We start from the raw sequence: 57388 nt of genomic DNA, 5'->3' as shown, positions 1-57388 counted from the left end.
CCGGCCGGGTCCGCTTCACGGACCGGATCCGTTCCTCGGTCACCATGCGGGACAACGGCAACGACATCGTGCTGCTCAAGTCCTCCTCGGAGGAACTGCCGCTGCCCACCTACCACTTCGCGCACGTCGTGGACGACCGGCTGATGCGGGTGTCGCTGGTGGTGCGCGGCGAGGAGTGGCTGTCCTCGACCCCGGTCCATCTCCAGCTGCACACGGCGCTGGGCTGGGAGCCGCCCGCGTACGCGCACCTCGCGCCGCTGATGAAGGCCGAGGGGCCCTCGCGCCGCAAGCTCAGCAAGCGCAAGGACCCCGAGGCGTCGGTGGACTACTACCTGGCCGCCGGGTACCCGCCGGCCGCCGTCCAGCACTATCTGCGGGGCCTCGCGAACATCCGGCTGATGGACGTCCCGACGGCCGAGGCGCTCGCCGCGCCCGTCCGGCTCGACGGCATGCGCCCATCGGGTCCGCTGCTCGACCTGCCCAAACTGCACTCCCTGAGCAGGGAGTTCATCGCCTCGCTGCCGCCGGACGAGGTGTACGCGCAGCTTCTCGCCTGGGCGCGGGACCACGATCCGGAGCTGGCGTCCGTCCTGACCCGGCACCGGGGGCTCGCCCTGGCGGCGGTGGCCGCGGGGCGTCCCGAGGGGGCGCCGGTCCGGAAGGACCTGGACCGCTGGTCCTGCTTCCGGGACCGCTACGGCTTCTTCTTCGCGGAGCTGTTCGGGGCGCCTCCGGCGCCCGGCGACGACCGGTACGGCGGGCTTCCCGACCATCGCGTACGGGCCGTCGCGGCCGGGTTCGCCGGGCAGGCGGCCGGCGCCGGCACGGCGGAGGAGTGGTACGGGAGGCTCCGCGACCTGGCCTCCCGTCATGGCTTCGCCCCCGACACGGCCGCCTGGCGGCGGGACCCGGGCCGCTGGGCGGGACCGCCGAGCGTGGTCGCGAACGTGGTCCGGGTCGCGCTCACGGGCGCGACCCGCAGCCCCGACCTGTTCACCGTGGTCGGGGCGCTGGGCCCGGAGGAGGTGCTGCGCCGCCTCACCGCCGTGGCGGGGTGAGGCGGCGCGGTCCACCCGGGCTCCCGGGGTGGGAGTCCGCGGGCGGTCAGTCCAGCGGCAGCGCCCCGTTCGAGGCGCGGACGCCCGGGGCCGTCGGCGCCGGGATCTTCAGCAGGCCCTTGTCGCTGGAGGCGGCGGGCGCCGCCGCGTCCACCGGGGTGTTGGTCGAGGGCCGGGCGGCGGTGCAGCGCTGCTTCTCGGCCACCGTCATGGGGCCGGTGCGCTGGAGCAGCCGGTCGGGGACGGTCCGCGAGGGTCCGTCGACGACGGCGTGCAGCCGGTAGTCGTCCTTCTTGCTGACGAACCAGCCCTCGACGCGCTCACGGCTCGGCTGCAGTTCGACCCAGCTGACCTCGCCGGGCTGGATCCGCTCCACGACGGTCCGCTGGTCGCTGCTGAACCACTGCCAGGGCCGCTGCCAGCCCTTCTCGTAGGCGAGGGCGAACTGGGTGGCCATGGGCCGCTCCTTCGCCCGCTTCTCGTCCTCCTCCCGCACCCCGCTCGTGGGCAGCCTGGCCACCTCGGGGAGCGCGAGGCCGGCGTCGGCGTACGTCTGGGAGATGCTGTCGTGGCTGCGCTCGGCGTACGCGAGGAGACGGCTGTGCTCCAGGGTGTTCCGGGTGCAGTTGACGAAGGCCTCGCCGACGACCCGCGCCTTGTCGTAGTAGCGGAAGGAGGTCCGGGCGTCGGGCCGGAAGGTGCAGGCGTTCTCGCCGTTGCAGGCGGCGGCCGCGTTGTGGAGGCTGCTCTCGCGTTCGTTGCCCTTGTACGCCTCCGAGGTGCCGAGCGAGGTCTTGCCGACGGTGTTGTCGACGGCCACCGGCACCTCGACCGCGCGGATGCGGGCGATCATCGGCGTACAGGTGATGTGGGTGCGGGAGTCGGTGACGCGCGAGGTGAAGGTGAGTACGGGCTCGTTCTCGTCCGCGGTGAACACATAGGCGCGGCCGGTCCAACGCCCCTTGCCGGGCGTGCCCTTCACCCGGTCGGGGTCGCCGGCCGTGGTGACCGCGCGGACCGGGCCGCCGGAGCCGCTGACCTCGTAGGGCTGGCCGTCGACGACCTGTTCGCCGGTGCACTCCTTGGAGACGGCCGGGCTGTCCTCGTAGGTCACGGTGACCTGGGCTCCGGCGCGCACTCCTCTGAGCCGCTGCCGGAGGGTGTTGCCGTCCTTCTGGAGGGCGACACCGTGGGAGGCGTCGGTGCGGCCCGAGGCGGCGGGCGAGTAGCGCTGGTTCTGGCCGGTCCAGAAGTCGAGTCCGACGGTGGTGGGTCCGTCGCCCTTCATGACCGGGTCGGCGAAGTCGCCGTTGAGGACGGGGACGGCCTGCTCGGCGGGGGCGGCCTGCGCTCCGTACGAGAGGGGCGCGAGGGGCAGCAGCAGTCCGGTGGCGCCGAGGACGACGAGGGCCGGGAGCGTGGTGCGGTTCATGGGGTTCTCCTCCCGGGTCAGGAAGCGTCGGCGGGCAGGACGACGACGCGCTTGGGCTCGGCGCCCGGGGGCACCGCCCGCGCGGCGGGGACCTCGGCCGCCGGGGCCGGGCCGGGGGCGGGAGCCGGGCCGGGGCCGGGGGCCGGGGCGGGAGCGGTGGATCCGGCGGGGCGCGTACCGCCGCAGACACCGGCGGGGGCGGCGTACGTCTGGGCGATGAAGGTGCTGCTGGTGACCATCGAGGGGCTGTCCACGGCGATGCCGATGATCCGCTGGCCGGACTTGGCGACGAGGCTGCCGACCACGCGCCGCATGGCGGCGTTCGCACCGAAGACCAGCATGTCGTGCGCGTTGACGGTGGTCTTGTAGGTGGTCGTCTCGGTGTTCTCGATGGTCCAGGACTTGGAGTACGTGGCCTTGAACGCGGCCTCGAAGGCGAGCTTGGCGCTCATCGAGCCGGACGCCTTGGCCCCGCCGGAGACGGACGTCTTGGTCCCGTTGGTCGAGGTCGGGCCGTCCTTGAGGTTGGGCGTCTTGTTCTCGCTGGTGATGTCGTTGGAGAGGTTGGTGGTGACCTCTCCGGAGGCGCTGACCGTGCCCTCGGCGGCGATCTTCCCGGAGATCTCGCCGCCGATGTTGTCGGTGGTGCCGGACTTCAGGGTGACCGTCCGGTCGACGGCCATGTCGCTCTGGGTGCAGTTGATCACCGCGTTGCCCAGCGACTTCACGGCGGTGACGTACTCACGGCCGAGCTTGGGGTCGATGACGAAGGTGCAGGCGGAGCGCTTGTCTCCGCAGTGCTCCAGGACGTCGGAGACCTTGGCCGGGCGCCCGTCGGCGGTGAGGGCGCGGGCGACGGGGGTCTCGCCCGGACCCTCCTGCTCGGCGGCGCCGGCGGGCGGCGCGAGGGAGACGGCGGCGAGACCGAGGAGGGCGGAGAGTGCGGGCAGCAGGGCGGCGCGGCGATGGCACGCGGGCATGACGGGGTTCCCTTCGGGGACGGACGGGAGGGGACGTGCGCGGGGACGCACGGGGGACGTACGGGGGACTTGCGGGGGGGGACGCACGGGGGCGCACGGGCGGTACGGGGGACGTACGCGCAGGTGCGTGGGTACGTGCGCGGAGAAGCGCGGCGTATGAGCTGCGGTCAGTCGCCGAGGAGGCCGCAGAGCTGGTCGACCGGGAAGGGGGACTGCCCCGGGTCGGTGGATCCCTGCGGCAGCGAGCCCGGGAAGGACTCGCAGGTCGACGTCACGGCCTGGGCCGCGTTGTCCGCGGGCTCGGGCTCGTTCGAGGAGATGGTGTCGGTCATGTCCTTGAGGCCCTGCTCCTCGGCGGCGCCCTTGCCGCCGGTCAGCTTGCCCATGCAGGAGGTGGAATCGGGCGGGCACTCGTCCAGCTTCTTGCCCGCGTCCTTGATGTCCTTGTCGGCCTTGCCGGCCGCCTCCTGGGTCTTCTTCTGCTGCTCCTCGATCTCCTTGGCCTCCTTGGCGTTGGCCTCCTTGTCCAGGCAGGCCTGGTCGTCGGGCTTGCACTCCTCGGCGTGGGCGGTGGTGGCCAGGGGCAGTGCGAGAGCGGCGACGAGGACGGTCGCGGCCAGCACACGGCGTGCCGAGGCCTTCAATGCGGGCATGGGAACTCCCTTGAGACAGGGGCGAGTTGGGGTGCTCGGGTGGGGACGCCAGGGGCGGACAGGGGACTGTCCTCAAGATCACCGAGCGCATCCCGACGCTAGCCGCAGGGGCCCCGGCACCCCGCCGCGACACACGGCCCGGCGCGCACCCCGGAGGCCGCTCACCACTTCGGCGGAGCGCACTCGGGGCCGCCCCGGGGGCCCTGTCCCGACGGGTCCGGGAGCCGGTCGCGGGGCCCGCCGGTCCACCCGTTCGTAGGGATCCGGGGTCCGGGCGAGAGACCGGACGACCGTGCGCGGCGGGGCCTCTCACTCCCCCGGCCGCCGCCGTTCGGCGGCCCGCCGGAGCCTCCGCGGAGCCGTCCCGGCAGGGCCCGCTCCGGGGGTGAGTGCGCCCCCTCGTCACCACCCCGAACGGAGGTCCGACAAACGGGTGTTTCAGCGATTCCGGCTCGCCGCGGTGATCGTTCTCGGACAGTCTGCTCATGTGCCCGACGGCCCGTCCCGGCCGTCGCACCAGGCCTTGGGCGACCCGTGCCCGAGGTCCCGGCACGCCGTGTTCGCATGACCCGCGACCGGCTCCGTACGCCTCCGCGCCTTCCGCGGAGGGCACGGACCGGCCGCCGCGCTCCCGTATGTCCCCGTCGAAGGAGAGCAGAGCCATGTCCCGTTCACGACCCGTCCCTCCGCGCCCCGGCCGGCGCGCCCGGCCGTTCCTCGCCGCCGTCCTGACGGCCGCCGCGCTCACCACGCTGCCCGCGCTCGCCCCCGCCGCGACCGCCGCGACCGCCAACGAGGGCAACCCGACCGTGCTGAGCTGGGGTGCCGGCCGCACCGGCCAGCTGGGCAACGGCACCCTCGCCGACAGCCTCAGCCCGACCTCGGTCACCAGCCTCTTCCGCGGCGACGTGGACCAGATGTCGGCAGGCGGCACCTCGTCGGCCGATTCCTTCGCCCTCGCCCGTACCGACAAGACCGTCAAGTCCTGGGGCCACAACTCCTCCGGCCAGCTCGGCAACGGCGGCAACACCAACCAGACCGTGCCCACCACCGTCCCCCGCCTGGCGAACATCAAGGACATCGCGGCCGGCGGGAAGCACGCCCTGGCCCTCGACACCGGCGGCCAGGTCTACTCCTGGGGCGACAACTCCTACGGCCAGCTCGGCAACAACCGCACCGGCGACAGCCGTACGGTCCCCGACCGCGTCCAGGGCATGCCCAAGGTGAAGCAGATCTCGGCGGGCTGCGACTTCAGCCTCGCCCTCCTGGAGAACGGCAAGGTGTACGCCTGGGGCCGCGGCATCCACGGCCAGCTGGGCACCGGCACCCGCGCCACCAGCTCCGTACCCCGGCAGGTCGTGGGCCTGGAGAACGTCGTGGAGATCGACGCGGGCTGCTACCACGCGCTCGCCCTGACCTCCGACGACACGGTCAAGTCCTGGGGCTACAACCTCTACGGCCAGCTCGGCAACTCCTCCACCAAGTCCTCCACCCTCCCCGTGGACGTCGACTGGGTCGAGGGCGTCTCGGACATCGAGGCGGGCGCCTTCCACAACTACGTGAAGACCAGCGACAGCCACGTCTGGGGCTGGGGCAACAACCAGTACGGCCAGCTCCTGGAGTCCGACGAGGCCTTCGACTCCAACGTCTCCCGCACCAACCGCACGGCGCCGGTCGAGATCCCGCGCCTCGAAGGCGTCCAGCACCTCGCGGCGGGCGCCCGGCACGGCGTCGCCGTCACGGCCGACGACGTCTTCGCCTGGGGCAACAACAGCGAAGGCCAGCTCGGCAACGGCACGACGGTCTCGCGCTACGAGTCGGTGAAGATCCTCAACGAGGGCTCGGCGATCAAGAACGTGGCCGTCTCGCTGGGCGGTAACACGACCTACGCGTACTGAGCGGGGCGTGGCTCCCATGAGGTACGCGTACGTACGGAGAACCGCGCTCCTCGCCCTGGCCGTACTGGCCCTCTCGGCGGGCCCCGCACGGGCCGAACCACACGATCCCTGGGCGCGGGCCTGGGGGACGAACGCCGGCGGCCAGCTCGGCAACGGCAGCGTGCTCGACCAGCTGACCCCCTCGGCCGTGAAGGGCCTCGCCCGGAACGATCTGCGCGAGCTGACGAGCGGCGGCTGGGTCAAGGAGCAGGTGTTCGCCCTTGCGCTGCTGCGTGACGGAACCGTCCAGTCCTGGGGCGGCAACGGCAACGGTCAACTGGGCGACGGCACGACCGCCGGCAGGCCGTCCCCGGCGGCGGTCGCCGGTCTGTCCGGGGTGTCCGGCATCGCGGCGGGCCTCGACTTCGCCCTGGCCCTGCGCGGCGGCCGGATGCTGTCGTGGGGGAACGACGCCTACGGACAGCTCGGCGACGGCCTCCCCGACCCGAGCACGGCGACCACCCGCCCGGTCGCCGTCCAGAGCCTGAACAAGGTGAAGGAGGTGACCGCCGGCTGCTACCACGGCGTCGCCCTCCGCGAGGACGGCACGGTCTGGACCTGGGGCCGGAACGCCGACGGCCAGCTGGGCATCGGTTCGACGACCGACCAGAGCACCCCGAAGAAGGTACCGGGCCTGGTGGACGCCGTGGCCGTCGCAGCCGGCTGCTACCACACCCTCGCGCTCACGGCCGACGGCACGGTCAAGTCCTGGGGGCGCGGCAACAGCGGCCAGCTCGGCGACGACGGCGTCGATTCCAGCCCGTCGCCCGTGGACGTGAAGCACCTCGACGGCGTCGCGAGGATCTACTCCGGCGGCCATCACAACTTCGCCGTCCTCGACGACGGCAGTGTCCGTGCCTGGGGATGGAACGCCGCCGGCCAGCTCGGCGACGGCACCACCGTCACCCGGACGACACCGGTCCCGGTGCCCGGAGCGAGCGGCGTGCGGGCACTGTCCTGCGGCTATCGGCACACCCTCGCCGTCCTCGACGACGGGTCCGTCCTCGCCTGGGGCGACAACGACACCGGGCAACTCGGCGACGGCACCACCACCCCTTCCCTCACTCCCGTCGTCTCCCTGCCCCCGGGCAGCGGAACGACCCGCGTCTCGGCCTCGACCGTGTCGAAGTCCAGCTACGCCTACTGAACCCCGAAAGGTCCCACCGATGTCCCCGAAGAGACGTCTCACCCTGCTCGCCTCCCTCACGGCGGCCACCGCGCTCGCCTCCCCCTGCCTCTCCGCCCACGCCGCCGGTACCGACCCCTGGGTACGTGCCTGGGGCGAGAACGCCCAGGGCCAGCTCGGCAACGGCAGCCTCCTCCCCCAGCAGACCCCCGCCGCCGTCACCGGCATCACCCGTGACGACGTGCGCGAGATGTCCGGCGGCGGAGGCGGAGCCGGTACCGCCGCCAACGCATTCGCCGTCGCGCTCCTCAAGGACGGCACAGTCAAGAGCTGGGGGTCCAACACCACCGGCCAGCTCGGGAACGGCACCACCACCGCCCAGAGCTTCCCCGCCACCGTCGCCGGGCTCTCCGGGGTCAGCGAGGTCTCGGCCGGTCTCAACCACGTCCTCGCCGTCAAGGGCGGCCGGATCCTCGCCTGGGGAAGCAACGCCTCCAAGCAGCTCGGCACCGGCCAGGACACCACCAACCCGTACAAGAACCCGATCCCGGTGCAGAGCCTGGACAAGGTGAAGGACGTCGGCGCGGGCTGCGACTTCAGCGTGGCGCTCCGGCAGGACGGCACGGTGTGGACCTGGGGCAAGGGCGACAACGGGCGCCTGGGGACCGGCAACAACACCACCCGCGAGACCCCGCAGAAGGTCCCGGACCTGGCCGACGTGGAGTCCATCGCCGTGGGCTGCGACCACGTCCTCGCGCTCACCGCCGACGGCACCGTGAAGTCCTGGGGCAAGGGCGCCGAGGGCCAGCTCGGCAACGACTCCACCATCGACAGCAACAAGCCCGTCGACGTCGCCTACCTCGACGCGGTGGCCCGGATCTTCGCCACCTCCGCGTCCGGCTTCGCCGTCCTCGACGACGGCAGCGTGGCCGGCTGGGGCAAGAACACCGACCGGCAGCTCGGCGACGGCACCAACGCCAACCGCACCACCCCGGTCGTCCTGGACGCCCTCCAGGGCGTCCAGAGCATCGCGGGCGGCGCCGACTTCACCCTGGCCGCGCTCGACGACGGCTCGGTGATCGGCTGGGGCGCCAACGGGGCCGCCCAGCTCGGCGACGGCTCCACGACGACGCCCACGACCACGACCACGGCGCTGCCGCCGGGCAGCGGCATCACCCACCTCACGACGACGATGACGGGCAAGTCGGGCTTCGCGTACTGAGGCCGCCGTCGGGTGAGACCCGACGGCTCCTGGTGCCGTCCGCCCGCGCGGGGCTCTCGCCGGCCCCGCGCGGGCGGACACCTGACGACTGTGGGCGGACACCTCACGACCGCGGGCGGACACCAGAGGCCGTGGGCAGGCGTCGCCGACGACCGCGGGCGGACACCGGCGACGCTGGCCAGGAACCGCACCCGGCTGGCACTATCGCCGCATGTCCGCCTCGCTCTCCCGTACCGCCCGCCGCCGTGTCCTCGCGGTCTCGGCCGCGCTGCTCGCGGTGTGCGGGGTGCTGCTCTGGTGGCTGATGCCCTTCGGCGCCCCCGCACCCAGCGGCACGGTCACGTTCAGTACGGGTGTCCCCACCGGCGTCTACCAGCGGTACGGCAAGCTGCTCAAGCAGTCCCTGGCCAAGGACCTTCCCGAGGTCTCGATACGGCTCACGGACAGCGAGGGCTCCCAGCAGAACCTGGCCCGGGTGGCCACCGGCAAGGCCGACTTCACCATCGCGACGGCCGACGCGGTGGCCCAGTACCAGCGGGAACGCAGGCCCGGCTTCGAGCGGCTGCGCGGCTGCGCCCGCCTCTACGACGACTACGTCCAGCTCGTGGTGCGCAAGGGCTCCTCGGTGCAGTCGGTGCGGGACCTGCGCGGTCTGAAGGTCGGTGTCGGCCAGGACGGCTCGGGCGTACGGCTGATCGCCGACCGGGTCCTCGCGGCGGCGGGCCTCGCCCCCGTACGCGACATCGAACCGGTCTCGGCGGGCATCGACACGATGCCGAAGCGGCTGGAGCGCGGCGACCTCGACGCCTTCTTCTGGTCGGGCGGCCTGCCCACCCAGGCGGTCCAGAACCTGGCCGAGCGCACCGAGGTCCGGCTGATCCCGCTGGACGCGGCCCTCGTGGACCGGCTCCACGACGTCGGCGAGTCGACCCGCGACTACCGGTCCGCGGTGATCCCCGCCGACGCGTACGCCAAGGCGCAGGACGGCCGGCCGATCGAGACCCTGGCGGTGGCGAACCTGCTGGTCACGACGGTGGAGGCGGACACGGACCTGGTGGAGGGCTTCACCCGCACGGTGATCGGGAGCCGCGACGGGATCGGCAGGCTGGTCCACCCGGCCCAGCTGGTGGACCTCAGGACCGCCGTCTACACGGAACCCCTCCCCCTCCACGACGGCGCCCGCCGCTACTACCGCTCGGTGAAGCCGTGACGGTGGCTCCGCGGGCCGGTGAGAGCTACCGGCCCGTACGCCTTACTGGGCAGTAGGGCGTACGGCCCAGTAAGCCCTACCGTCCGGTAACCCCTACCGCCCGGCAAACCCCTCCCGCTCCCTCTCCGGCGCCTGTCGCGGCACCGTCACCGTCACCCGCAGCCCGTGCGGTTCGTTCGGGGCGAAGGCGATGCCGCCGCCGCCCGCCGTGAGCAGGACGCGGGTGATGGAGAGGCCGAGGCCCGAACCCTTGATGTTCTGGTGGCGGCCCGAGCGCCAGAAGCGGTCGCCGACCCGGCTCAGCTCCTCGTCGGTGAGGCCGGGGCCGCGGTCGGCGACGACCACGGCCACGTGCGTCCCGCCGGAGACGAGGGAGACGGTGACCGTGACCTCCTCGCCGGCCGGAGTGAACTTCAGCGCGTTGTCGATCACCGCGTCGAGCGCGCTGGAGAGCGCGACCGGGTCCGCCCACCCCGTGACCGCCCCGCACTCCGCGGTGAGCGCGACGCCCTTGTCGTCGGCGACCGGCCGCCAGGACGCGACCCGCTCGGCGGCGAGCGACCCGACGTCGGTCAGCCGCAGCTCGGCCGCCGCGTGCTCGGCGAGCGCCAGGTCGAGCAGGTCGTCGAGGACCTGCGAGAGGCGCTTGCCCTCGGTCCGTACGGACGCGATCTCCTCGTTGCCCTCGGGGAGCTCCATGGCGAGCAGCTCGATCCGCAGGAGCAGCGCGGCGAGCGGGTTGCGCAGCTGGTGGGAGGCGTCGGCGACGAAGGCCCGCTGCTGTTCGAGCGCCTCCTCGACGTTGTCGGCCATCTCGTTGAACGAGAGCGCGAGGCGCCGCAGCTCGGGCGGTCCGCCGGTCGCGGCGACCCGGGAGTTCATGCGCCCCGTCGCGATGTCGTGGGTGACGGAGTCGAGGACGCGGACCGGCCGCAGCACCCACCCGGTGAGCCGGAACGCCGCGCCGACGGCGAGCAGCATGGCCGCCGCCTCGCCCGCGAAGATCAGCAGCCAGCCGCGCAGGATGCGGCTCCGCAGCGGCCCGGTGGGCGAGTCCGTGACGACGACGGCGACGACGTCCCCGTCACGGACGACCGGGGAGGCGATGGTGAGCCGTGCGTCGCCCTGCCAGGGCCACACCTGGGGCGGGTCGTGGCTGCGGCGGCCGAGCAGCGCCTCGTTGAAGGCGCGCCTGCCCTCGCCGTCGTACGGGACGACCCAGTCCTCGGGGGCGGCGGCCATGGAGCGGTTGTTGCGGTAGAAGACGCCGGCCCGGATGCCGTACACGTCGTGGTAGCTGGCGAGTTCGCCGCCGAGGGTGGCCCGCCGTTCGTCGGTGAGGGGGCTGGTCTCGCTGACGAACTGCGCGAGGGCGGCGAAGCGCGCGGCGTCGTCGAGCCGGTCGACGACGACCCGCTGCTGTTCGGCGGCGGCGAGGCTGGCGGCGAGCGGGAAGCCGAGGGCGAGCAGGACGCCGGCCATCAGCATGATGAGCAGAGGCAGGAGGCGGGTGCGCACGGAGGAGCCGTCCGGCGGTTACGCGGCGGGGGCGACCAGGCGGTAGCCGACGCCCCGCACGGTCTCGATCAGGGCGGGCATCCGGAGCTTGGAGCGCAGGGACGCGACGTGCACCTCCAGGGTGCGGCCGGTCCCCTCCCAACTGGTGCGCCAGACCTCGCTGATGATCTGTTCGCGGCGGAAGACGACTCCGGGGCGCTGGGCGAGGAGGGCGAGCAGGTCGAACTCCTTGCGGGTGAGCGGCACGCTCTCGCCGTCGACGCTGACCCGGCGGGTGGGCAGCTCGATGGTGACGGCGCCGAGCCGCAGCTGTGTGCCGTCGGAGGGCGCGCCGCCGCCCGTCGTCTCCTCGGGGCCCGCGTTGCGCCGGCTGACGGCGTGGATGCGGGCGAGCAGCTCGCCGGGGTCGTAGGGCTTGACGACGTAGTCGTCGGCGCCGAGGTTGAGCCCGTGGATCCGGGAGCGTACGTCGCCCCGCGCGGTGACCATGATCACCGGGGTGCTGGTGAGCTTCCGGATGCGGCCGCAGACCTGGTAGCCGTCCTGGTCGGGGAGACCGAGGTCGAGCAGGATCACCCCGTACGAGGGGCGCTCGCCCTGCGCCGTGGGCAGCACGGCCTGGAGCGCCTCCTCGCCGTTGCGGGCGTGGGTGACGGTGAACCCGTGCTTGGCGAGGATCGCGGAGAGGGCGGCGGCGACATGATCGTCGTCCTCGACGAGCAGCAGTCGCATTCGTACCTCCTCCGTGGGGATGTGCTGATGGGCGGCTCTCTGTGTACCAGGTGGTACCAGGGCATGAACACCGAACATCGGTGTCACAGTCAAGTGTCCCCCTGTGACGGCGGCGGTTCCGTTATGCAGCCGGTACGGCCCCGGGTGTCCCGTTCACACACTGTGTCCGGTTGCGGCCGGATCGTTATCCTCAATTTCCGCTCAGATGTGATGACGGTCATCACATCGGGTCTCTAGTGTCCTCCCCAACCGAGGAGGACGGAGCAAGTGCCGATGAGCGGAGAGTCAGTGTCCAAGTCCGTGCCCAGGGGGCCCGAGGACACCCCGCGTGCCACGGACGACCTGGTCGTACTGTCCGGCGTGAACAAGCACTTCGGCGCACTGCATGTCCTCCAGGACATCGATCTGACGATCAGCCGCGGCGAGGTCGTGGTCGTCATCGGGCCCTCCGGGTCCGGCAAGTCGACGCTGTGCCGCACGATCAACCGGCTGGAGAGCGTCGACTCCGGCACCATCACCATCGACGGCAAGCCGCTGCCCGCGGAGGGCCGGGAGCTCGCCCGGCTGCGTTCCGACGTCGGCATGGTCTTCCAGTCGTTCAACCTCTTCGCGCACAAGACGGTGCTCGAGAACGTGATGCTGGGCCAGATCAAGGTCCGGAAGACGGAGAAGAAGGCCGCCGAGGAGAAGGCCCGCGCCCTGCTCGACAGGGTCGGGGTCGGCACCCAGGCGGACAAGTACCCGGCGCAGCTCTCCGGCGGCCAGCAGCAGCGCGTGGCCATCGCCCGCGCGCTCGCGATGGGGCCGAAGGTCATGCTGTTCGACGAGCCGACCTCCGCTCTCGACCCCGAGATGATCAACGAGGTCCTGGAGGTCATGCAGCAGCTGGCGCAGGAGGGCATGACGATGGTGGTCGTGACCCACGAGATGGGCTTCGCCCGCTCCGCCGCCAACCGGGTCGTCTTCATGGCCGACGGACGCATCGTCGAGCAGGCGACGCCCGAGGAGTTCTTCAGCAACCCGCGGAGCGACCGGGCCAAGGACTTCCTCTCCAAGATCCTTCACCACTGAGCGAGTTCGGGCCTATTCTTCCCAACTCACTTCTATCCAAGGGACATTCCTCGATGATGCTTCGTCGCACCTCCGCCGCCGCCGCGGCCGCCGTCGTCCTCGCCCTGACCGCCACCGCCTGTGGCGGCGGCTCGGACTCGGGCAGCAACGGCGACAAGATCACCGTCGGCATCAAGTTCGACCAGCCGGGCCTGGGCCTGAAGACCCCGGACGGCACGTACGCCGGTTTCGACGTCGATGTCGCCCGCTATGTCGCCAAGGAGCTCGGCTACTCCGAGGACAAGATCACCTTCAAGCAGGCGCCGAGCGCCGAGCGCGAGAACCTGATCAAGAACGGTGACGTCAAGTTCGTCGTCGCCAGCTACTCGATCAACGACAAGCGCAAGAAGGAGGTCGACTTCGCCGGTCCGTACTTCCTGGCCCACCAGGACCTGCTCGTGCGCGCCAACGACGTTTCGATCACCAAGGTCGAGGACCTCAACTCCAAGAAGCTCTGCTCGGTCACCGGCTCGACCTCCGCGCAGAACGTCAAGGAGAAGCTGGCCCCGAAGGCCGACCTCCAGCAGCTCGGTGGCTACTCCGAGTGCCTCACGGGTCTGGAGAACAAGGCCGTCGACGCCCTGACCACCGACGACTCCATCCTCGCGGGCTACGCCTCGCAGAAGGAGCACCAGGGCAAGTTCAAGCTCGCCGGCCTCCGGATGAGCGACGAGAACTACGGCATCGGCCTCAAGAAGGGCGATGACGAGCTGCGCGGCAAGATCAACAAGGCGCTGGAGAAGATGGTCTCCGACGGCACCTGGGAGAAGCTCGTCAAGCAGCACTTCGGCCCCTCCGGCTACAAGTACGAGCCCGCGCCGAAGATCCAGAACTGACCTGACCCGCTCCGGCCGTGACGGCCGCCCCGTACGTGGGGCGGCCGTCGCACCGGCACCGGCCGCTGCCCACGCAGCGGTCGTCCCACCGACCGACCACCAGGGGAGAGCGCGGGCATCGTGTTCGACTTTCTTGATTCCGGGCAGTACGACCTGCTCGGCGCCTTCTGGGTGACGGCGCAGCTCGCCCTCTACTCCGCGATCGGCTCGCTGATCTGGGGCACCGCCCTGGTGGGCATGCGAGTGAGCCCGGTCCCCGTGATGCGCGCCTTCGCCGCCACGTACGTCAACCTCGTCCGCAACACCCCGCTGACCGTGGTCCTCGTGGCGTGTTCGTTCGCGCTCAACCAGACCCTCGACGTCAAGCTCGGCGGCAGCACGTTCGAGGAGATCGGCTTCCGGCTCGCCGTCCTCGGACTCACCGCGTACACCGGCACGTTCGTCTGCGAGGCACTGCGCTCGGGCATCAACACCGTGCCGCCGGGCCAGGCCGAGGCCGCCCGCGCTCTGGGCCTGAGCTTCACCCAGGTCCTGACCCTGGTGGTGTTCCCGCAGGCCTTCCGCGCGGTGGTGACCCCGCTCGCGAACGTCCTCATCGCCCTCACCAAGAACACCACGGTGGCCTCGGCCATCAGCGCCGCGGAGGCGGCTCTCCTGATGAAGGAGATGGTCGAGAACGAGGCGGACGCGCTCTTCGCCGTCTTCGCCGTCTTCGCGTTCGGCTTCATCCTCCTCACCCTCCCCACCGGCCTGCTCCTGGGCTGGGCGGCCAAGCGTCTGGCGGTGAAGCGATGACTTCCGTCCTGTACGACACTCCCGGCCCTCGCGCCAAGCGGCGGAACGTCCTCTACACGATCGGCTTCCTGGCCGTGCTCGGCCTCGTGGCCTGGTGGGTCCTGTCGGCCATGGCCGCCAAGAACCAGCTCGACGCCGACAAGTGGAGTCCGTTCGTCACCGACTCCCGGGTCTGGACGACGTATCTGGTGCCCGGTCTGACCGAGACCCTCAAGGCCGCCGCGCTCTCCATCGTGATCGCGCTTCCGCTCGGCGCCCTCCTCGGCATCGGCCGGCTCTCCGACCACCGCTGGGTACGGGTGCCCGTCGGAACGGTCGTGGAGTTCTTCCGCGCCATTCCGGTGCTGCTCCTGATGATGTTCGCGGCCGCGCTGTACCGGGAGTTCACGAGCGTCAGCTCCGACTTCCGCCCGCTGTACGCGGTCGTCACCGGCCTGGTGCTCTACAACGCCTCCGTCATCGCCGAGGTCGTCCGCGCCGGCGTCCTCTCGCTGCCTCGCGGCCAGGGCGACGCGGCCGAGGCACTCGGCATGCGCAAGGGCCAGACCATGCTGTACGTCCTGCTTCCGCAGGCCGTGACCGTGATGCTCCCGGCCCTCGTCAGCCAGCTCGTCGTGATCGTCAAGGACACCGCCCTCGGCGGCGCCATGCTCGGCTTCGGGGAACTTCTCAGCCAGAACCGGCAGATCACGGCCAACTACGGCGCCAACACGATCGCCACCTTCACGGTCATCGCTCTGATCTACATCGTCATCAACGCGATCCTCACCCACCTCGCCGGCCGCCTGGAGCGGCGCCTGCGTCGGGGCAAGAAGTCCGCAGCCGTGGCCATCCCGGCCCAGGGCGGACCCACCGAAGTGAAGAGCGACGCCGTCAGCGGCGCCTGACCCCTCCAGGGGTCCGTGGGGCCACAGGGGTGGGCCGGAGCGGTACCGACTTCAGGTCGGCCGCACCGCGCCCACCCCGTCACTTGACGCAAGCACCCTCAATAGGTTGCATACGGTCTGTGATCAAGCACCGGGCTCGTGCCACACTCAGCTGTGCTGCCCCCATGACCGTCCGGCCTTCAGGAGCCGCGCCGTGGACCCGGTGATCATCGTGGGCGCGGGGCCGGTCGGCCTCGCGCTCTCCCTCGCGCTCGCCGCGCAGGGCGTGCCCAGCGTCGTCCTCGACGAGGGCACCGGCAAGGACGAACCCCGCCCCGCCCGCAGCGTCGTCCTGCGCGCCGACACGGCCGCCATGGTCGAGCGGCTGGGCTGCACCACCCTCCGTGACGAGGGCCTCCGCTGGGTCGGCTGGCGCGGCATGCGCCGCCGCCAGGTCGTCCGCCATCTCGCCCTCGACCTGGGCCTCGGCGGTACGGAGGAGTGGTCCGAGGACCCGGCCGCGCCCTCCGCTCCGGCCGCTCCCCTGCACATCCCGCAGCACGCCCTCGCGCGCGGGCTGCGCGACGCCATCTCCCGCCAGAAGCTCATCGAGCTCGTCACCGAGGCCCGGCTCGACACCATCGAGCAGGACCGGGAAGGCGTCGTGGCCCACACCCGGGGCCCGGAGGGCACCTGGTGGCGCGGCAGCCACCTCGTCGGCTGCGACGGCGCCCGCTCGACCGTCCGCAAGCTGCTCGGCATCCGCTTCCCCGGCCGTACGGCGGTGGAACGCCACGCCGTCGCCGCCCTCCGTACCGAACTCCCGTGGCCCGGCGAGGCCCTGTTGCACCGTCAGCCCGCGTGGCGCGGCGCCGCCGAGGAGATCACCGCCCGCCCGCTGCCCGACGGGGTGTGGCGGATCGACTGGCTGCTGCCTCCCCGGGGCGACCTGGTCACCCCCGACGCGCTGGTCGCCCGCATCCGCGAGACCCTCGCCGGCTGGTGCGACGGGGTGACTCCCCCGTACGAACTCATCGACACCGGCGTGCACACCCTGCACCAGCGGCTCGCCCGCCGCTGGCGGGTCGACCGGGTCCTGCTCGCCGGTGACGCCGCGCACCTGCTGGGCGCGGTCGGCACCCAGGGCCTCGACGAGGGGTTCCGGGACGTCGACAACCTGGCCTGGAAGCTCGCCCACACCTGGCACCACGGCGCCTCGGACCGCCTTCTCGACAGCTACCAGAGCGAGCGCCGCTCGGCCGTCGCCCACCGGCTGCGGGCCGCCGACCAGTCGCTGCCGTACCTGCGCGGCGGCGGGGGCCTGCGGACCTATCTGCCGGGCGCGGGCCGGGGTCACGACGCCCTCCTCACCGACGGCCACGTGGGGCGCGGTCCGCTCGGCGCGCCCCCCGCGTACCCGCACTCCCCGCTCGCCCCGGCGCTCACCGAGGGCCGGATCCCGGTGGGCACCCCGACGGGCGCCCCGGTCGAGGACGTCCGCGTGACCGCCCCGGACGGCACGACCGTACGGCTCAGGGACCGGCTCGGCCAGGGCCGTCTCCTGGTCCTCCTGGTCGCCCCGGGCACCGGGGTGTGGGACCGCCGCCACTGGCGCGGCGCGGGCGTGATGCCCCGTCTCGAAGAGGCGGTACGCGTCCTCCCGGCGAAGGCCGAGGTCCTGGTCACGGAGGCGTACCCGGGCGCGCCGGCGCACGCCGTCCTGCTCGTACGGCCCGACGGGCACCTGGTCGCGGCGTTCTCCGGGGTCCGCCCCGAGGAGCTGTACGCGGCGGCGGACGCGGCGCGCGGCGGCTCCCCGACGGCCGAGACGGAGACGGACGCCGCCTCGGATACGGGTCCGGGCAGGAGTCCGGGCACGGGTTCGAGCGCGGGTTCGGACGCGGAGTCCGCTGCCACGGCCGAAGCGGGCTCGACGTCGGCCCCGGCGGCTCCTGCGGCCGGATCCGCCGCCGGGGTGTCCACGGGGAGTGACCGCACGGCGGACATGCGTTGATTCCCGAGGGCGCGCATGGTGTACTCCGGAGCGTGACCGACACCTATGCGCGCCTGTGGCGGAGGGTCCATATGGACCTCGTCCGCTACGCGGGCTGCGTGTGTCGCCCGTCCCGCTGATCTCGCCCCTCTCCCCGCGCGCGCCCCGCCACCGGACCCGGGTCCGTGTGTCCGTGCTGCCGCCGCGCGCCCTCAGCGAACCAGGACGGTCACCCGTGTCTCCATCGACACCCGCCACACGCACCCCGAACTCCCCCACCGCCGCCGTGACTTCGGCCGCGGACCCTTCCCACCCCTCCGGCGCTCCGACGGAGGCGGATCTCCTCGCCTTCGTCCGTCGCACGGCGGCGGACCGGGAACTGGTCGACTCCCTGCCGCTCGACCCCGAGGGCCGTACCTGGGTACGGCTCGAAGGGCCCGGCGGCAGCGAGGCCTGGCTCATCGGCTGGCCGCCGGGCACCGGCACCGGCTGGCACGACCACGCCGAGTCGCTGGGCGCCTTCGCGACCGCGCGCGGAACCCTGACCGAGCACGCGCTCGCGGTCCGGCTGCCGGCGAGCGGCTGGAAGACGCTGGAACTGGCCGAGGACCTCGACCGCTCCCGTCGGCTGGCGGAGGGCGGAAGCCGTGCCTTCGGCCGCCATCACGTGCACGAGGTGCTCAACGAGTCCCCGGACACCCACGCGGTCTCGGTGCACGCCTACTACCCGCCGCTCCCGCTGATCCGCCGGTTCAGCCGGACGGGCGCGGTGCTCCGCCTGGAGCAGGTCGAGCGCCCGGAGGACTGGCAGTGAGCGACGAACGCGTGGGCATCGACGAACTGCTGGAACGGGTCAGGGCGGGTATCGACCGGATCGAACCCCGGGCCGCCCACGAGGCGTACGAGGCGGGCGACGCACTCCTGGTGGACACGCGCTACGCGGCCCTGCGCGAACGGGACGGCCTGATCCCGGGCGCGCTGGTCGTGGAGCGCAACGAACTGGAATGGCGGCTCGACCCCCTGGGCAGCCACCGCGCGGCGGAGGCGAACAGCCACGACCTCCGGGTGGTGGTCCTCTGCAACGAGGGATACGCCTCCTCCCTGGCGACGGAGTCCCTGCGCCGCCTGGGCCTCCACCGTGCCACCGACCTGATCGGCGGCTTCCAGGCCTGGAAGAGGGCGGGCCTCCCGGTCCTCCTCCCCCGAAGCGACACCTGACAGCCCGGCGCGGCCCGGCACCGCACGGCGAATCCGAAGCCCTGCCGGAGCCCCGTCCGAGTCCTTCTGATCTCCCCCAGGGATCAGAAGGACTCGTCGAGACCGTCCGTGTCCTCGCCCTCGGCCTCCAGCGCCTGGCGGACGACGCGGAGGGCCATGCCCTCCGGGTATCCCTTGCGGGCGAGCATCCCGGCGAGCCGGCGCAGCCGCCGGTCGCGGTCGAGGCCGCGGGTGGCTCTCAGCTTGCGGGCCACGAGCTCGCGCGCCGTGGCCTCCTCCTGCTCGGAGTCGAGCTGTTCCACCGCCTCCTGGATGAGGGTCGGCTCGACGCCCTTGGTCCGCAGCTCGCGGGCGAGCGCCCGACGGGCGAGGCCCCGGCCGTGGTGGCGGGACTCCACCCAGGCCCCCGCGAACGCGGCGTCGTCGATGAGCCCGACGTCCTCGAAGCGGGAGAGGACCTCTTCCGCCACCTCGTCGGGGATCTCCCGCTTGCGCAGCGCGTCGGCGAGCTGCTTGCGCGTGCGGGGGGTCCCGGTGAGCAGGCGCAGACAGATCGCCCGCGCCCGCTCAGCCGGATCCTGGGGTGACGGCTCCTTCTCGGCCCTCGACGAGTCGGGGCCGTCACCCGGCCATTCGGTGCGACCGGTCACCGGTTCAGCTCTTGACCGCGGTGGCCTTGGTCGCCTTCGCGGTCTTGCTCGCGGGTGCCGGGACGCTCTTGGCGGCGTCGTCCGCGCCGGCCGCGTCCGCGGCGCCCGCCGCGTCCGTCGCCGTCTCGGCCTTCGCGGCCTCGGGCCGGACGCCGACGCCCAGCTTCTCCTTGATCTTCTTCTCGATCTCGTCGGCGAGGTCGGGGTTGTCCTTCAGGAAGTTGCGGGCGTTCTCCTTGCCCTGGCCGAGCTGGTCGCCCTCGTACGTGTACCAGGCACCGGCCTTGCGCACGAAGCCGTGCTCCACGCCCATGTCGATCAGACCGCCCTCGCGGCTGATGCCCTGGCCGTAGAGGATGTCGAACTCGGCCTGCTTGAAGGGGGGCGCGACCTTGTTCTTGACGACCTTGACGCGGGTGCGGTTGCCGACCGCGTCCGTGCCGTCCTTGAGGGTCTCGATGCGACGGATGTCGAGGCGCACGGAGGCGTAGAACTTCAGGGCGCGGCCACCGGTCGTGGTCTCCGGCGAGCCGAACATCACGCCGATCTTCTCGCGGAGCTGGTTGATGAAGATCGCGGTGGTCTTGGACTGGTTGAGCGCGCTGGTGATCTTCCGGAGCGCCTGGCTCATCAGTCGGGCCTGGAGGCCGACGTGGGAGTCGCCCATCTCGCCCTCGATCTCCGCACGCGGGACGAGCGCGGCGACGGAGTCGATGACGATCAGGTCGAGGGCGCCGGAGCGGACCAGCATGTCGACGATCTCGAGGGCCTGCTCGCCGTTGTCCGGCTGGGACAGGATGAGGTTGTCGATGTCGACGCCGAGCTTCTTGGCGTACTCGGGGTCGAGGGCGTGCTCGGCGTCCACGAAGGCCACCTGGCCGCCGGCCTTCTGGGCGTTGGCCACGGCGTGCAGGGTCAGGGTCGTCTTACCGGAGGACTCCGGTCCGTAGACCTCCACGACACGGCCGCGCGGCAGGCCGCCGACGCCGAGGGCGATGTCGAGGGCGGTCGATCCGGTGGAGATCACCTCGATCGGCTCCTGGACGCGGTCACCCATGCGCATCACGGCGCCCTTGCCGAATTGGCGTTCAATCTGTGCGAGCGCGGCGTCGAGCGCCTTCTCGCGGTCGGTTCCTGCCATGGGTTCCACCCGGTTTGCTTGAGTCGATCGCTTCATGTGAAAGACGCTAACCCCTGCCACTGACAATGGGCCCCGACGTCCCCTCCGGCCTGTGGACAACTCGCCGACAAGCCCGCGATTCCAGGGGCCGGACTTCCATGAGAATGGATGTTCGATTTCAGTGTCAAGCATGCCACGCGGGCGGGACGGACCGCCCGCGGCCCGGCCTCGCGCAGCGGACCGAGGCTCCGGTCTTCTATGTCCAACCTGCGTTGTTCCTAGAATGACCGGGTGAAGGACATCGACGCGATTGCCGCACTGCAGGACCCGGTGCGCCGCCGCCTGTACGAGTACGTGGCCGCCCAGGGGCGCGAGGTCGGCCGCAACGAGGCCGCCGAGGCGGCCGGCGTGGCGCGCACGCTCGCCGCGCACCATCTGGACAAGCTGACCGAGGCCGGGCTGCTGGAGAGCGGCAGCCGTCGCCTCACCGGCCGCTCGGGACCGGGGGCCGGCCGGCCCGCCAAGGTCTACACGCGGGCACGTGCCGAGCATTCCGTGTCACTGCCCGCCCGCGACTACCGCACCGCCGCCGAGCTGCTCGCCGAGGCCGCCGAGCAGGCCGGCCTCGACGCCGGGCTCTGCGCCGCCGCGCGCCGCCGGGGCGAGGCCCTGCGCGACTCCGCCACCCCCTGCGGCGACCTCGAAGAGGCCATGGCGGTCCTGGCCGCCCGGGGCTACGAACCACACCTGGAAGGCGCGGCCGCCGAGGGCACACCCGAGGACACCCCCACCCCCGTCGTCCGTATGCGCAACTGCCCCTTCCACTCCGTCGCCGAACGCTTCCCGCCCCTCGTCTGCGGCATGAACCTCGCCCTGCTGGAGGGGCTGATCGGCACGGACGGCCCCGTCCGCGCACGCATGGACTCCCGCCCCGGAGAGTGCTGCGTCGTGATCGAAGCTTCTAAAAACAATGAAGATTGACATAGAAAAGCGCGCCGTGCTGGGATGAGGCCATGACCGCCTCCGCGCACCCCGCGCCCGCCGCCCACCTCGCCCAGCTCAACGTCGCGACCCTCAGCCACCCCCTCGACGACCCGCGCCTCGCCCCCTTCGTCGACATGCTCGACACGGTCAACGCCGCCGCCGACGCCGCGCCCGGCTTCGTATGGCGGCTCGTCGAGGACGGGGCCGTGGACGCCACCGGTCTGCGCCCGGCTGGCGAGGACGTCATCGTCAACCTGTCGGTGTGGGAGTCCCAGGACTCGCTGTGGGACTTCACGTACCGCAGCGGGCACCTGGAGGTGATGCGGCAGCGCCGCGACTGGTTCGAGCGGCACGTCGCGGCCCACCTCGTGCTCTGGTGGGTGCCCGCCGGTCACGTCCCGACCGTCGGCGAGGCCCTGGAGCGGCTGGCGGACCTGCGGGCGAACGGACCGTCCCCGCGCGCGTTCACCTTCGCCTCCGCCCACACCGCCGCCGAGGCGGACCGGCACCACCGGTCCGGGGACGCGGCGGCGGCGCTGTAGTACGCCCCACCCCGCACGCCCCCGGTACGCCCCTCAGCACCTCCCGCCGTACGCCCCCAGCGCCTCCCGCCGTACGTCTCCCGTCACGTCCGCCTACGAAGGCCGCGGCAGCAGCGTCCACCGGTCCCCGCCGCGCCCCTCCAGCCGCATCAGGGTCAGCGCCTTCGCCGGGAGCGGTTCCGTACGCAGCGCGTGGGCGTCCGGGGTCGGGGGAAGGTCGGGGGCGACCGCGTCCAGGATCGTGCCGAGTGTCGGCGCGTCACCGGCCAGCGGGCCGAGCGCGCCCGTGACCAGGCTGCCGAGAAGCTTGCGGCGGAGCGTGTCCGGGTCGTCGTTCAGGAGCCGGCCGCTGACGGGCGGGGCCGCGATGCCGTGCCGGGCCAGGCGGGCGGGGCTGATGCGGATGTCGGCGAGGTCGCGGTAGACGAGCCGGCGGGGCCGGCACCCGGCGTCGAGGACCACGAGGAGGTTCTGCCCGTGCGCCTCCAGGGCCACCCCGAGGTCGAGCAGTTCCAGGCCGACGCCGAGGGCCAGCCGCGCGAACCCGACGGCCCTGCACAGCCGTTCGTCCGGCACGTGGGACGCGAGGAGTCCGGGAAGCGCGGCCACCGGCACCACCCTCTCCCCGGCCGCCGCGTCCGCGTACACCTGCGGCGACTCGCGCAGCAGCGCCGCCAGGTCGGCCGTTCCCGCCCCCGCCGCCGCCAGGGTGCGGGCGATGTGGAGACGGCCGTCGAACCGCTGGGCGAGCCGCTCGACGAACTCCGACGTGGCGAGCGCGTGCGTGACGGTGTACGCCGAGATGTCCCGTACGGCCGAGGTGAGTCGGGTACTCAGCGCGGTCTTGACGTGCGTGCCCCCGCCCAGGTCGAGCGTGCGCAGCGACAGCAGCGGATGCCCGTCGGGACCGGGCCGCAGCACTCGGCCGGGACCGGGCCCCCGCGCCCGTCCGCGCAGGACGTGCGCGGCCTGCCAGGGATGGACGGGGATCAGTACGGCGTCGCCGTCGCGGAGTTCGGCCGGCCACGCCCCCGAGACCGCCGCGCCCTCGACCGGGGCCAGCCACAGGGACACGACGGGCCGGTGCTCGGGCGCGTACGCGAGCTGCTCGGCGGCGGAGAAGCCCGGCCGGGAACGGCAGCAGGGGTGGTACGGATGCCCGTCGGTCTCCGTCTGCTCCCACTCCCACGGCTCCGCGGCGGAGCCGGAGAGGGCGACGGGGCGCCGGGGCGCCGTGCGTGAGAGCGCCATCGACGCGACGCTGTGGTCGAGTTCGGCGGCCAGCCGCGCGCCTCCCGGTACGGCGAGGGCGGCCATCAGTTCAGCCGGATGGCCGAACCGGCGCCCGTCGAGGTCGAGCTCCTTCACGGCGGCCCCGGCCGCCGGTGCCGCAGCCGTCGATGCCTCCGCCGCCGACACCGGTCCCGTTCCCGCCACCGGTCCCGCCATCGTCTCCGCCCCTGTCACCGGTCCCGTCCCCGTCACCGTCGCCCACGGGTCCGAGAACGGGCCCCGCAGCCGACGCCCGTCCGCCAGGCGCAGGGTCAGTCCCCCGCCGTCTGCGGTACGGGCCGCGACCCAGGGCAGCGGCTCGTGGACGAGGCCGCGCCACAGTCGGGTCAGCACCGCGCTCCTCGCCCCCGGAAGCCCCGCGGCGTACGCGTCCGTGAGGTCCGGGCGGACGGCGTTCAGTTCGGCGGCGAGAGTCCGTTCCGCGGCGGTTCGGCACATGGGGATGTTCTATCGCGGTCCGGCGCGGTCCACACATACTGATATCGATGGACATGCTCTCGCGGACCGCCGACGCCCTGGCGGTGACGCCCCTGCTCAACTGCCTGCTCCGCGAGGCCACGGACCCGGCGGAGGACCCGGAGACGCACCGGGTCCCCACGGAACCGGTCCCGGGGACGACATCGTCCCCGTCCCCGGCCGCCACCCCCCGGCACACCGTCCACCGCCTCCGTGCCACCGGCCGTCTCCTCCGTGTCCGCCCGGGGCACCGGCCCTCAGGACCCGAGCTGTGGACGGGCCGCGCCTGGCGGGCCCTGGACCATGCCCGTCTCGTCGACCTCGCCGTCCAGGAGATGTGCGCCACCACCGGCCGGGCCAATCCGGCCCTGGCCGCCGAGATGGCCGCCAGCCGCGCCGCCGTACGGGCCGTCCTCGCCGCCCGCGCCCGCAGGGCCCCGCCCGAGGACCTGTGGCTCCGCTCGGAGCAGGCCCTCGTGATGGGCCACCCGTACCACCCGGCCCCGAAGGCCCGTACCTCCGAGGGCTCCCCCACCGCCTGGCTCCGCTACGCCCCCGAGGCGTACGCCCGTTTCCCGCTCGTGCTGCTCGGCGTACGCGAGGACGCGGTGGTCGAGGACGGCGACACCCGGGCCCTGGACGCCCTCGGCGGGGCACCGCCCGGCTACCGGCTGCTCCCGGCCCACCCCTGGCAGCTCGACCTCTCGGACGGTGCCTCCCGGCTGCGCTCCGCCTTCGCCGAGGGCCGCCTCGTCCGGCTGGGCACCACGCGCGCGCCGGCCCGGCCGACCTCGTCGGTGCGCACCGTGTACATCCCCGGGGACGGCGGCCACGCGCGCGAGGACGTGTTCCTGAAGTTCAGCCTGGACGTCCGGATCACCAACGACGTCCGCCGGATGCGCCGGCACGAGCTGCTCCACGTGCGCCGTACCGACCCGCTGGTCACCGCCGCGTTCGCCGCCATGGGCGGCCCGGCGGCCTGGCTGAGCGACCGCGGCTACCGGACGGTGGACGGCCTCTTCGAGACCTGCGCCGTCCTCGTACGGGACGGCCTCGACCGCCGTCTGGTCCCGGGCGCGACGGCGGTCCTGACGGCCGCGCTCTGCGAGGGCTTCCCCGGCAACCCCCTCGACCGGCTGACGGATCCGCGGGCCTGGTGGTCGGCCTATCTGCGGTGCGTCGTGCCACCGGTCCTGGAGGCGTTCGCCCGCTTCGGCGTGGCCGTGGAGTGCCATCTGCAGAACACGCTGGTCGCCGTGGACGCCCTGGGCACCCCCGTCCAGTCGGTGTTCCGCGACGCGGAGGGCGCGAAGACGGTTCCCGGAACGCCCCACGAGGCGGCCTGGCGGCGACTCGTCTACTGCCTCGTCGTCAACAACCTCTCCGAGGTCGCCGGCGCCCTCACCCACCGGTTCCCGGGTTCCGCCGCCGCCCTCTGGGCCCTGGCCCGCGACGAGTTCGAACGGAGCGGGCGGCTCCCGGCGCTCCCCGACCTCGCCGGCCTGCTCGACGCGCCCACCCTCCCGGGCAAGGCCAACCTGCTCTCCCGCTGGATCAGGGCGGAGGGAACCGCCCCCCGCTACCTCCCCGTCCCCAACCCCCTCGCGAACGGCACCGTCGGCAGCACGCGCGCGCGTACGTGAGGGGCCCGGCCACGACGGCTCGGAGCGGTCAGGCGTCCTCGTCCGGCGCGATCTCCTTCTTGTGGTGCAGCGCCTTCTGCAGCCGGGCCACCACCGCCTCGCCGTACCGCCGGTGACCGTGGACGCGCGGGTCGTCCGTCACGTCGTACCGCTTCACGTACGCGCCGAGGAAGGCCTGGAGGGTGGCGACGGCCGGGATGGCGATCAGGGCGCCGACGGCGCCGAGCAGCGCCGTCCCCGCGATGACCGAGCCGAACGCCACCGCCGGATGGATGTCCACCGTCTTCGACGTGAGCTTCGGCTGGAGGACGTAGTTCTCGAACTGCTGGTAGATCACCACGAAGCCGAGCACCCACAGCGCGTACCAGGGGTTGACGGTGAACGCGATCAGCATCGGCAGGGCGCCGGCCAGGTAGGTGCCGATGGTCGGGATGAACTGCGAGACGAGACCGACCCACACGGCGAGGGCGGGGGCGTACGGCACGCCCAGGATCTCGAAGAGCACGAAGTGCGCGATGCCCGAGATCAGGGCCATCAGGCCGCGCGAGTACAGATAGCCGCCGGTCTTGTCGACCGCGATCTCCCAGGCGCGCAGCACCTCGGTCTGCCGGGCGGGCGGCAGGACGGAGCAGAGCGCGCGCCGCAGCCGGGGCCCGTCGGCCGCGAAGTAGAACGAGAACAGGAAGATCGTCAGCAGCCGGAAGAGTCCGCCGAGGACGGTCGCGGAGACGTCGAGGACGCCGGACGCGCTGTTCTGGACGTACTTCTGCAGCCAGTCGGAGCTGAGCACGCTGTCCTGGACCTCGACCCGCGACAGCTCCGTGTGGAAGGTCTGGTTGATCCAGTTGATCACCGAGTCGAGGTACTTGGGGAAGTTCTCGACCATGTCCACGATCTGGCCGGCGAGCATCGAGCCGAGGAGGACGACGAATCCGACACCGAAGACGAGGACGGCGAAGAAGACGAGGAAGGTGGCGAGGCCACGTCGCATCCCGCGGGCCGCCATGCGCCCGACCGCCGGTTCGATGGCGAGGGCGAGGAAGAAGGCGAGCAGGATGTTGACGAGGAGGCCGACGAGCTGGTGGAAGGCCCAGTTGCCGAGCTGGAAACAGGCGTAGAGCGCGAGGGCGAGGACGAGCGCGCGGGGCAGCCAGCGCGGCATCCGCGCCGCCTGCCCGACGGTCGGGGACGGCTGATCGGCGGGCGCGGGCGCCTGGCCCGCGGCCACGGACGCCTGGCCCGCGGGCGTCGGCGTCCGACCGGCGGGCACGGGTGTCACACCGCCGGCGTCGCCTCTGCCGGGCGGGGCCACGGAAGCGGTCGTCTCGGCGGATTCGGCCGATTCGTCGGAGGCGGTCGGGTGTGTCGCGTCGGTTTCGTCAGTCGGAGCCACCCCGCCAGTCTCGCGCACCGCACGGACATTCCACCCGGGACCCCGCACATCACCGCCGGGCACCCGGCGCTTCGCCGCCCGGCCACCTCGTGGAGGCCGCCCGTTGCCCAAAAACGGGCACGGAGAGGCCTGAGGAGCGGCAGGCGTACCCACGCCGGCACGGGTACGCGTACGGGAACGGCTGCGGGAACGCGTACGAGGCGGCCCCTACCGCCTGTCCGCCGGCACGTCGACGGCCACGCACACGGCCCGCCAGACGTCCTTCGCCTCCCAGCCGGCGTCCAGCGCCTCGCGTACCGTCCGGCCGCCCAGCTCCGCCATCACATGGTCGCGTGCGAAGGACTCGGCGTACGAGGCACCGAAGTGTTCGGCCATCCGTTCCCAGAAAATCGTCAACCGCATGACCTCAGTATCCCGCTCCCAAGAGTGCAGCCCGCTCCGCAGGCCTTGTCACCGCGACTTTCCGCCCTACCGTCGGAGCATGGCCGAAAAACCCCTCCCCTCCTCGCCCTCGACTCCCGTGGCCCGCGCCGGACACTTCGTGTGGCTGACGGCCCGCGTCCTCGAACAGCGCCGGTTCGCCTACCACTTCCTCCGCGGTGGCGCGGATCAGGTCGAGACGGCCCTCACGGCGTACCTCAACGAGGACGGCGGCTACGGCCACGCGCTCGAACCCGATCTCCGCGGACCGGTCAGCCAGCCGCTGCACACCGCGCACGCCCTCCGCGTCCTCGACTCGATCGGCCGGTGCGGCGGCCTGCGCGTGGAGCGGATCTGCCGCTACCTCACCGCCGTCTCCACCCATGACGGCGCGCTCCCGGCGATCCACCCGTCGCAGCGCGGCTACCCGTCGGCGCCGTTCGTCCCGGTCGTCGACTCCCCGCCGAGCGCGCTGCTCTCCACCGGCCCGGTGGTCGGGCTGCTGCACCGCAACCAGGTGTGGCACGCGTGGCTCTTCCGGGCCACCGAGTACTGCTGGGCGGCCGTGGAGTCGCTGGAGAAGTCCCATCCGTACGAGATCCAGGCCGCGGTCGCCTTCCTCGACGGGGCACCGGACCACGCGCGCGCGGAGGCGGCCGCCGACCGCCTGGGGCGTCTCGTACGCGAGCAGCGGCTCGCGGTCCTGGACCCGGACCGGCAGGCCGACCATCCGGTGCCGGACGGGTACGCGCCGGGAGAGCTGCACTTCCCGCACGACTACGCGCGCGTGCCGGACTCGCTGGCCGCGCGCTGGTTCACTGCGGAGGAGATGTCCCGCTCGCTGGACCGGCTCGCGGCCGACCAGCAGGAGGACGGGGGCTGGCCGATCCGCTGGCGCGCGTGGGCCCCCGGATCGGCGCTGGAGTGGCGCCCGATCGTCACGGTCGAGGCCCTGCGCACGCTCCGCGCCCACGGTCGCACGGTCGACTGAACCCGGAATCCCTCCCCGCCCCGGCCGAGTCCGCGCACTTTACCGGGGCCGCCGTCACCGAATCCGACAGCTCCGCCCCCACCGGGTCGGACGCCCCCACTGTCACCAGCCCAGCGCCCGTACCCCAGCCGTGACCACCACCGCGGCGCCCACGACGACCAGGAAGGGAGCCCGCAGGACGAGCGCGACGGCCGCCGCGGCAAGTCCGGCGGCGCGGGCGTCGACGACCAGGTCGCCGCCCGCGCTGAAGGTCTGCTGGGCGGTGAGCGCGGCGAGCAGCGCGACGGGGAGCAGCGCGGCGAGCCGCTGGACGAGGGGGCGTTCCAGCGCCCCGGCGGGGACCAGCAGTCCGATCAGCTTGACCAGGTAGCAGCCGCCCGCGGTCAGGGCGATGGCGATCCAGACGTTCATCGGGAGTCCTCCGTACGGGCGGTCGGGCCGGAGCGGCGGCCCCGGAACCACAGCACCAGGGGCGCGGCGAGGGCCGCCGCGAGGACCGGGACGCCGGCGGGCAGGACGGGCAGCAGGCCGAGGCCGAGCAGGACGGCGAGCCCGGCGGTGGCCCGCTCGGTCGTGGATTTCAGCATGGGGGCGAGCAGGGCGAGGAAGACGGCGGGGCCGGCCGCGTCGAGCCCCCAGGCGGCCGTGTCGCCGATCGCCTCGGCGCCGAGGGCGCCGAGCAGCGTGGTCACGTTCCAGAGGACGTACAGCGTGAGTCCGGTGACGGTGAAGCCGATCCGGGCGGCCCGGCGGGAGGGCTGCGCGAGCGCGACGGCCGTGGTCTCGTCGATCACCCAGTGCGCGGCGAACGGCCGGACGGCCTTCGGTACGGAGAGCAGCTGGGAGAGCCGCAGTCCGTAGAAGGCGTTGCGGGTGCCGAGGAAGAAGGCTCCGGCGGCGGCCGTGAAGGGGTTGCCGCCCGCGGCGAGCGCGCCGACCAGGGCGAACTGCGAGGCTCCGGTGAAGACGAGCAGGCTGAGGAGGCAGGTCTGGAGGACGCTCAGGCCGGAGCCCGCCGAGGTCACGCCGAAGGCGAAGCCGGAGAGTCCGACGGCGACGCCGACGCCGAGGGCGTCGCGGACGACGGCCGCGTCGGGTTTGGACGGCGTGCCGTCGCGTATCACGGGAGGTGCTGTCTGTTCTGCCACGTCGGAGACGGTACGGGGCGGGTGCCGACCCGGTCTTGTACGTTCTTGCGGCGGTCCGCTTCTCTCGGCGGACGGCTTCTCGCGGGGGTCCACTCCTCGCGGCGTGGGCCCTACGGGGCCGCCCGTCTCGCTCCACGCGCGCGTTGGTACGCCCCCGGCGGCACGCCCACGCTGCGCGTGAAGTGCCGGTTCAGATGGGACTGGTCGGTGAAGCCGACGGCGGCGGCCGCGTCCGCCGGGGGCGTCCCCGCGTCGAGGAGCCGCCGGGCCCGCCGTACGCGCGCGTCCGTGAGCCAGGTGTGCGGCGGCATGCCGTACGCGTCCCGGAAGGCCCGCAGCAGGGCGAAGGGGCTGGTGCCGAGGTCCGCGGCGAGCCGCTCCAGGGTCGGCGGCTCGGCCATGCGCTCCTCCAGGACGCTCCGCGCGCGTGCCGCGTTCCGGGCGCCCGCCGAGTGCGGCGGGAGCGGGGTGACGAGACCGCCGTGGCTGCGCAGCATCCGCGCGGTGACCAGCCGGAGCAGGCTGTCCGCGGCGAGCGCGTTGCCCTCCTCGGCGGCCCGGTGGACGCCGACGACGAGCCGGGAGGCGTACGGGTCGTCGACGACGGGCGAGGTGAAGCCGACGGAGCCGCGCAGGGCGAGGGTGTCGGCGGCGATGGACCGGACGATCTCCGCGTCGGGGTAGATCGTGCGGTACGTCCAGCCCTCGGGCACGCCCGCGTGCCCGGTGTGCGGGGTGTCGGGGTTGACCAGGGCGATCTGCCCGGGGCCCGCGTGGACCAGGTCGTCGCGGTAGTGGAAGGCCTCGACGCCCTCGGTGATCGCGGCGAAGACGAAGGTCTCGTGGGTGTGCCGGGCGAAGGCCTTGTGGATGTAGCGGGCGTGCAGCAGGTCGACCCCGGGCAGCTCGGCGTACTGCCAGTACCGTGCCCGTTCCCCGCTCGCCATGCCCCCATTCTGCGCCGCGCGCCCGCCGCCGTGCGAACGGATCTCCCCAGGTCCGGGCGGTTGTCAGTGGCCGGGTGCACGATGGGGGGCATGGTCAGGTCCGCGCTCGACTCGTTCTCCCCCGCGACCCGTGGTTGGTTCACCGGGGCCTTCACCGCGCCCACGGCGGCGCAGGAGGGCGCCTGGAACGCCATCGGCGCGGGCTCCGACGTGCTCGTCGTCGCGCCGACGGGCTCGGGCAAGACGCTGGCCGCCTTCCTCGCCTCCCTGGACCGGCTGGCCGCCTCCCCGCCGCCCGCCGAGCCGAAGCAGCGCTGCCGCGTGCTGTACGTGTCACCGCTGAAGGCCCTCGCGGTGGACGTCGAGCGGAACCTGCGGTCGCCGCTGACCGGCATCCGGCAGGAGTCGGTGCGGCTCGGGCTGCCCGAGCCGGACATCCGGGTCGGGATCCGCTCCGGCGACACCCCGCCGGCCGAGCGCCGCGCGCTCGCGACCCGGCCGCCGGACATCCTGATCACCACGCCCGAGTCGCTGTTCCTGATGCTGACCTCCGCCGCCCGGGACGCCCTCGCGGGCGTGGAGACGGTCATCCTGGACGAGGTCCACGCGGTCGCGAGCACGAAGCGGGGCGCCCACCTGGCCCTCTCCCTGGAGCGGCTCGACGAGCTGCTGCCGCGCCCCGCGCGCCGGATCGGCCTGTCGGCCACGGTCCGGCCGGTGGACGAGGTGGCGCGCTATCTGTCGCCGGGGCGCGCCGTGGAGATCGTCCAGCCGCCGTCGGGGAAGGAGTTCGACCTCTCCGTCGTCGTCCCCGTCGAGGACATGGGCGAGCTGGGCGGCTCCCCCGCGTCCGAGGGCAAGGACGGCGGCGACAAGCCCTCGATCTGGCCGCACGTCGAGGAGCGGATCGCGGACCTCGTCCAGGCGCACCGCTCCACGATCGTCTTCGCCAACTCCCGGCGTCTCGCCGAGCGCCTCTGCAACCGGCTCAACGAGATCGCGTACGAGCGGGCCACCGGCGAACCCCTCCCCGACGGGGCGCCGCCGGCCGAGATCATGGCCCAGTCGGGGGCGGCGCAGGGCGCCCCGGCGCTGCTCGCCCGCGCCCACCACGGCTCGGTGTCGAAGGAGCAGCGCGCCCTGGTCGAGGAGGACCTGAAGGCGGGCCGGCTGCCCGCCGTGGTCGCCACCTCCAGCCTGGAGCTGGGCATCGACATGGGCGCGGTGGACCTGGTCGTGCAGGTGGAGTCGCCGCCCTCGGTGGCCTCCGGGCTCCAGCGCGTGGGCCGCGCCGGCCACCAGGTCGGCGCGGTGTCGACGGGCGTGGTCTTCCCCAAGTACCGGGGCGACCTGGTGCAGGCGGCCGTGGTCACCGAGCGGATGCGTTCGGGGGCGATCGAGTCGATGCGGATCCCCGCGAACCCGCTGGACGTCCTGGCCCAGCAGCTGGTCGCCCTCGTCGCGCTCGACACCTGGCAGGTGGACGACCTGCTCGCCCTGGTGCGCCGGGCGGCGCCGTTCTCCTCGCTGCCCGAGTCGGCGTTCACGGGCGTGCTCGACATGCTGGCCGGCCGCTATCCCTCGGATGCCTTCGCGGAGCTGCGCCCGCGCGTGGTCTGGGACCGGGTCGCCGGGACCGTGACCGGGCGGCCGGGCGCGCAGCGCCTCGCCGTCACCTCGGGCGGCACGATCCCCGACCGGGGTCTGTTCGGGGTGTTCCTCGCGGGCTCCGACCCCAAGAAGGGCGGGGGCAGGGTCGGCGAGCTCGACGAGGAGATGGTGTACGAGTCGCGGGTCGGCGACGTGTTCACCCTCGGCACCACCTCGTGGCGGATCCAGGACATCACCCGGGACCGGGTGCTCGTCACGCCGGCGCCCGGAGTGCCGGGCCGGCTGCCGTTCTGGAAGGGCGACCAGCTGGGCCGCCCGCTCGAACTGGGCAGGGCCGTGGGCGCGTTCCTGCGCGAGGTGGGCGCCCTGGCGGACGAGGACGCGCGGCTGCGGCTGCTCGCGGCGGGCCTGGACGGCTGGGCCGCCGACAACGTCCTCGCGTACCTCAAGGAGCAGCGCGAGGCCTGCGGTCACGTGCCGGACGACCGGACGATCCTGGTCGAGCGCTTCCGCGACGAGCTCGGGGACTGGCGGGTCGTCATCCACTCCCCCTTCGGTGCGCAGGTGCACGCCCCGTGGGCGCTGGCCATCGGCGCGCGGCTCGCCGAGCGGTACGGCATGGACGCGCAGGTGATGCACGCGGACGACGGCATCGTGCTGCGTCTGCCGGACGCCGACCTGATGGGCCTGGACATGGGCCTGGACCTCCTCGACCACGAACCGGTCGACCCCGGCCGCCACCTCGACACGACCTACGACGCGGACAAGGCGCCCGTCGGCGCGGCGGACGCCCTCTTCGACAAGGCCGAGATCGGGCAGATCGTCACCGACCAGGTCGGCGGCTCCGCGCTGTTCGCGTCCCGCTTCCGCGAGTGCGCCGCGCGCGCCCTGCTGCTGCCCAAGCGCAACCCCGGCAAGCGCACCCCGCTCTGGCAGCAGCGGCAGCGAGCGGCCCAGCTCCTCCAGGTGGCGAGCGAGTTCGGCTCGTTCCCGATCGTCCTCGAAGCCGTCCGCGAGTGCCTCCAGGACGTGTTCGACCTCCCCGGTCTGACCGAGCTGATGGGCGACATCGAGGCCCGCCGGGTCCGCCTGGTCGAGGTCACCACCCCCGAGCCGTCCCCCTTCGCCCGCTCGCTGCTCTTCGGGTACGTCGCGCAGTTCCTGTACGAGGGCGACTCCCCGCTCGCCGAGCGGCGGGCGGCCGCGCTCTCCCTGGACTCCCGGCTGCTCGCGGAGCTGCTCGGCCAGGCGGAGCTGCGCGAACTGCTCGACCCGGAGGTCCTGGCCGAGCTGGAGCGGGAGCTCCAGTGGCTGACGGACGACCGCCGCATCAAGGACGTGGAGGGCGTCGCCGACCTGCTGCGGGTGCTGGGCCCGCTCACGGACGCCGAGCTGGTCGAGCGCGGCGCGGAAGGGGCCTGGGCGACCGCGCTGGGGGCCGCCCGGCGCGCGATCCGGGTGCGGATCGGGGGCCGGGAGCACTGGGCGGCGATCGAGGACGCGGGCCGGCTCCGTGACGCCCTGGGCACGGCCCTGCCCGTCGGGGTGCCCGAGGCCTTCACCGAGCCGGTCAAGGACCCGCTCGGCGACCTCCTCGCGCGGTACGCCCGTACCCACGGCCCGTTCACGTCCTCCCGGGCGGCCGACCGCTTCGGGCTCGGCGCGGCCGTCACCGACGGCGCCCTCCAACGGCTCGCCGCGACCGGCCGGGTCGTCCAGGGCGAGTTCCACCCCTCGGGCATCGGCCAGGAGTGGTGCGACGCGACCGTCCTGCGCCGGCTGCGGCGCCGCTCCCTGGCAGCCCTGCGCCACGAGCTGGAGCCGGTGCCCCCGGCGGCCCTCGCCACCTTCCTGCCGCAGTGGCAGCACCTGGGGAGCAACAGCCTGCGCGGGATCGACGGCCTCGCCCGCGCGATCGAGCAGCTCCAGGGCGCGCCGGTCCCCGCCTCGGCCCTGGAGAAGCTGATCCTGCCGTCCCGGGTCGGGGACTACACCCCGGCGCTCCTCGACGAGCTGACGACCACCGGCGAGGTGCTGTGGGCGGGAGCCGGATCGCTGCCCGGCAAGGACGGCTGGGTCTCGCTGTACCTGGCGGACGCGGCGCCGCTGCTCCTGCCCGTGCCGCATCCGCTGGAGCTGTCCGCCCTCCACGAGTCGGTCCTCACGGCCCTCTCCGGCGGGTACGGCCTGTTCTTCCGGCAGATCGCCGACCAGATCCGGGCCACCACCCATCCGGACGCCACGGACCCGCAGCTCGCCGACGCCGTCTGGGACCTGGCCTGGTCCGGCAGGCTCACCAACGACACCCTGGCCCCGCTGCGCTCGCTCCTCGGCTCGGGGCGCACGGCGGGGTCCACGGCCCACCGCGCGCGCCGCACGGTCCCGCGCGGCCGGTACGGCACGCTGACCGCGGCCGCCCGCCCCGCTTCCCGTACGGGCCCGCCCACGGTCTCCGGCCGCTGGTCGCTGCTGCCGCCGGCCGAACCGGAGCCCACCCACCGGGCCCATGCCCTGGCCCGTACGCTCCTGGACCGGCACGGCGTGGTGACCAGGGGCGCGGTGGCCGCCGAGGGCGTGGAGGGCGGCTTCTCGGCCACGTACCGCATCCTGGCGGCCTTCGAGGACAGCGGGCAGGCCCGGCGCGGCTATGTGGTGGAGGGCCTCGGGGCCGCCCAGTTCGCGATGGACGGCGCGGTGGACCGGCTGCGGGCCGCGGCGACCGCCCGCGACCGGGGCGTGGAGGCCGCGACGGGCCCGCGCGCGCTGGTCCTCGCGGCGGCGGACCCGGCGAACGCGTACGGGGCGGCCCTGTCCTGGCCCGAGCCGCCGACCGGCGCCGGGCACAAGCCGGGGCGCAAGGCGGGCGCGCTGGTGGTCCTGGTGGACGGCGAGCTGACGCTGTACATGGAGCGCGGCGGCAAGACGCTGCTGTGCTGGCCCGCCGAGCCCGACGACCCTGCCCTGAGGGCGGCGGCCGAAGCGCTGGCGGCGGCGGCACGGGCGGGCACCCTGGGCACGGTCACGGTGGAGCGCGTCAACGGCGCGACGGCCCTGACCTCGCCCCTGGCCCGTCCCCTGGAAACCGCGGGCTTCGTGGCGACCCCGAGAGGCCTTCGCCTGCGCGCGTGACCGGCCGGTGGGGCGTGACGGGACCGCGACGCACGAGGCCCGGACCGCCGTCACCGGTCACCGTCAGCCCAGCGCCAGCCACCGGATGCCGAGCCGTTCGACCTGGACGGCCTCGGTGCCCTCCAGCGGTGTCCGGCCGGTGGCGACGCGCAGGAAGTGCGGCGGGCTCCAGCCCAGCGCGCGGACGGCCTCGGTCTGCTCCGCGCCGAGGAGGAGTTCCGTCACCGCCTCGCCCGCCTCCGGGGTCAGCCAGGGTTCGTGGCCCAGCGCGTCCGCCAGGTCGAGACCGTGGACGGCGACCTCGACGACCCGGGTGAGCAGGAACTCCGACAGGAGCATGGGGTCGCCATGACGCGTCCGCACCGTACGGCCGGCCGGTTCGGCCCGGCAGAGCTCGTCGACCCGCTGCCAGGTCGCGGCGAAGTCCGCGGCGAAGGTGGCACCGTCGGCGGACCGCGCGGCGCGGCTCGTGGCCAGATCGATCCGGGCCCCGTTCGTCTGCGGCGAGAAGCGCTCGTCCGGCCGGTAGTACTCCACCGCGGAGATCTCGGCCTCGGGCGGGGCCGGCGCGTCCAGCATGCCCGGGAGCCAGTCGATCACGACGCAGATGTGCCCGAGGAGGCCGCGTACGGTCCAGGGCGCGCAGCGCGTGGGGAGCTCCCACCGCTCCTCGGGCAGAGTTGCCACGACATCGGCGAGCGCCCCGGACTCCCGGCGGAACGCGTCGAGCACACGATCTTGGTTCATGCGGGCGGATGCTACCAACCGGCCTCCGGCGGGGCCCCGTTGGCCGTCCCGCCTTCCGCTGCTTCCCTGCCGCTCCGCCCGGAGCCTGCGATAGGTTGCCCGGCATGACTGCTCTCGGAAGCCTCGCCTGGCCACCGGCCCCGATCAAGACCGAGCGGCTCGTCCTGCGCGAGTCCGAAGCCCGTGACCGTGCGGCGTTCGTCGACCTGTTCGCCTCGCCGGAGGTGGGCACCTACGTGGGCGGCGCCCGCCCGCGTGACGTGCTCGAACAGGCGATGCCCGAGGTGCCCGGACAGCGCCCCGGCTGCTTCGTGATCGAACACGACGGAACGATGATCGGCATGGTCACCCTCGACCCGCGCGACCCGCAGCGCCAGGGGCACGTCCGCCCGGAGGGCGGGGAGACCGAGCTCGGATACATGTTCCTGCCGACGGCGTGGGGACACGGGTACGCCGCCGAGGCCTGCGCGGCGGCACTCGACTGGTTCACCGAGGCGCTGCCCGGCGAGCCGGTGGTCCTCTGCACCCAGTCGGCGAACGACCGCGCGATGCGCGTCGCGGCGAAGCTGGGCTTCACCGAGGTGGAGCGGTTCGAGGACTACGGCGCCGAGCAGTGGTTCGGCGTACGGACCCGGGCCACCCCGACCGCCTGAGCACCGCCCACCGAGCCCGACCCGAACGGACCCGAGCCGAAGCCCCCCAGGCCCGGCCCCACCACCGAAGCCCGCCGAAGCCCCGACCCGGCATCATGGAACCGTGCCCGAAGGAGACACCGTCTGGCAGGCCGCCCACCGCCTGCACACCGCGCTCGCCGGGCGGGTGCTGACCCGCTCGGACCTCCGGGTGCCCCGCTTCGCCACCGCCGACCTCACCGGCCGCACGCTCCTGGACGTCACCCCGCGCGGCAAGCACCTGCTCGCCCGGATCGAGGGCGGGCTCACCCTCCACTCCCATCTGCGGATGGACGGCGCCTGGCGGGTGTACGCGACCGGGGAGCGCCCGCACGGCGGCCCGGAGCACCAGATCCGGGCGATCCTCGGAAACGCCGAGTCCACCGCGTACGGCTACCGCCTCCCCGTCCTGGAGCTCATCCGCACCACCGAGGAGCCCCGGGTCGTCGGCCGCCTCGGCCCGGACCTGCTCGGCCCGGACTGGGATCCGGAGGAGGCGGTACGGCGGCTCGGCGCCGACCCGGAGCGCCCCCTCGGCGAGGCGCTGCTCGACCAGCGCAACCTGGCCGGCATCGGCAACGTGTACAAGTCGGAGCTGGCCTTCCTCGCCGGTGTCACCCCCTGGCTCCCGGTCGGCGAGCTGGACCCCGGCGTCCCCGCCCGGCTGGTCGCGACCGCCCACCGCCTGCTGGACGCGAACAAGGACCGTCCGGACCGGCGCACGACGACCACCCGGCGCCCCGGCACCCCGCTCCACGTCTACGGCCGCGAGGGCCGGCCCTGCCTGCGCTGCGGCGCCCCGGTCCGCAAGGCGGAGCTCGGCGACCGGGTCACGTACTGGTGTCCCGGCTGCCAGCGGGGCCCCGAGGGAATCCCCCACACCAATTGACGACCCGTCAGATCCGGTCGTACGGTCCGGACATGACGACGACCCTTCCGGCATACGACCTCACCGGCCGCACCGCGTTCGTCACCGGCGCCGCGAGCGGCATCGGCCGCGCCACCGCGGTCCTCCTCGCCCGCGCCGGTGCCACCGTCCACTGCGCCGACCGCGACGAGAACGGCCTCAAGGAGACCGCGGCCCTCGTCGCGGCGCAGGGCGGCACCGCACACACCCACCCGCTGGACGTCACCGACCGCCCCGCGCTCGCCGCGGCGGTCCGCGCCGCCGGACCCCTCCACGTCATGGCCGCCATCGCCGGGATCATGCACACGAGCGCCGTCCTGGAGACCCGCGACGAGGACCTGGACCGCGTCCTCGCCGTGAACTTCAAGGGCGTTCTCCACGCGTGCCAGGAGGCGGCCCGTTCGATGATCGACGCGGGCGTCCCGGGCTCGATCGTCACGATGGCCTCGGGCGCGATGGACACCGCGAGCCCCGGCCTGCTCTGCTACAGCGTGACCAAGGCGGCCGTCGTGCAGCTGACGAAGACCCTGGCGGCGGAGGCGGGCCGGTACGGCATCCGGGTCAACGCGGTCGCCCCGGGCTGGATCCGCACCCCGATGACCGACCGCCACGAGCCGGCCGCCCAGGAGCAGGCGGAGGCCGCCATGATCCGTCACTCCCCGCTGGGGCGGGTCGGCGAGGCCGAGGACATCGCGCACGCGGTCCTGCACCTCGCGTCGGACGCCTCCGCGTTCACGACCGGCCAGATCCTCCGCCCCAACGGCGGCGTCGCGATGCCCTGGTGATCCGCACGCCGTCCACCGCACGCCCCGGCGCCCCGGCGAGGGACCGACCGCCCGTACGTGCCCCGGCGCGCACCCGCGCCCTTCCCGAGGAAGCCGCCACGTGCACCGGCAGCAGGCTCAGCCCCCAGCCGCCCGCGGCCACCGCCCCCTCGACCGGCCCGCTCTCCCCCGGTACGAGTACCAGGCGCAGCACGGCCCACCACCAGAGCCCCCCGGCCGCGAGCGCGCACGCGACCAGCGCGAGCGTCGCCAGCGGAACCCGTCGCCGTACCATGGCCGCCTCCTGCGGTCGACGCTAGACCGGCAGGATCACCCTGCGGGAGGGCGCACGGGAGGCAAACCCGGCGCGCACGGCCCAGTCGTACGCCACCCACCATGGCACGGCACACCGGAACCCGGCATCTCAGGCAATCGGGCACATGTCGAACAAGAAAGAGAAAAGCCCCGGTCAGCGCCCCATGAGGGCGCCGACCGGGGCTTCGCCCCGCTTCGGTCAGGCAGCGACGACGTCCACCGCTTCCGCGGGCGCCTTGATAGTCACCCGCCCGGTGGGCACACCTGCCACCGACGTCACCGACACCGAATTGAGCATCGGGCGGACCGGCGCCGGCACCGGTTCGCTCGCCGCTGCCGACTCGGCCAGTTCGGCCAGTGACAGCTCGTCGCTCACTTCACGCATGAGCTCGGACATCCGTACGTCCAGCGCGTCGCAGATCGCGGAGAGCAGCTCGGAGGATGCCTCCTTCTGCCCCCGCTCCACCTCGGAGAGATAGCCGAGCGAGACTCGGGCGGACGAGGAGACTTCGCGCAGAGTACGGCCTTGGCGCTGGCGCTGCCGACGCAGCACGTCACCCAACAGGCGACGGAGCAGAATCATCGGTGGCTCCCTCCTCGGACCGCGTAGCCGCATCCTTCACGCCCCACCGTACCGCCTCGCGCTGCGGCCGTGCGGGGAGCGATGTCGTGTTCTCTCAGGGCTGCAAACATCAATTCCCCCCGTTGTGTTCCGTATCCTGTGCCCGCGCATTTCCCGAGAGTTCCTCGTGGAGCAGTTCCAGGACGCTCCGCACACTCTCTCTACGGATGTCCGCGCGGTCGCCGTTCAACCTCAACGAGACCACTTTCCCGGCGCGGGCGCCCGTCGCGGCGGGCCCGGCGACCGCCACGTAGACCGTTCCGACGGGCTGGCCGTCCTGCGGGTCGGGCCCCGCGACCCCGGTCGTCGAGATGCCCCAGTCGGCACCGAGCCGGGCCCGGGCACCGGCCGCCATCTGCAGTGCGACCTCGGGATCCACCGCTCCGCGCTCCGCGAGGAGGGCCGCGTCGACGCCGAGCAGCTCGTGCTTGAGGGCCGTGGCGTAGGCCGTGACGGACCCCCGGAAGGCGGCCGAGGCGCCGGGGACCCCGGTCAGCTCGGCGGCCACCAGACCACCCGTGAGCGACTCCGCGACGGCCAGCGTGTGACCACGCTCCGCCAGCAGCGCCAGCACCCGGGCGGCCTCGGTCATCGCGTCGCCGTCTCCGACCGCGCGGCCGCCCGCTCGGCGGCGAGCCCCTCGCGGCGCAGGACGACCGCCTGTCGTACGTAGTCCAGACCGGTGACGACCGTCAGCACGACGGCCACCGCCATCACCCAGAAGCGCAGGGTGGCCAGGGGTCCGGTGAGCATCAGCACGTACATGCCGACCGCCGTGCCCTGGGCGAGCGTCTTCATCTTGCCGCCGCGGCTGGCCGGGATGACCCCGTGCCGGATCACCCAGAACCGCATCAGGGTGATCCCCAGCTCCCGCGCCAGGATGACCCCGGTGACCCACCAGGGCAGGTCCCCGAGCAGGGAGAGCGAGACGAGTCCGGCCGCCATGATCGCCTTGTCTGCGATCGGGTCGGCGATCTTCCCGAAGTCCGTGACCAGGTTGTACGTACGGGCGAGGTGCCCGTCGAAGACGTCCGTGATCATGGCGACGGCGAACGCCGCCCACGCCCAGGCCCGCCAGACGGGGTCGTGACCGCCGTCCTGGAGCAGCAGCACCACGAAGCCCGGCACGAGCACGAGCCGGATCATGGTCAGGATGTTGGCGATGTTCCACAGGCTGGCCTGGTTGACGGCCGCCGTGCCCAGCTTGCCGCGGGGCGCCGGCCTACCGGTCCCGCCCGTCGCGGATGCCGGGACTCCGGTCATCTGCCTGCCTCCTCGAAAAGACACTCGGCCACCAGGTCGACGCCTTCCGTGCCGACGACCTTCGCCCTGACCATACGGCCAGGAGTCAGGTCGGGGCTCGCGCCGTCGGCCGTGGTGAGCAGCACCTGGCCGTCGGTCTCGGGCGCCTGGTGGGCGGCGCGGCCGATCACGCCGTCCTCGTCGTCCACGGACTCGACCAGTACCTCAAGGGTCTCTCCGAGCCGCTCCTCCGCGCGCTGCGCGGTGAGCTCCTCGGCGAGCCGGGAGAGGTGGGCGAGCCGCGCGTCGACGACGTCCTGGTCGAGCTTGTGCTCGTACGTGGCGGCCTCGGTGCCGTCCTCGTCGGAGTAGCCGAAGACGCCCACGGCGTCGAGCCGGGCGTGGGTGACGAAGCGTTCCAGCTCGGCGAAGTCCGCCTCGGTCTCGCCGGGGAAGCCGACGATGAAGTTGGAGCGGGCACCGGCCGTGGGGGCCTTGGATCGGATGGTCTCCAGGAGCTCCAGGAAGCGGTCGGTGTCGCCGAAGCGGCGCATGGCCCGCAGCACGTCGGGGGCGCTGTGCTGGAAGGACAGGTCGAAGTACGGGGCGACCTTCTCGGTCGACGTGAGCACGTCGATCAGGCCGGGGCGCATCTCGGCCGGCTGGAGGTAGCTGACGCGGACGCGCTCGATGCCGTCGACCGCGGCCAGCTCGGGCAGCAGGCTCTCCAGGAGGCGGATGTCGCCCAGGTCCTTGCCGTACGAGGTGTTGTTCTCGGAGACCAGCATGACCTCCTTCACACCCTGCTCGGCGAGCCAGCGCGTCTCGTTGAGCACGTCCGAGGGACGGCGCGAGACGAAGGAGCCGCGGAAGGAGGGGATGGCGCAGAAGGAGCAGCGGCGGTCGCAGCCGGAGGCCAGCTTCACCGAGGCGACGGGGCTGGTGTCGAGGCGGCGCCGGAGCGGCGCGCGCGGCCCCGAGGCGGGCGCGAGGCCCTCGGGAAGGTCGGCGGGGGCGTCGACGGGGGCCTCGGCGGCGTCACCGTGTCCCGGCAGGGCCACGGCCGCGGCGGCCTCCTGGCGCTCCACCGGGGAGAGCGGCAGCAGCTTGCGCCGGTCACGCGGGGTGTGGGCCTCGACACTGCCACCGTTGAGGATGGTCTGGAGGCGGTTGGAGATGTCGGCGTAGTCGTCGAAGCCGAGGACGCCGTCGGCCTCCGGGAGGGCTTCGGCGAGCTCCTTGCCGTACCGCTCGGCCATACAGCCGACGGCGACCACGGCCTGGGTCTTGCCGTGGTCCTTCAGATCATTGGCTTCGAGGAGGGCGTCGACGGAGTCCTTCTTGGCGGCTTCGACGAATCCACAGGTGTTGACGACGGCGACATCCGCGTCCTCGGCGTTCTCGACGAGCTCCCAGCCGTCCGCTGCCAAGCGGCCTGCGAGCTCCTCCGAGTCCACCTCGTTACGGGCGCAGCCAAGAGTGACAAGGGCGACGGTACGGCGTTCGGGCATGGACTCAAGACTACTTCGTCCCGGCCGTTCCCCCGTCGCGCAGGGTTCACCTGCGCGACAGAGGTCACATCGGGGGCCGCCTCACGGGGCTCAGCCGGCCTCGGGGTCGCCCTTGGTGTAGGTCAGCCGCTCGACCTGGCCGGATTCGAACTTGTCGGCGAGCTTCTTGCCGTTCACGTAGAGATCGATCGCACCGGCGTTGCCGAGGACCAGATCGATGCGCTCGTCGTCCTGGAAGGTCTTGGACTCGCCCTTGAGGAGGAGTCCGTCGAAGAGCAGCTTGCCGTCGTGGGCCTTGGCCGAGATCCAGCTCTTGTCGTCGATCGCGGAGAGCTTCACCGTCACCTTGTCCTGCGGGACGGCGGCGATGGCGCTCTCGGTGGGCTTCGGGACGACGGGCTTGACCGGCTTCGGCTTGGCGGCCGAGGTGCCCTTCTCGGGGGCGGGCGCCGGGCCGCCGTCGGCGGCGGTGGTGCCCTTGGGCGCGTCGTTCCCGTTGAACATCGTGAAGCCGACGAAACCGACGACGGCGACGATGGCCGCGACCATCGCGGCGGTCCAGTTGGGTCGCCGGGGCTCGGGGCGGATACGTTCCGCCTCGAAGAGCGGGGCGGCGGGGGTGGGCGCGGGACGGCCACCGTGCTCGGCGTCGAACTGCTCGATCAGCGGAGCCGGATCGAGGCCGACGGCGCGGGCGAGCGTGCGGATGTGCCCGCGGGCGTAGACGTCTCCGCCGCAGCGCGAGAAGTCGTCCTCCTCGATCGCGTGCACGATCGGGATCCGGACACGGGTGGAGGCACTGACCTCTTCGACGGTGAGACCGGCGGCGATGCGGGTCTGCTGGAGAGCGCGACCGATCGAGTCCCGGTCGTCTGCCGGGAAGATCCGGTCGTCTTCGGGGGAGTTGCCGATGGACACGAGAGCGCCTTTCGAGCGTGTAGCCACCTGCTGGACGTTCAGTCTATGGGTGGTACGAAAGGGTGGGGCAACCGGGCGGGTGCTGTTTGTACGCCATGAGGCTGGGACATCCTTCTGTCCCTCCCTCCAACTTGACGTACGGCCAGGGGAAACGGTTGCCCTCCGTTCCCTTACGAGTGAGTCTCGGCCAGGTCTCGATCACGCACCCGCCCGGCCGGGTGCGCGACGCCCGCTCCCGGCCGCGTACCGCCACACCCCGGTCCCGGTCGCGTACCCCGTCTCCCCGGCGCTACGCCCCGGACTCCCCGCGGATCACCGCGAGCACCCCGTCCAGCTCGTCCGGCTTGACGAGCACGTCCCGCGCCTTCGAGCCCTCGCTCGGCCCGACGATGTTCCGCGACTCCATCAGGTCCATCAGCCGGCCGGCCTTCGCGAAGCCGACGCGCAGCTTCCGCTGGAGCATCGAGGTGGAGCCGAACTGCGTGGAGACGACCAGTTCGGCGGCCTGGCACAGCAGGTCGAGGTCGTCGCCGATGTCCTCGTCGATCTCCTTCTTCTGCCGGGTGCCGACGGTGACGTCCTCCCGGAAGACCGGGGTCATCTGGTCCTTGCAGTGCTGCACGACGGCCGCGACCTCGGCCTCGGTGACGAAGGCGCCCTGCATGCGGACGGGCTTGTTGGCGCCCATCGGCAGGAACAGTCCGTCACCCTTTCCGATGAGCTTCTCGGCGCCGGGCTGGTCGAGGATGACCCGGCTGTCGGCGAGCGAGGAGGTCGCGAAGGCGAGCCGCGAGGGCACGTTCGCCTTGATGAGACCGGTGACCACGTCCACCGAGGGCCGCTGGGTGGCGAGCACCAGATGGATGCCGGCGGCGCGCGCGAGCTGCGTGATGCGCACGATCGAGTCCTCGACGTCCCGGGGCGCGACCATCATCAGGTCGGCCAGCTCGTCGACGATGACGAGCAGGTACGGGTAGGTCTTGAGCTCCCGCTCGCTGCCCTCGGGCAGCTTGATCTTCCCGTCCCGGATCGCCTGGTTGAAGTCGTCGATGTGCCGGTAGCCGAAGGCCGCCAGGTCGTCGTAGCGGAGGTCCATCTCCTTCACCACCCACTGGAGGGCCTCGGCGGCCCGCTTGGGGTTGGTGATGATCGGGGTGATCAGGTGCGGGATGCCCTCGTAGGCGGTGAGTTCGACCCGCTTGGGGTCGACGAGGACCATCCGGACGTCCTCCGGAGTCGCTCTTATCATGATCGAGGTGATCAGGCAGTTGATGCACGAGGACTTTCCGGAGCCGGTGGCCCCGGCGACCAGGACGTGCGGCATCTTCGCCAGGTTGGCCATCTCGTAGCCGCCCTCGACGTTCTTGCCGAGTGCCACCAGCATCGGGTGGTCGTCCTCGGCGGCGGCGGCGAGCCGCAGCACGTCGCCGAGGTTGACCATCTCCCGGTCGCTGTTCGGGATCTCGATGCCGACGGCGGACTTGCCGGGGATCGGCGAGATGATCCGGACGTCCGGCGAGGCCACCGCGTACGCGATGTTCTTGGTCAGCGCCGTGATCTTCTCGACCTTCACCGCCGGACCGAGCTCGACCTCGTAGCGGGTGACCGTCGGCCCCCGGGTGAAGCCGGTGACGGCCGCGTCGACCTTGAACTCGGTGAAGACGTTCGAGAGCGAGTCCACCACGGCGTCGTTGGCGGCACTGCGTGTCTTGCCGGGCCCGCCCCGCTCCAGCAGGTCGAGCGACGGCAGCGCGTACGTGATGTCGCCGGACAGCTGGAGCTGCTCGGCCCGGGGCGGCAGATCGGTCGGCTCGGGCGCCGGCTTGGTCAGATCCGGTACGCCCCCGCCGGGCCGCTGGCCCCCGCCGCGGGCGGGCGGCACGGGCGCGGCGCCCGCCGCGGTCTCCGTCCCCTCGGCGGCGGCCTTCGCGGCGGCCGCGGCCGCCCTCCGGTCGGCGGTGACGTCCCTGGTCAGATCGGCGACGATCGGCGACGGCGGCATCCCGTTGAGCACCGCGCCGTCGAGCGCGGCGGCGGCAGCGGCGGCGATGTCCACCGGGTCCATGCCCGCGTCGAAGACGGGCTCGAAGGAGGGCCGCTCGGCGGGACGGCGGGCCGCCCCCTTGCGCCGGTCGAGCATCTCGGCCTCGGCCCGGTCCACGTCGTACGGCTCCGCCGGGCCCCGGCGGCGCGTCGGCCGGGCGGTCCGGGCCTGCGGCCTGGCGTCGCGCCACTCCTCGTCGTACTCCTCGTACCGCCCGTCCTCCTCGGCGCCCGCGTACCCCTCGGCCTCGGCCGGGTCGTAGGCGGGCTCGACGATGCCGAGCCTGGCGCCGAGGGCGCGCAGCCGCTGCGGGATCGCGTTGACCGGGGTGGCGGTGACGACGAGCAGCCCGAACAGCGTGAGCAGCACCAGCATCGGTACGGCGAGGACCTCGCCCATCATGAACACGAGGGGCTGGGAGGCGGCCCAGCCGATGAGACCGCCGGCATCCTGCATGGCCGCGCTGCCGTCCCCGCGTCCCGGCGAACCGCAGGCGATGTGGACCTGGCCGAGGACGCCGATGACGAGTGCGGAGAGGCCGATGCTGATCCGGCCGTTGGCCTCGGGCTTCTCCGGATAGAGGATCAGCCGGATGCCGATGGCGCCGAGCAGCAGCGGTACGAGCAGGTCGAGCCGGCCGAAGGAGCCGGTCACCAGCATCTCGACGAGGTCGCCGACCGGTCCGCGCAGATTGGACCAGGTTCCGGCGGCGACGATCAGCGCGAGACCGAGCAGGAGCAGGGCGAGCCCGTCCTTGCGGTGGGCCGGGTCGAGCCCCTTGGCACCACGCCCTATCCCCCGGAACATCGCCCCCACTCCATGGGCGAGACCGAGCCAGGCGCCGCGCGCGAGCCGGTAGACGCCCCCGGTCGGGGACGGCGCGGGGCGCGGCGGGACCTTCTTCGCCGCGGTCTTCCGCGCGGGCGCGCGCTTGGCGGGCACGGCCTTCTTGGCCGCCGCCTTCTTCGCGGGCGGTTTGGCGGGGGACTTCGCGGGTGCCGCTTTCTTCGCGGCGCCCGTCGTACGGCCGGCGCGCGGCTTTGCGGTGCCCGCCGTGCCCTGGGAACCCTTGCCGGACGTACGTGAAGCCATGATGCCGAGGTTACCGGTGTGGGGACCCGCTGTCCGCCTCACCCGATCGTGTCGCCCCTGCCGGGGCACGAAGCTGACGCCACCTCACGCCGACGGCCGCCCCGAAGGACGGCCGATGACGGTGTGTCAGCCCTGCGCGGGCAGCGTCGGCGCGGCGCCCGTGCCCGGTTCGAGCGCGTCCAGCGCCCGGCGCAACCCGGTGAGCTTGCGCTCCAGATGCGCCGCGGTCGCGACGGCCGCCGCGTCGGCGGAGTCGTCGTCGAGCTGCTTGGACAGCGCCTCCGCCTGCTCCTCGACCGCCGCGAGACGGGCCGAGAGCTCGGCGAGCAGTCCGGCGGACTCCTTGCCGTGACCGCCCTCGCCGCCACCCTCCAACTGCAGCCGCAGCAGGGCGGCCTGCTCGCGCAGCTTGCAGTTCTTCATGTAGAGCTCGACGAAGACGGAGACCTTGGCGCGCAGCACCCACGGGTCGAACGGCTTCGAGATGTAGTCGACCGCCCCGGCCGCGTATCCCCGGAAGGTGTGGTGGGGGCCGTGGTTGATGGCGGTGAGGAAGATGATCGGGATGTCCCGGGTCCGCTCCCGCCGCTTGATGTGCGCGGCGGTCTCGAAGCCGYCCATCCCCGGCATCTGGACGTCGAGCAGGATGACCGCGAAGTCGTCCGTCAACAGCGCCTTGAGCGCTTCCTCCCCGGAAGATGCCCGCACCAGCGTCTGATCGAGCGCGGAGAGAATGGCCTCCAGCGCCAGCAGATTCTCCGGCCGGTCATCGACCAGGAGGATCTTGGCCTTCTGCACCATGCCCCGTCCTCCTCGCCCCGGCAACGTCTCTCCCCGGCTCCCCGAACCGGGGGAAGCACCGGGCGCCGCCCCAGAAGACGACTCCCTAACGCCGTCCGTCCTTGTGCCGGTCATCGTAGCCGCACCCCGCCCGTCGCCACACCCTGTCACCGCGATGTCACTGTGCACGTACCCGCACACCTACCTGAAACGCGGTGGGAGACCAGAAGGTTCCCCGTATCCCGCCCTCTCACACCCCCGTGGCGACAGCCCGTCAGCGGAGGCCCGGGGCCCGCGCGGCACACCGCGCGGGCCCCCGACACGAGGTCCCGGACCGAGGTCCCGGGCACGAGGTCCCGGACCGACGTCCCGGTCACACCCCCCGCATCCACTGCTCCATCACGGACAGCAGGTGATCGGGGTCGACCGGCTTCGTCACGTAGTCCGAGGCACCCGACTCGATCGCCTTCTCCCGGTCGCCCTTCATCGCCTTCGCCGTCAGCGCGATGATCGGCAGCCCCGCGAACTGCGGCATCCGGCGGATCGCGGTCGTCGTCGCGTACCCGTCCATCTCCGGCATCATGATGTCCATCAGCACGACGGTCACGTCGTCGTGCTGCTCCAGGACCTCGATGCCCTCCCGCCCGTTCTCCGCGTAGAGCACCGCGAGCCCGTGCTGCTCCAGGACGCTGGTGAGCGCGAAGACGTTGCGGATGTCGTCGTCGACGATCAGCACCCGCTCGCCGGAGAACCCGAAGGTACGCCGCGGCTCGACGTCCGGCTCCTGCTCCACCCGGTCCGCCCCGGCCTCCTTGCCCGGCTGCCCGGGAACCGCGGTCCGCGCCCCGGTCGCCTCCGCCGCGGCCTTCCGCCGGTGCCGGAACAGCGCCCCGGCACCGGACCGCGCCTCCGTCCGTACGGGCGGCGGCGGGAAGTGCGGGAAGGGGTGCACGGCCCCGGCCGCCCCCTCCTCGACGCCCTGCTGCGGGTCGTCGGCGTCCTGCGCCCCCTGCCCGTACGCGCCCGTCGGCAGCTCCGTCGGGCTCAGCGGCAGATAGAGCGTGAAGGTCGAGCCACGGCCCGGCTCGCTCGCCGCGAAGATCTCGCCGCCGAGCAGCCGCGCGATCTCCCGGCTGATCGAGAGCCCCAGACCCGTACCGCCGTACTTCCGGCTGGTCGTACCGTCGGCCTGCTTGAACGCCTCGAAGATGACCCGCATCTTGCTCGCGGCGATCCCGATCCCGGTGTCGGTGACCGAGAAGGCGATCAGGTCGGCCTCCGGGTCGCTCACCGAGCCCGCCTCCAGCAGCTGTTCGCGGATCGACTGCGGTACGTCGACCCCGGCCGGCCTGATCACCAGCTCCACCGCGCCCGTGTCGGTGAACTTCACCGCGTTGGACAGGAGGTTGCGCAGCACCTGGAGCAGCCGCTGCTCGTCGGTGTGGAGCGTGGCCGGCAGCTCGGGCGAGACCCGTACCGAGAAGTCGAGCCCCTTCTCCGCCGTGAGCGGCCGGAAAGTCGCCTCCACGTAGTCGACGAGCTGGACGAGCGCGATCCGGGTCGGCGAGACGTCCATCTTGCCCGCCTCGACCTTGGACAGGTCGAGGATGTCGTTGATCAGCTGGAGCAGGTCCGAACCCGCGCCGTGGATGGTCTCCGCGAACTCGACCTGCTTCGGCGTCAGGTTCGTCTCGACGTTGTCGGCGAGCAACTTGGCCAGGATCAGCAGCGAGTTGAGCGGGGTGCGCAGCTCGTGCGACATGTTGGCGAGGAACTCGGACTTGTAGCGCATGGAGACCGCGAGCTGTTCGGCCCGCTCCTCCAGGACCTGCCGGGCCTCCTCGATCTCGGTGTTCTTCACCTCGATGTCGCGGTTCTGCCGGGCCAGCAGCTCGGCCTTCTCCTCCAGTTCCAGGTTGGAGCCCTGGAGTTCCTTCTGCCGGTGCTCCAGCTCGGCCGACCGCTCCTTGAGCTGCTCGGTGAGTTCCTGCGACTGCTGGAGCAGCACCTCGGTCTTGGTGTTGACGCTGATGGTGTTGACCGTGGTCGCGATCAGCTCGGCGATCTGGTTGAGGAAGTCCCGCTGGATCTGGGTGAACGGCTGGAAGGAGGCCAGCTCGATCACGCCGAGCACCTTGCCCTCGAAGAGGACCGGAAGCACGATCACATGCGCGGGCGAGGCCTCGCCGAGCCCGGAGGAGATCTTCAGATAGCCGGGCGGTACGTGCAGCTGGATCGTCCGCTTCTCGTCGGCCGCCGTCCCGATGAGCGTCTCCCCGGGCCGGAACGAGGTCGGCATGGACCCGGTGGAGTACCCGTAACTCCCGCGCATCCGCAGCTCGTACGCGCCGTCGCCCTCACCGACGAGTTCGGCGTCGCTGTGGGCGGAGCCCGTCGGCACGGCCACGAAGAAGGCGCCGTGCTGGGCCGAGACCACCGGCGTCAGCTCGCTCATGATGAGCGAGGCCACGTCGTCGAGGTCGCGGCGGCCCTGCATGAGGCCGGAGATGCGGGCCAGGTTGCTCTTGAGCCAGTCCTGCTCGTCGTTGGCCAGGGTGGTGTCGCGCAGGTTGGCGATCATCGTGTTGATGTTGTCCTGGAGCGCCTGGATCTCGCCGGCCGCGTCCACACCGTCGATCTTGACGTTGAGGTCGCCGCGGGTCACCGCGGTGGCGACGGCCGCGATGGCGCGCACCTGCCGGGTGAGGTTCCCGGCCATCTCGTTCACGGACTCGGTGAGGTCGCTCCAGGTGCCCTCCACGTCCCGGACCCGGGCCTGGCCGCCGAGCTGCCCGTCGGTGCCCACCTCGCGGGCCACCCGGGTGACCTCCTCGGCGAAGTTCGACAGCTGGTCGACCATCGTGTTGATGGTGTTCTTCAGCTCCTGGATCTCACCGCGCGCGTCGATGTCGATCTTCTTGGTGAGGTCGCCCTTGGCGATGGCGGTGGTGACGGCGGCGATCTGCCGCACCTGGCCGGTGAGGTTGTCGGCCATCGAGTTCACCGACTCGGTCAGGTCCTTCCAGGTGCCGGAGACTCCGGGCACCCGCGCCTGGCCGCCGAGTTCGCCCTCCGTGCCCACCTCGCGGGCCACGCGCGTGACCTCGTCCGCGAAGGACGACAGGGTCGTCACCATCGTGTTGACGGTCTCGGCGAGTTCGGCGACCTCGCCGCGCGCCTCGACCGTGACCTTCTTCGTCAGGTCGCCGTTGGCGACGGCCGCCGAGACCCGGGAGATGTTCCGCACCTGACTGGTCAGGTTGTTGGCCATCAGGTTGACGTTGTCGCTGAGGTCCTTCCACGTGCCGGTGACACCGCGCACGCGTGCCTGGCCGCCGAGGATGCCCTCCGTACCCACCTCGCGGGCCACGCGCGTGACCTCGTCCGCGAAGTTCGACAGCTGGTCGACCATCGTGTTGACGGTCGTCACCAGCTCCAGGATCTCGCCCCGGGCGTCGACCGTGATCTTCTTCGACAGGTCGCCCTTGGCGACCGCCGTCGTGACCTCGGCGATGTTCCGCACCTGGATGGTGAGGTTGTTCGCCATGAAGTTCACCGACTGGGTGAGGTCCTTCCAGGTGCCCGAGACCCCCTGCACCTCGGCCTGCCCGCCGAGGATGCCCTCGGTGCCCACCTCGCGGGCGACCCGGGTCACCTGCTCGGCGAAGTTCGAGAGCTGGTCGACCATCGTGTTGAGGGTGTTCTTCAGCTCCAGGATCTCGCCGCGCGCGTCCACGTCGATCTTCTGCGACAGGTCGCCGCGGGCCACGGCGGTGGCGACCTGCGCGATGTTGCGGACCTGGGTGGTGAGGTTGCCGGCCATGCCGTTCACCGAGTCCGTCAGGTCACGCCACACCCCGGCCACGCCCGGCACCTGCGCCTGCCCGCCGAGCCGTCCGTCGGTGCCCACCTCGCGGGCCACCCGGGTCACCTGGTCGGCGAAGGCGGAGAGCTGGTCGACCATCGTGTTGATGGTGTTCTTCAGCTCCAGGATCTCGCCGCGCGCGTCCACGTCGATCTTCTGCGACAGGTCACCGCGGGCCACGGCCGTCGTCACCTGCGCGATCTGCCGCACCTGCGAGGTCAGGTTGCCGGCCATGAAGTTCACCGAGTCGGTGAGCTCCCGCCAGCGCCCGGAGACACCGTCCACCCGCGCCTGACCGCCGAGCCGGCCCTCGGTGCCCACGTCCCGCGCCATCCGCGTCACCTGGTCCGCGAACGACGACAGCTGCGACACCATCGTGTTGACGGTGTTCTTCAGCTCCAGCATCTCGCCGGCCACGTCGACCGTGACCTTCTGCGACAGGTCGCCGTTGGCGACCGCCGTCGTCACCNTTCTTCAGCTCCAGCATCTCGCCGGCCACGTCGACCGTGACCTTCTGCGACAGGTCGCCGTTGGCGACCGCCGTCGTCACCTGCGCGATGTCCCGCACCTGTCCGGTCAGGTTGCGGAAGGCCGTGTTCACCGAGTCGGTGAGGTCCTTCCACGTGCCCGCCGCGCCCTTCACCTCGGCCTGGCCGCCGAGCAGACCCTCGACGCCGACCTCCCGGGCGACCCGGGTCACCTCGGAACCGAAGGCGGACAGCTGGTCCACCATCGTGTTGACGGTGTTCTTCAGCTCCAGCATCTCGCCGGCCACGTCGACCGTGACCTTCTGCGACAGGTCGCCGTTGGCGACCGCCGTCGTCACCGTTCTTCAGCTCCAGCATCTCGCCGGCCACGTCGACCGTGACCTTCTGCGACAGGTCGCCGTTGGCGACCGCCGTCGTCACCTGCGCGATGTCCCGCACCTGTGTGGTGATGTTCCGGAAGACGGTGTTGACGGAGTCCGTGAGGTCCTTCCAGGTCCCCGCCGCACCCGGCACCTGCGCCTGACCGCCGAGCAGACCCTCGGCGCCGACCTCGCCCGACACCCGGGTGACCTCGTCGGCGAAGATCCGCAGCGTCTGCGTCATCTGGTTGATGGTGTCGGCCAGTTGCGCGATCTCGCCGCGCGCCGACACCCGTACCTTCTGCGTCAGATCGCCGTTGGCGACCGCCGTCGTCACGAGCGCGATGTCCCGCACCTGGTTGGTCAGGTTGCCGGCCATCGTGTTGACGGAGTCCGTGAGGTCCTTCCACACGCCGGACACCCCGGCCACCTCGGCCTGACCGCCGAGCTCGCCCTCCGTGCCGACCTCCCGGGCGACGCGGGTCACCTCGGAGGAGAACGACGACAGCTGGTCCACCATCCGGTTGACGGTGTTCTTCAGCTCCAGCATCTCGCCGGCCACGTTGGCCGTGACCTTCTGCGACAGATCGCCGTCGGCGACCGCCGTCGTGACCAGCGCGATGTCCCGCACCTGGGCCGTCAGCCGGTTCGCCATGGTGTTGACCGAGTCCGTGAGGTCCTTCCACGAACCGGACACCCCGCGCACCTGCGCCTGACCGCCCAGGTTGCCGTCGGTGCCCACCTCGACGGCGACCCTGGTCACCTCGGACGCGAACACCGAGAGCTGGTCGACGAGGTTGTTGGCGGTACGCGCGACCTTCAGGAACTCCCCGCGCAGCGGCCGCACCGTCCCGTCGGCACCCTCCGAACGCAGGTCCATCCGCTGGTCCAGATCGCCCTCGGCCACCGCCGACAGCACCCGGCCCACCTCGGACACCGGCCGGGCCAGGTCGTCGACGAGCGCGTTCGCGGCCTCGATCGCCGCCGCCCACGCCCCCTCGCCGGCGCCCGCGTCGAGACGCTCGGACAGCTTGCCCTCGCGTCCCACCACCCGGCGGACCCGCGACAGCTCCCCCGTGACGTGCATCTGCCGGTCGGCGACCTCGTTGAACACGGCGGAGATCTCCGCCATGACCCCGTCGCCGGTGACCGTGAGCCGCCTGCGGAGATTCCCGTCCCGCATCGAGACCAATGCGGCGAGCAGCCGGTCCAGCGCCGCCGCGTCCACCTGTACCGTCCCCCCACGGGAACGCCCGCCCCTCGCGCGCGTACCGCCGCCTCCGCCGCGTCGCGCCGCCGTGCCAGGTTCCACCGTGTCCCTCCCGAAAGGGGTCGACCGTACCGCTCCGGCTTCCGCCGGTAGCCTGCCCAGTGTTTCACCGCCACCGAACAAGGCGATAACAGTTCGGCAGCTTCGCACAGCCTCCCTACCCCCGGTGGGCGGAATCAGCGCGACCGGCCTCCGCCGGCACAGTGAAGGAAAGTAACCTGGCTCCCGGCTGTCCAACCACCCCGGTCCGCCCGGCGGGGGCGGTGTGGTGCGGGACCGACCACCGGGCAGCGGGAGGGGCAGACCGAGCATGGCGGAGCCGGGCGTCGAGACGCGTACGAGGAGTTCTGTGATCACCGCGCGGGCGACTGCCAGCTTCGAGCCCGTCGGGCGGTCCGTCGCGGCCGCCCGCGCCTTCGTCCGGGACACCCTCCAGGGCTGGGGCCACCCCGAACTCGTCGACGACGCCGTCGTCCTCACCAGCGAACTCGTCACCAACGCCGTCATCCACGCCGGTACCTCCGCCGAGGTCCTCTGCCTCCGCTCCGACGACAGCATCCGCGTCGAGGTCGCCGACCGCTACCCCGAGCGCGAGATCCCCGTCCAGAGCGGCCGCTCGCTGGGCAGCCCGGACCGTGAGAACGGCCGCGGCCTGCTGCTCTGCGCCGCCCTCGCCCACCGCTGGGGCGTCGACTACACCCCCACGCGCAAGCACGTCTGGTTCCATCTGGACCTCCCGCAGCGCCCGGTCGGCACCCGCTCGGCGGGCCCGGTCCTGGCGGACGCGCTCCTCCCGGTCACCGACAGCCGCGTCCGCGTCGCCGTCGCCCAGATCGACCGCGGCGGAGCCATCACCGCCTGGAACGAGCACGCCGGGGAACTCTTCGGTTACGAGGCGGAGCAGGTCGTCGGCAAGCCCCTCGGCGACCTCGCCGCCTGGCCCCACACCCCCGGCATCGGCACCGGCCTCGCGGAGGCCCTGCGGCTCTCCCGCTGGGAGGGCAGTTACGGCATCCGCTGCGCCGACGGCCGCGTCGTCCCCGTCTACGCCTCCCATCTGCGGGTACGGGACGCCCAGGGCGAGCCCTCCACCGTCTGCCTCCTGGTCCGCGAGCACGAGCGGGCGGTCCTCCAGACCCCGCAGCGCGCCGCCGCCGAACCGGGCGGGGAGAACCGGACCGCCGCCGACCCGTTCGAGGTCTTCATCGGCTCCCCCGCCCCCGACGACCTCGACGGCCTCCTGCAGCGCACGGTCGAGCGCGCCCGCGACATGCTCGACGGCGACGCCGCCTTCCTCCTTCTCGCCACCGACGACGAGACGGAGCTGGAGGTACGGGCGACCACCGGCCTCCCCGCCGCCCGCCAGCGCTTCGCCCGCGTCCCCGTGGAGACCGGCGCCAGCCGTTACGGCTCCGCCCGGATGCCCGCGGTCCACGAGGACCTGGCCGCGGTCCCCGGCGCCGTCCCGCTCCTCGAAGGCACCGGCATGCGTTCGGTGGTCACCGTCCCGCTCAAGGTCGAGGGCCGTCTCACCGGCTCCCTGGGCGTGGCGGCGGAGCTCGCGAACCGCTACTCGAACGAGGAGGCCCTGCGTCTCCAGTTCGCCGCCGACCGCATCGCCCTGGCCGTGGAGTCCGCCCGCCTCGGCGAGCTGGAGCGGCTGCGCCGCGGTTCCCTCAGCTTCCTCGTCGAGGCCTCCGACCTCCTGGCCGGCACGCTCGACCGCGACCAGACGCTGGCCCTGATGGCGCAGATGACGGTCCCGACCCTGGCTACCTGGTGCGCGGTCTACACGATCGCCGACCAGTCCTCCGACCCGTACCTCTCGTACGTGCTCCACGAGGACGAGGACCGCATCGACGGCCTCAAGGACCTGCTGTCCTCGATCGCCCCGCCCGACCCGGTGCCGACCCCCGGCGCCCGTGTCTGGTCCGCTCCGGGCGACGCCGCGCACCGCGCGGCCCTGACCGCGTCGGTCCGCGCCCTCGACCATCCGACGAGCCCGCTGTCCTCCGGCATCGACACCACCCTGGCCACCGCGAGCGCGGTGGCCGGCGAGACGGTCGTCCTGCCGCTGGTCGCCCGCAACCGCGTCATCGGGATGCTGACCCTCGGCCGGCCCTCGGAGGACCACTTCCGCCAGGAGATCCTGGAGCTCGCCGAGGACCTCTCGCGCCGGGCCGCGCTGGCCCTGGACAACGCCCGCCTGTACTCGGAGCGGGTGGCGATCAGCCAGTCCCTCCAGCGCAGCCTCCTCCCGCCCGGCCTGCCCGACATCCCGGGCGTCGAGGTCGACGTGATCTACCGGGCGGCCGGCGAGGGCAACGAGGTCGGCGGCGACTTCTACGACATCTTCCCGATCAGGGACGACGTGTACGGCTTCGCCATCGGCGACGTCTGCGGTACGGGCCCGGAGGCGGCCGCCGTCACGGGCCTGGCCCGCCACGCCCTGCGCCTGCTGGCCCGTGAGGGCTTCGGCGGCCCCGCCGTCCTGGAGCGTCTGAACGCGGCGATCCTCGACGAGGGCGCCCGCAGCCGCTTCCTGACCCTCTTGTACGGGGAGATGCGCCCGCAGGCGGACGGCTCGGCGATCCTGAAGGTCGTCTGCGCCGGCCACCCGCTGCCGCTGCGTCTCCGCCCCGACGGCACGGTCAGCCCCGCTGCGGAGCCTCAGCCGCTCCTCGGTGTGATGGAGGACCTGGAGCTGTACGAGGAGACGATCACGCTCGACCCGGGCGATGTCCTCCTCTGCGTCACGGACGGCGTGACGGAACGCCGTGAGGGCACCCGCATGCTGGGCGACGACGGCCTGGCCGATGTCCTGAGGACCTGTACGGGCCTGACGGCCGGCGCGGTCGCCTCCCGGGTCCTCCGCGCGGTGGAGCGCTTCGCCCAGGCCCCGGCCTCGGACGACATGGCCATCCTGGCCATGCGCCTCCACGAACCGCACGACAGCTAAGGGCTGTCCCGTAACTGATCTACGGCATGCTGATCGACCAGCGACGCTGTGCCTCATCCGGAAGAGGTGCGCACTACCAGGCCAGTCGGGCACCTGCTTGCTCACCGGCCGTGCCGGTGCGGAGATAGCCAAGCAATGCTGTCATGGCCCTGCGGCGTCCGAATGCGTAGAGCGCCGGCTCGACGAACCAGCGGCAGAAGCTCGGGTCCGGGTCGTAGACAGCAGCGGCCATCAGCGGATCGAAGAACTCCTCGGGCAGGCCGGCGCGTTCCAGCAGTGGTCTTCGTGCGGCTCCGGCCAGGTGCCGCGCACGTAGGTCTTCAGACACGTCGGCCGCGTCCCCAAGATCCAGCAGGCGAGCCACCTCGGCTGCGCATGCAAGGAATGTACGTATGGATGCCTCGTGGCGGTCACCTTCGGTCATGGCAGGATTCTCGACCACGGGCTTGAGCAGAAGTGGTCGCATGGGCGAGATGATCTCAATGTGGCTAAGGGCTGTCCCGCAAGGCCCCTCATAGCTCCGGGAACGGCGGGGTGTCGTCCATCACCTGCAACAACTTCCGAGCAGGTGCCGCTTCCTCTGGCCGTACGGAGGAAGCGGCACCCACGATGACTGACCGGCCTGCGTACACGGCTGTCCTTGAGGCCGCCTCCCAGCCGGTTTGCTGCCGGTAGCTCGCATCGTGCTTGCGGCCCTGGGTCGCCGCGGCGGCGGAGTGCCACTGGTCGGTCCGGCAGATGCTTCCCAGCAGGTCCAACAATTCGGCCTTGCGGGCTACGTGCGGTGACCCGACCAGTTCGAGAAGGAACGGGACCGTAGGAGCTGTCGCCTCGCCGACAACGAACCCCAGCGTGCAGATGACATCGCCCAGGTCATCGATGGCGATGCGGGCCGTGTCCTCGTCCCCGTATGCGATCCGGGACAGCAGAGGGGGGATACCGTCGGCCGCGGCGCCTGTCGCGTCGCGCAGTTCTCCCCAGCGGACCCCTGAGACGCTCCTCAACAGACTTCCCACGCCCTGCTCCTCACCAGATCCTCGTGCCAGCCCCAGCAGTATCTTGAGCATGGTGCAGCTATGGGTGAGTCCCTGGCCAGGCGACCTATGACCGGGTGGTGCAACAGGCCACCGGCTGACGCCATGATCTTGCTGTGACTGGAGTGATCACGGCGTCGGCCCCATCCTGGATAGCCCCGTTCACTGGGCTGAGCCCGCGTTCCTTTGGCAATCTGGTGACCGCGCTGCGCCGCGAGGGAGCCGACGAGGTGCGGCGGGGCCGGCCGTGGGGGGCTGCCGCTGGAAGACCGGGTGCTGCTGGTCACGACGTACGGGCGCACCAACTTGACCTTGCGCCAGCCTGCCCCGCTCTTCGGGGTAAGGACACTGTGCTCATCGTGGACGGCACCCCCGTCCCCATCCGCGACCACACCATCGCCGAGCGGTCGAAGAACTACCAGTACTCCACCAACCACCAGGTGGCGGCCAACCGCGCCCGAGGCGGCTCGAAGATCATTTGCGGGACAGCCCTTAGTCGACACGACGAAGCCGGCCGGCGGTCCCCGTAGGGGATCGCCGGCCGGCTCTTCGATGCCCGACCGTACGGAAACGCAGAAAGGCCCCCGCCACAAGGCGGGGGCCTTTCTGATTGAGCCCTTTAACGGAATCGAACCGTTGACCTTCTCCTTACCATGGAGACGCTCTACCGACTGAGCTAAAAGGGCAGGTGTTCGGCGGTGTCCTACTCTCCCACAGGGTCCCCCCTGCAGTACCATCGGCGCTGAAAGGCTTAGCTTCCGGGTTCGGAATGTAACCGGGCGTTTCC

45 protein-coding genes, 1 tRNA gene, 1 rRNA gene and 4 pseudogenes (1 of these 51 cut by a window edge) are annotated in these 57388 nt (G+C 72.5%); 23 read left to right on the top strand and 28 right to left on the bottom strand.

Annotated elements, in window-relative coordinates; all coding sequences use genetic code 11:
• Nucleotides 1-1058 carry the 3' portion of a glutamate--tRNA ligase family protein gene (locus ASD33_RS09140; protein ID WP_056556338.1) on the top strand. Its footprint begins 592 nt before the window's first position, so the window shows 1058 of its 1650 coding nt (coding positions 593-1650); its start codon lies off the left edge, out of view; its stop codon occupies nt 1056-1058.
• A 46-nt stretch (nt 1059-1104) separates the two neighbouring features.
• On the opposite strand, the gene ASD33_RS09135 is transcribed toward ASD33_RS09140, so the two are convergent.
• From ASD33_RS09135 to ASD33_RS09125, 3 genes are all read right to left on the bottom strand, one after another.
• Nucleotides 1105-2490: a hypothetical protein gene (locus ASD33_RS09135; RefSeq protein WP_056556335.1), complete on the bottom strand. Its 1386-nt coding sequence runs from the start codon at nt 2488-2490 to the stop codon at nt 1105-1107.
• Between the two features lie 17 nt (nt 2491-2507).
• Complete coding sequence (locus ASD33_RS09130) at nt 2508-3470, bottom strand: hypothetical protein (RefSeq protein WP_056556331.1); 963 nt, start codon at nt 3468-3470, stop codon at nt 2508-2510.
• Between the two features lie 167 nt (nt 3471-3637).
• Nucleotides 3638-4123: a hypothetical protein gene (locus ASD33_RS09125; RefSeq protein ID WP_056556328.1), complete on the bottom strand. Its 486-nt coding sequence runs from the start codon at nt 4121-4123 to the stop codon at nt 3638-3640.
• Nucleotides 4124-4785: 662 nt separating this feature from the next.
• Here ASD33_RS09125 and ASD33_RS09120 point away from each other — a divergent pair.
• From ASD33_RS09120 to ASD33_RS09105, 4 genes are all read left to right on the top strand, one after another.
• Nucleotides 4786-6021 carry an RCC1 domain-containing protein gene (locus ASD33_RS09120; RefSeq protein WP_056556325.1) on the top strand — a complete coding sequence of 412 codons (1236 nt, stop codon included), beginning with the start codon at nt 4786-4788 and terminating at the stop codon, nt 6019-6021.
• Between the two features lie 16 nt (nt 6022-6037).
• Entirely contained in the window at nt 6038-7207 is a 1170-nt protein-coding gene (locus ASD33_RS09115; protein WP_056556322.1) for a chromosome condensation regulator RCC1, read from the top strand.
• Nucleotides 7208-7226: 19 nt separating this feature from the next.
• Nucleotides 7227-8408, top strand: coding sequence for a chromosome condensation regulator RCC1 (locus ASD33_RS09110; protein ID WP_056556318.1), 1182 nt, complete (start codon nt 7227-7229; stop codon nt 8406-8408).
• 211 nt (nt 8409-8619) lie between these two features.
• Nucleotides 8620-9618 (top strand): TAXI family TRAP transporter solute-binding subunit, encoded by a 999-nt coding sequence (locus ASD33_RS09105; protein ID WP_056556316.1) that lies wholly within the window; start codon nt 8620-8622, stop codon nt 9616-9618.
• Between the two features lie 93 nt (nt 9619-9711).
• Here ASD33_RS09105 and ASD33_RS09100 read toward each other — a convergent pair whose 3' ends face one another.
• Both ASD33_RS09100 and ASD33_RS09095 read right to left on the bottom strand, forming a co-directional pair.
• Nucleotides 9712-11136, bottom strand: coding sequence for an ATP-binding protein (locus tag ASD33_RS09100; RefSeq protein WP_056556313.1), 1425 nt, complete (start codon nt 11134-11136; stop codon nt 9712-9714).
• Between the two features lie 18 nt (nt 11137-11154).
• Nucleotides 11155-11868, bottom strand: a complete 714-nt coding sequence (locus tag ASD33_RS09095; RefSeq protein WP_056556310.1) for a response regulator transcription factor — start codon at nt 11866-11868, stop codon at nt 11155-11157.
• A gap of 342 nt (nt 11869-12210) precedes the next feature.
• On the opposite strand from ASD33_RS09095, the gene ASD33_RS09090 reads away from it, so the two are divergent.
• From ASD33_RS09090 to ASD33_RS09060, 8 genes are all read left to right on the top strand, one after another.
• Nucleotides 12211-12939: an amino acid ABC transporter ATP-binding protein gene (locus tag ASD33_RS09090; protein ID WP_199863498.1), complete on the top strand. Its 729-nt coding sequence runs from the start codon at nt 12211-12213 to the stop codon at nt 12937-12939.
• Between the two features lie 53 nt (nt 12940-12992).
• A complete protein-coding gene (locus tag ASD33_RS09085) occupies nt 12993-13814 on the top strand; it encodes a glutamate ABC transporter substrate-binding protein (RefSeq protein ID WP_056556305.1) in 822 nt (273 codons plus the stop codon).
• A gap of 120 nt (nt 13815-13934) precedes the next feature.
• Complete coding sequence (locus tag ASD33_RS09080; RefSeq protein ID WP_056556303.1) at nt 13935-14609, top strand: ABC transporter permease subunit; 675 nt, start codon at nt 13935-13937, stop codon at nt 14607-14609.
• On the top strand, nt 14606-15496 hold the full coding sequence (locus ASD33_RS09075; protein ID WP_056556299.1) for an amino acid ABC transporter permease: 891 nt from the start codon (nt 14606-14608) through the stop codon (nt 15494-15496). Before ASD33_RS09080 ends, ASD33_RS09075 begins: the two co-directional genes overlap by 4 nt.
• A 193-nt stretch (nt 15497-15689) precedes the next feature.
• On the top strand, nt 15690-17489 hold the full coding sequence (locus ASD33_RS09070; protein WP_079044664.1) for an FAD-dependent monooxygenase: 1800 nt from the start codon (nt 15690-15692) through the stop codon (nt 17487-17489).
• A 71-nt stretch (nt 17490-17560) separates the two neighbouring features.
• On the top strand, nt 17561-17608 hold the full coding sequence (locus ASD33_RS36915) for a hypothetical protein (protein WP_328285355.1): 48 nt from the start codon (nt 17561-17563) through the stop codon (nt 17606-17608).
• Nucleotides 17609-17754: 146 nt separating this feature from the next.
• On the top strand, nt 17755-18282 hold the full coding sequence (locus tag ASD33_RS09065; protein ID WP_056556295.1) for a cysteine dioxygenase: 528 nt from the start codon (nt 17755-17757) through the stop codon (nt 18280-18282).
• Complete coding sequence (locus tag ASD33_RS09060; protein WP_242426881.1) at nt 18279-18686, top strand: rhodanese-like domain-containing protein; 408 nt, start codon at nt 18279-18281, stop codon at nt 18684-18686. Before ASD33_RS09065 ends, ASD33_RS09060 begins: the two co-directional genes overlap by 4 nt.
• A gap of 83 nt (nt 18687-18769) precedes the next feature.
• Here ASD33_RS09060 and recX read toward each other — a convergent pair.
• Nucleotides 18770-19354, bottom strand: a pseudogene (gene recX, locus ASD33_RS09055) (recombination regulator RecX); the annotation flags it as partial.
• Nucleotides 19341-20477: a recombinase RecA gene (gene recA / locus ASD33_RS09050; RefSeq protein WP_199863486.1), complete on the bottom strand. Its 1137-nt coding sequence runs from the start codon at nt 20475-20477 to the stop codon at nt 19341-19343. The gene recA and the pseudogene recX, both read right to left, overlap by 14 nt.
• A gap of 270 nt (nt 20478-20747) precedes the next feature.
• Between recA and ASD33_RS09045 the strand changes: the two genes are divergently transcribed.
• Nucleotides 20748-21437: a helix-turn-helix domain-containing protein gene (locus tag ASD33_RS09045; RefSeq protein WP_056556286.1), complete on the top strand. Its 690-nt coding sequence runs from the start codon at nt 20748-20750 to the stop codon at nt 21435-21437.
• 32 nt (nt 21438-21469) lie between these two features.
• The gene (locus ASD33_RS09040) at nt 21470-21982 is read left to right on the top strand and encodes a DUF3291 domain-containing protein (RefSeq protein ID WP_056556283.1); all 513 of its coding nucleotides are present in this window, start codon (nt 21470-21472) and stop codon (nt 21980-21982) included.
• 93 nt (nt 21983-22075) lie between these two features.
• Here ASD33_RS09040 and ASD33_RS09035 read toward each other — a convergent pair whose 3' ends face one another.
• Nucleotides 22076-23713 carry an IucA/IucC family siderophore biosynthesis protein gene (locus ASD33_RS09035; protein WP_056556280.1) on the bottom strand — a complete coding sequence of 546 codons (1638 nt, stop codon included), beginning with the start codon at nt 23711-23713 and terminating at the stop codon, nt 22076-22078.
• A gap of 47 nt (nt 23714-23760) precedes the next feature.
• Between ASD33_RS09035 and ASD33_RS09030 the strand changes: the two genes are divergently transcribed.
• Nucleotides 23761-25374 (top strand): IucA/IucC family protein, encoded by a 1614-nt coding sequence (locus tag ASD33_RS09030; protein ID WP_056556277.1) that lies wholly within the window; start codon nt 23761-23763, stop codon nt 25372-25374.
• 28 nt (nt 25375-25402) lie between these two features.
• Here ASD33_RS09030 and ASD33_RS09025 read toward each other — a convergent pair whose 3' ends face one another.
• Together ASD33_RS09025 and ASD33_RS09020 are read right to left on the bottom strand one after the other, a co-directional pair.
• On the bottom strand, nt 25403-26536 hold the full coding sequence (locus tag ASD33_RS09025) for an AI-2E family transporter (RefSeq protein ID WP_056556957.1): 1134 nt from the start codon (nt 26534-26536) through the stop codon (nt 25403-25405).
• Nucleotides 26537-26974: 438 nt separating this feature from the next.
• Nucleotides 26975-27169: a DUF3046 domain-containing protein gene (locus tag ASD33_RS09020; protein ID WP_056556273.1), complete on the bottom strand. Its 195-nt coding sequence runs from the start codon at nt 27167-27169 to the stop codon at nt 26975-26977.
• A gap of 79 nt (nt 27170-27248) precedes the next feature.
• On the opposite strand from ASD33_RS09020, the gene ASD33_RS09015 reads away from it, so the two are divergent.
• Nucleotides 27249-28178, top strand: a complete 930-nt coding sequence (locus tag ASD33_RS09015; RefSeq protein WP_056556271.1) for a hypothetical protein — start codon at nt 27249-27251, stop codon at nt 28176-28178.
• Between the two features lie 102 nt (nt 28179-28280).
• Here ASD33_RS09015 and ASD33_RS09010 read toward each other — a convergent pair whose 3' ends face one another.
• From ASD33_RS09010 to ASD33_RS09000, 3 genes are all read right to left on the bottom strand, one after another.
• Nucleotides 28281-28589 carry an AzlD domain-containing protein gene (locus ASD33_RS09010; protein ID WP_056556268.1) on the bottom strand — a complete coding sequence of 103 codons (309 nt, stop codon included), beginning with the start codon at nt 28587-28589 and terminating at the stop codon, nt 28281-28283.
• Entirely contained in the window at nt 28586-29326 is a 741-nt protein-coding gene (locus ASD33_RS09005) for an AzlC family ABC transporter permease (protein ID WP_056556265.1), read from the bottom strand. Before ASD33_RS09005 ends, ASD33_RS09010 begins: the two co-directional genes overlap by 4 nt.
• Before the next feature lie 110 nt (nt 29327-29436).
• Entirely contained in the window at nt 29437-30273 is an 837-nt protein-coding gene (locus ASD33_RS09000) for an AraC family transcriptional regulator (RefSeq protein ID WP_056556262.1), read from the bottom strand.
• Nucleotides 30274-30363: 90 nt separating this feature from the next.
• On the opposite strand from ASD33_RS09000, the gene ASD33_RS08995 reads away from it, so the two are divergent.
• A complete protein-coding gene (locus ASD33_RS08995; RefSeq protein WP_056556260.1) occupies nt 30364-35013 on the top strand; it encodes a DEAD/DEAH box helicase in 4650 nt (1549 codons plus the stop codon).
• Nucleotides 35014-35076: 63 nt separating this feature from the next.
• On the opposite strand, the gene ASD33_RS08990 is transcribed toward ASD33_RS08995, so the two are convergent.
• Nucleotides 35077-35760 (bottom strand): maleylpyruvate isomerase family mycothiol-dependent enzyme, encoded by a 684-nt coding sequence (locus tag ASD33_RS08990; RefSeq protein ID WP_056556256.1) that lies wholly within the window; start codon nt 35758-35760, stop codon nt 35077-35079.
• Nucleotides 35761-35864: 104 nt separating this feature from the next.
• Here ASD33_RS08990 and ASD33_RS08985 point away from each other — a divergent pair, with 104 nt between their 5' ends.
• From ASD33_RS08985 to ASD33_RS08975, 3 genes are all read left to right on the top strand, one after another.
• Nucleotides 35865-36413: a GNAT family N-acetyltransferase gene (locus tag ASD33_RS08985; RefSeq protein ID WP_056556254.1), complete on the top strand. Its 549-nt coding sequence runs from the start codon at nt 35865-35867 to the stop codon at nt 36411-36413.
• Between the two features lie 103 nt (nt 36414-36516).
• Nucleotides 36517-37320 carry a DNA-formamidopyrimidine glycosylase family protein gene (locus ASD33_RS08980; RefSeq protein WP_056556251.1) on the top strand — a complete coding sequence of 268 codons (804 nt, stop codon included), beginning with the start codon at nt 36517-36519 and terminating at the stop codon, nt 37318-37320.
• Complete coding sequence (locus ASD33_RS08975; protein WP_056556248.1) at nt 37317-38123, top strand: SDR family NAD(P)-dependent oxidoreductase; 807 nt, start codon at nt 37317-37319, stop codon at nt 38121-38123. The genes ASD33_RS08980 and ASD33_RS08975 overlap by 4 nt, the downstream gene beginning before the upstream one ends.
• Here ASD33_RS08975 and ASD33_RS36180 read toward each other — a convergent pair.
• The 10 genes and pseudogenes from ASD33_RS36180 to ASD33_RS36175 all read right to left on the bottom strand — a co-directional run.
• The gene (locus ASD33_RS36180; protein ID WP_079044662.1) at nt 38071-38397 is read right to left on the bottom strand and encodes a hypothetical protein; all 327 of its coding nucleotides are present in this window, start codon (nt 38395-38397) and stop codon (nt 38071-38073) included. The genes ASD33_RS08975 and ASD33_RS36180 overlap by 53 nt on opposite strands.
• Nucleotides 38398-38616: 219 nt before the next feature.
• Nucleotides 38617-39000 (bottom strand): helix-turn-helix transcriptional regulator, encoded by a 384-nt coding sequence (locus ASD33_RS08970; RefSeq protein ID WP_056556245.1) that lies wholly within the window; start codon nt 38998-39000, stop codon nt 38617-38619.
• A 109-nt stretch (nt 39001-39109) separates the two neighbouring features.
• Nucleotides 39110-39631, bottom strand: coding sequence for a CinA family protein (locus tag ASD33_RS08965; protein WP_056556242.1), 522 nt, complete (start codon nt 39629-39631; stop codon nt 39110-39112).
• The gene (pgsA, locus tag ASD33_RS08960) at nt 39628-40302 is read right to left on the bottom strand and encodes a CDP-diacylglycerol--glycerol-3-phosphate 3-phosphatidyltransferase (protein ID WP_056556239.1); all 675 of its coding nucleotides are present in this window, start codon (nt 40300-40302) and stop codon (nt 39628-39630) included. Before pgsA ends, ASD33_RS08965 begins: the two co-directional genes overlap by 4 nt.
• Entirely contained in the window at nt 40299-41792 is a 1494-nt protein-coding gene (rimO, locus tag ASD33_RS08955) for a 30S ribosomal protein S12 methylthiotransferase RimO (protein WP_056556236.1), read from the bottom strand. Before rimO ends, pgsA begins: the two co-directional genes overlap by 4 nt.
• Before the next feature lie 90 nt (nt 41793-41882).
• Nucleotides 41883-42710 (bottom strand): helix-turn-helix domain-containing protein, encoded by an 828-nt coding sequence (locus ASD33_RS08950; RefSeq protein ID WP_056556234.1) that lies wholly within the window; start codon nt 42708-42710, stop codon nt 41883-41885.
• A 289-nt stretch (nt 42711-42999) separates the two neighbouring features.
• Nucleotides 43000-45846 (bottom strand): DNA translocase FtsK, encoded by a 2847-nt coding sequence (locus ASD33_RS08945; RefSeq protein WP_056556231.1) that lies wholly within the window; start codon nt 45844-45846, stop codon nt 43000-43002.
• Nucleotides 45847-45972: 126 nt separating this feature from the next.
• Nucleotides 45973-46647, bottom strand: coding sequence for a response regulator (locus tag ASD33_RS08940; protein ID WP_056556228.1), 675 nt, complete (start codon nt 46645-46647; stop codon nt 45973-45975).
• Nucleotides 46648-46999: 352 nt separating this feature from the next.
• Nucleotides 47000-50960 (bottom strand): annotated as a pseudogene (locus ASD33_RS08935) (HAMP domain-containing protein); the annotation flags it as partial.
• 81 nt (nt 50961-51041) lie between these two features.
• A pseudogene (locus ASD33_RS36175) lies at nt 51042-52566 on the bottom strand (HAMP domain-containing protein); the annotation flags it as partial.
• Nucleotides 52567-52918: 352 nt separating this feature from the next.
• Between ASD33_RS36175 and ASD33_RS08930 the strand changes: the two are divergent.
• Nucleotides 52919-55567, top strand: coding sequence for a SpoIIE family protein phosphatase (locus ASD33_RS08930; RefSeq protein ID WP_056556225.1), 2649 nt, complete (start codon nt 52919-52921; stop codon nt 55565-55567).
• A gap of 73 nt (nt 55568-55640) precedes the next feature.
• Here ASD33_RS08930 and ASD33_RS35730 read toward each other — a convergent pair whose 3' ends face one another.
• Nucleotides 55641-56033, bottom strand: a complete 393-nt coding sequence (locus ASD33_RS35730; protein ID WP_199863485.1) for a hypothetical protein — start codon at nt 56031-56033, stop codon at nt 55641-55643.
• Nucleotides 56034-56079: 46 nt separating this feature from the next.
• Nucleotides 56080-56634: a hypothetical protein gene (locus tag ASD33_RS08925; protein WP_242426880.1), complete on the bottom strand. Its 555-nt coding sequence runs from the start codon at nt 56632-56634 to the stop codon at nt 56080-56082.
• An 83-nt stretch (nt 56635-56717) separates the two neighbouring features.
• Between ASD33_RS08925 and ASD33_RS33995 the strand changes: the two are divergent.
• Nucleotides 56718-57044: pseudogene (locus tag ASD33_RS33995) on the top strand (IS5/IS1182 family transposase); the annotation flags it as partial.
• 170 nt (nt 57045-57214) lie between these two features.
• Here the strand turns inward: ASD33_RS33995 and ASD33_RS08915 are convergent.
• Nucleotides 57215-57287, bottom strand: a tRNA-Thr gene (locus tag ASD33_RS08915).
• A gap of 4 nt (nt 57288-57291) precedes the next feature.
• A 5S ribosomal RNA gene (gene rrf / locus ASD33_RS08910) occupies nt 57292-57388 on the bottom strand; the annotation flags it as partial.

The organism is Streptomyces sp. Root1304 (assembly GCF_001426405.1).
GTDB lineage: Bacteria > Actinomycetota > Actinomycetes > Streptomycetales > Streptomycetaceae > Streptomyces.
The sequence above is the reverse complement of the archived record's forward strand: the minus strand, read 5'-3'. Positions and strand labels throughout refer to the sequence as shown.

Coding starts and splice junctions, on each gene's coding strand:
- ASD33_RS09135 (WP_056556335.1), bottom strand. CDS start 2,490: ATGAACCGCACCACGCTCCCGGCCCTCGTCGTCCTCGGCGCCACCGGA.
- ASD33_RS09130 (WP_056556331.1), bottom strand. CDS start 3,470: ATGCCCGCGTGCCATCGCCGCGCCGCCCTGCTGCCCGCACTCTCCGCC.
- ASD33_RS09125 (WP_056556328.1), bottom strand. CDS start 4,123: ATGCCCGCATTGAAGGCCTCGGCACGCCGTGTGCTGGCCGCGACCGTC.
- ASD33_RS09120 (WP_056556325.1), top strand. CDS start 4,786: ATGTCCCGTTCACGACCCGTCCCTCCGCGCCCCGGCCGGCGCGCCCGG.
- ASD33_RS09115 (WP_056556322.1), top strand. CDS start 6,038: ATGAGGTACGCGTACGTACGGAGAACCGCGCTCCTCGCCCTGGCCGTA.
- ASD33_RS09110 (WP_056556318.1), top strand. CDS start 7,227: ATGTCCCCGAAGAGACGTCTCACCCTGCTCGCCTCCCTCACGGCGGCC.
- ASD33_RS09105 (WP_056556316.1), top strand. CDS start 8,620: ATGTCCGCCTCGCTCTCCCGTACCGCCCGCCGCCGTGTCCTCGCGGTC.
- ASD33_RS09095 (WP_056556310.1), bottom strand. CDS start 11,868: ATGCGACTGCTGCTCGTCGAGGACGACGATCATGTCGCCGCCGCCCTC.
- ASD33_RS09085 (WP_056556305.1), top strand. CDS start 12,993: ATGATGCTTCGTCGCACCTCCGCCGCCGCCGCGGCCGCCGTCGTCCTC.
- ASD33_RS09075 (WP_056556299.1), top strand. CDS start 14,606: ATGACTTCCGTCCTGTACGACACTCCCGGCCCTCGCGCCAAGCGGCGG.
- recA (WP_199863486.1), bottom strand. CDS start 20,477: ATGGCAGGAACCGACCGCGAGAAGGCGCTCGACGCCGCGCTCGCACAG.
- ASD33_RS09040 (WP_056556283.1), top strand. CDS start 21,470: ATGACCGCCTCCGCGCACCCCGCGCCCGCCGCCCACCTCGCCCAGCTC.
- ASD33_RS09035 (WP_056556280.1), bottom strand. CDS start 23,713: ATGTGCCGAACCGCCGCGGAACGGACTCTCGCCGCCGAACTGAACGCC.
- ASD33_RS09030 (WP_056556277.1), top strand. CDS start 23,761: ATGGACATGCTCTCGCGGACCGCCGACGCCCTGGCGGTGACGCCCCTG.
- ASD33_RS09025 (WP_056556957.1), bottom strand. CDS start 26,536: ATGCCGCGCTGGCTGCCCCGCGCGCTCGTCCTCGCCCTCGCGCTCTAC.
- ASD33_RS09020 (WP_056556273.1), bottom strand. CDS start 27,169: ATGCGGTTGACGATTTTCTGGGAACGGATGGCCGAACACTTCGGTGCC.
- ASD33_RS09015 (WP_056556271.1), top strand. CDS start 27,249: ATGGCCGAAAAACCCCTCCCCTCCTCGCCCTCGACTCCCGTGGCCCGC.
- ASD33_RS09010 (WP_056556268.1), bottom strand. CDS start 28,589: ATGAACGTCTGGATCGCCATCGCCCTGACCGCGGGCGGCTGCTACCTG.
- ASD33_RS09000 (WP_056556262.1), bottom strand. CDS start 30,273: ATGGCGAGCGGGGAACGGGCACGGTACTGGCAGTACGCCGAGCTGCCC.
- ASD33_RS08995 (WP_056556260.1), top strand. CDS start 30,364: ATGGTCAGGTCCGCGCTCGACTCGTTCTCCCCCGCGACCCGTGGTTGG.
- ASD33_RS08990 (WP_056556256.1), bottom strand. CDS start 35,760: ATGAACCAAGATCGTGTGCTCGACGCGTTCCGCCGGGAGTCCGGGGCG.
- ASD33_RS08985 (WP_056556254.1), top strand. CDS start 35,865: ATGACTGCTCTCGGAAGCCTCGCCTGGCCACCGGCCCCGATCAAGACC.
- ASD33_RS36180 (WP_079044662.1), bottom strand. CDS start 38,397: ATGGTACGGCGACGGGTTCCGCTGGCGACGCTCGCGCTGGTCGCGTGC.
- ASD33_RS08970 (WP_056556245.1), bottom strand. CDS start 39,000: ATGATTCTGCTCCGTCGCCTGTTGGGTGACGTGCTGCGTCGGCAGCGC.
- ASD33_RS08965 (WP_056556242.1), bottom strand. CDS start 39,631: ATGACCGAGGCCGCCCGGGTGCTGGCGCTGCTGGCGGAGCGTGGTCAC.
- pgsA (WP_056556239.1), bottom strand. CDS start 40,302: ATGACCGGAGTCCCGGCATCCGCGACGGGCGGGACCGGTAGGCCGGCG.
- rimO (WP_056556236.1), bottom strand. CDS start 41,792: ATGCCCGAACGCCGTACCGTCGCCCTTGTCACTCTTGGCTGCGCCCGT.
- ASD33_RS08945 (WP_056556231.1), bottom strand. CDS start 45,846: ATGGCTTCACGTACGTCCGGCAAGGGTTCCCAGGGCACGGCGGGCACC.
- ASD33_RS08930 (WP_056556225.1), top strand. CDS start 52,919: ATGGCGGAGCCGGGCGTCGAGACGCGTACGAGGAGTTCTGTGATCACC.
- ASD33_RS35730 (WP_199863485.1), bottom strand. CDS start 56,033: ATGCGACCACTTCTGCTCAAGCCCGTGGTCGAGAATCCTGCCATGACC.
- ASD33_RS08925 (WP_242426880.1), bottom strand. CDS start 56,634: ATGCTCAAGATACTGCTGGGGCTGGCACGAGGATCTGGTGAGGAGCAG.